Below are 48,331 nucleotides of genomic sequence, written 5' to 3'. Positions count from 1 at the left end.
CCAATGATGCCGTCAAACTTGCGGGTCGGGGTCAACGTTTTCGACTCACTGAAGGGGCTTTTGACTCTTTTACCCTACCGCGTTCTCATGGCTTTGGATAGTCAAAAGTCATAATGAGAATTGCTGAGAATCTACGTCTTTGCTTTCATCCTCTGTTCAAGTCTTTTATACTAAACGGTAGCTTTCCATTTCCTCGGCTTGAATCCATGAACTCTGTCATTTGTCCCGTTCCAGAGGAACAGCGACCAATTAACGAATATCAAGACCTGAAGGAATCTTGGTTTTTTCGGTGGGCAACCCTCGAACTTGTTGGCTATCTCAAACCGATCGTCATTCTCTGGTTGATGAGTTGGCTGATTTCGGCTCCGGTGGCTGCGGTCAGTTTTCCACCTGCAAAGCATTTAGAGCAGTTTCTTTTATTCGCATCGGCTGGAGCGCTTGTGATTCCAGGCTTGGCGTTGCTACGGCTCTATTTGGGATGGGCGTATGTGCAGCGTCGATTGCTCGATCCAGCGGTGTTTTATGAAGAGTCGGGCTGGTATGACGGGCAGATGTGGGAAAAGCCGCCAGAAGTGTTGGCGCAAGATCGGTTGATTGTAAATTATCAAGTGCAGCCGATTTTAGAGCGGTTGAAAAAGACGTTTGGCGCGATCGTAGTTACAGTCTCGATCGGGATTGCAATTTGGTTTGTACTCTAAACCATAAACTTCATGATATGCAATTGGATGCTCGGTGAATTCTATTCGCCTCAGAGGGTGTTTGAGAAGTATAAAAAGCGGCTTTGCTACGTCGCGAGTTCGCCCGGAGATCAATCTCCGGGCTAATGGAGGAAACTCCGCTGAAGCGGACTGGGAGCATCATACGGAATTCTTAGCCCAGTTTAGTGGGCTTCCCACAATTAGCCCGGAGATTGATCTCCGGGCGGGTGAATGCGATGAACGATTATTTCTCAAACACCCTCTCAGTACCGCATAAATCTCTAAAACAAAAAAGGTGAAGCACTTCAGAAGCAACATCACCTTTTTTAAGAATTACCTTTTCGCGAATTGGAACGAATCTACAGGCTAGTGAAAAATCCAATAATACCATGTCCGGTAAAGACTTCGAGCAATACAAGCGAAACAAAGCCGATCATGGCAAGCCGACCGTTTAAGCGTTCCGCGTTGATGTTAAATCCGAATTGAGGCTGATCCGTGACGTACATTTGAGGCTCGATCGCAAAGTTGTTCAATTTGCCCTGATCGTCCACAATGGAGCCGCTTTTCATGGAATATTCTCACTTTTGTGCTTAATTTCTTCACAAACTGTAACAGATTGTATTGAGTTTTGTAAAGAAGATGAGTGTGAAAAAGCCCCTTCAAAATCGAAAGGGCTGAAAAAAGAATTAGTTCGCGACGGGGGCAGTTTGAGAGAGAGTATCGCGGTATTCCTGAACGATCTTGCGGAACTGATCGCCCTCGATCGTTTCTTGTTCGAGCAAGACATCGACTAAGCGATCGACTAATGGACGATTCTCACGCAACAATCGACGCGCTTCGGCGTAACAGAATTTCGCAATTTCACGCACTTTATGATCGATTTGACTTGCGAGTTCTTCAGAATACTCTGATTGCGGCATCATGCTGCGACCTAAGAACACTTCGCCGCCCGCACTTTCAAAGGCAACCGGACCCAAATCTGACATGCCAAACATTGTGACCATTTGCCGCGCAATCTGAGTTACTTTGCCGATATCACTCGCAGCGCCTGCATCGATCGCATCTTCACCAAATACTTCAGCTTCAACGGCTCGACCTCCCAGAATCACTTTAATTCGATCGAGCATCCAAGCACGAGTATAGAGACCACTATCGATCGTTTCCTCATCCGGAACCGTTTGTGAGAAGCCTTCGATTCCACCCGCACGAGGAATGATTGTGACTTTGTTCAACGGATCAGCATTCTCTAGAATCGTCGTTAATAAAGCGTGTCCGATCTCGTGATAGGCAGTCATGCGCTTGCGAGTGGAATCTAGCAGCGGATTTTTCGCAAGCCCGATCGATACGCGGTCGATCGCATCATCAATTTCCAGCATCGTGACCGCATCTTTACGACGACGTGCAGTTAGAATTGCCGCTTCATTCAGCAAGTTCGAGAGTTCTGCTCCAGAAAATCCAGGAGTTTGACGAGCAATCTTTTCTAGATCTACTTCGTCTGAGAGCTTCTTGTTTCGGGCATGAACTTCGAGGATTTTCAGGCGACCTTTACGATCGGGTAAATCGACCGTGATTTGTCGATCGAATCGTCCCGGACGTAACAGCGCAGAATCCAACACATCTGGGCGGTTCGTTGCAGCAATAATAATGATTCCAGTGTTGCCTTCAAACCCGTCCATTTCAGTGAGCAATTGGTTCAGCGTTTGTTCGCGTTCATCGTTTCCGCCGCCAATTCCTGCACCCCGTTGCCGTCCCACCGCGTCAATCTCATCGATAAAGACGATACAAGGCGCGTTCTCTTTCGCTTTCTTGAACAGGTCACGAACACGGGAAGCGCCAACACCGACGAACATTTCGACGAATTCAGAACCAGAGATCGAGAAGAACGGAACACCCGCTTCACCTGCGATCGCTTTCGCCAACAATGTCTTACCTGTTCCCGGCGATCCAACTAATAAAACTCCCTTGGGAATTCTCGCGCCAACTGCGGTAAAGCGTTCTGGCTTCTTCAGAAATGTGACGACTTCTTGAAGTTCTTCTTTCGCTTCTTCAATTCCTGCCACATCATCGAACATGACACCCGTTTTGGCTTCCATTTGGAATCGAGCGCGAGACTTTCCGAAGCTCATCGCTTGTCCAGGTCCACCCGGAGAATTGCTCGATCGACGGAGAATCAGCAGCAATCCAGCAATCAGCAGCATAAACAGCAGTAGATTCGCAATCAACCCAACCACGACGCTATTATCTGCGGTCGGATCAGACTCAAACGTGACCTTATTTTTGCGGAGTCGATCGATCAGTTCTGGATTGCGATCGAGCAATTGCACTTCGAGCGGCGGATCGTTCTTGCTCTTTCCTTGCAGGCGAACTCGTGCCACGTTCTGAGCTTCATCGATTTCGACACGCTCGACTTCGCCTGCATCAATTTTTTTCAGTAATCCCGTATAGCTTAGGGTTTCACGGGCTTGAGCCATCGCTGGAGCACTCATCAAGAGGCTCTGAAGCAGCATCCAGCCTACGATCGTAGCTTTACCTGCTTTCGATCGAAACTTCGTGAGCGACAGCGATTGAGCAAAATTCCGTGAGCCTTTCATTGTGTGTTGCCTTTTGTCGGGTGGGACAGTATAGGGAGCGATATGAGGGTAGGGAGTAGGGAGTGGGGAGTGGGGAGTGATTTTAGTTAGCTTCTACTCCCTATCCCCTACTCCCTACTTTCCTACCAGTCTAGCCGTCTCAAAACGAATTGACACTTAAGCAGGTGGAGTTTCGGGCGTGTACTTGACAATTCTGAGACAGTTGCGCTGTCCTCGACGATCGTAAGTGACTTCATCTGCTAGACGGCGCAATAAAAACCAGCCGTATCCTCCTTCTTGTAGAGTTCCTGGCTGGGGTTCTCGAATATTGTTGGGATCAAAAGGTTGCCCCCAGTCCCAAATTTGTATCTCCATTCGATCGTCGTGCAGGGCGACCTCAATATCGATCGAGGTGTCCTTCGAGAGTCCGGAGTGGGCGTGACGGACAGCGTTTGTAAATCCTTCGGCTAAAGCAAGATTGAGGCGGTGGAGTTGATTCTCACGCCGGGGAAAGTGTGGATCATGTTGATACCAAAACTTCTCAAACCACTTCTGGACATGGTTCAAGACTGTGAGGTTACTGTTAACCGACAGATGCTCTTGTTGAAACATGCTTCGCTTCGTTCACTCGATCGCGGGTCTAGGGGGGTGTTTCTATCTCTAACTGTATTTATGATACGTGTCTTTTCAGCGTCGATGCGTTGTATTTTCTCCCAAAATGCTCTGAAAAATTTGGCACTCGGTAGAGGGTTTGCATAGACTCCAATCAATGTAAGGAATTGATATCTAGCGCTTTTCGCTGCAATTGTAGCAGTTCCTTAATTCCTTTCTCGGCAAGGTTCATAATTTGATCTAATTGCTGTCGCGTGAAGCTGCCTTGTTCGGCTGTTCCTTGAATTTCAATGATTTCGAGTGCATCATTCATGACCACGTTGCAATCGATATCGGCTGTGACATCTTCGGGATAGTTCAGGTCGAGAAATGCCTCGCCTTCGATCAGTCCTACAGAAATAGCTGCGACTTGATGACGGATTGGAGAGCGATCGAGGTCTCCTTTTTGAATCAAAGTCTCGATCGCATCATGCAACGCGACGAATGCTCCTGTAATGGAAGTGGTTCGTGTGCCAGCATCGGCTTGCAGAACATCAGCATCGATCGTAATCGTGCGTTCTCCAAGAGCCTGCATATCAAGTACTGATCTCAAGCTGCGTCCGATCAAACGTTGAATTTCTTGAGTGCGTCCGGAGAGTTTGAGCAGTTCACGATCTTGTCGATCGGGTGTGGCTCCCGGTAGCATTCTGTATTCTGCGGTGAGCCAGCCTTGTCCTTTGCCTTCGAGAAATCGAGGCACTTTGGGCTGAACGCTGACCGTACAGAGAACTTGAGTATCACCACAGCAGGCAAGAACGGAACCTGCGGAAAATTTAGTAAATCGACGGGTGAAAGTCGCGGGACGGAGTTGATCGGGTTGCCGACCATCTGGACGCTGCCAGGGCATGGAATTTCCTCAAATCTGTGATTTAGCATACCGTCCACTGTTTGCTCTGGACGGGTGGATTCCAGATTGTCTTCAGATTTCAGGTTACAATCCCGCAAACCATTCGTACCCCTGATCTTCCCAATAGCCCCGCGATCGACCTAATTTGCTCACTAGCGTAATCCGCGTCACCCATTTGCTCTGCTTGTATCCCAGCTTGATCGGCGATGCCAATCGTAACGGCGCACCATTCTGAATCGGCAATGGCTCTCCGTTCTTTTGATATGCCATTAGAGTTTGAGGATGAAGGCACGATCGTATGTCCCAACTCTCTGAATAGCGATCGGCAGATTGAAAGTAAACGTACTGAACTTCTGGTTTCGGTTGCGCCAGTTGAATCAGATCTCGGAGTCGAACACCGTCCCACTGTACGATCGCTGCCCATCCTTCAACGCAAACATGACGAATAATCATCGAAGTGAGCGGCAATTTGTAAATCTCATTCAAACTGAGCGACAACGGCTGATTGACTTCGCCATCAATAATTAATCGAAATTTCTCTGGATCAATCACAGGCGTAAATCCAAAGGTATTCACGATCAATTTATCTGGCTCGATTTGACTCGCCGCAAATTCAGGCACAGGCGTTTCGGGCTTCAGTAATAGTTCCTCAACTTTTTGATTGAATGGTTCTGTGAGTGCGCCTGCTACATCCGCAAAAATCGGAACACCACAGCCACCCAGAATTAATCCTGAACTTGAAACACCAGCGATTTTGAGAAAGTCACGTCTCGAAAAATTCTGCATTACCCTTACCAGAACATTGAATCAATGAGGCGAGAACCTCCGACTTTGAGCGCGAGAAAGGAATGGACGATCGCGAATCCGATCACGGTCGGAACACTAGAGAAATGGACAATTCTCAACGCTTGCCAATCTCCGAACATCTCGACAATCCAAGGAAATTGCGCGGGTTTGTACATCCCGATACCGCTGAGGATCGCGAGGAGAAGAATGGGCACGATCGCGGTATAAGCAACCCGATGCCAAGCATAATATTTCCGCTTCGGGTTTTTTCCGGTCTGGAGTGCCTTCATATCATTTGCACCGACAAATCGATGCTTCCATCGCCGCGTCACAATCGCGTAAATTCCGTACCAAAGTAAATTAAGCGAAAAGATTCCCATCCCCGCAAAGTGCCAATCTCGCCCCCCTGCTAACCATCCACCCATTGTAAAAATCGGCGGAATTGGAATGCCTGCTCTACCTCCAAACACTGGATTGGCATTATAGATTTGCAATCCGCTGGTCAGCATGACGAATAGACTAACCACATTAATCCAATGAAACGTTTTGGCGAGAATTGCCTGTTTCGGTAAAACTTTGAGTTCCATCGCGCTTCACAAAAGATCACATATTCATTAATGTGACACAAAAAAGAACCCGTAGCTTGTGAAAACCACGGGTCTAAAATTCTCTCAATGCTCGATTACAGTGGAAGGCGAATTGGATCACCTTGCGATCGCTCGATTAACAAAAACCGAGGATGCAACGCAGGCGGAGTATTAAAAGAAAGCTCAATTGCTAAGGCTTCACCAAAGAAGAAAGGCTTGCCGAGTAACCTATCTTCATCAAACTCATTAGTGAGATAGGCATTGCCGTGAGCATCAACTAGCACGACGCGACGAATTAGATCAATCTCATCGGCTCTAAGAGATGCCCTGCCACCAGTGAGATTCCGAACATTCAGAGTAATCCTTGCTTCGGTTTTGCCATGTGAAGCAATATAACTAATGTTGCTTGCATAGAAGTCCCAGCCTTGAAATTCTAATCGCCTCCGTTGAGTAAGCTGAACAGGAATCGCGTCAGCAGGCAAAACAACCCCAGAAGACAAACACGCTGCAATGAGACTGAAAGTGAGAGCCGTTTTTTGCATAGTTGAGGCTTGAGTAAAACAGTAAAGCCTCCTCAAATTCGAGAAGGCTTCCGTTATCGTTCCCAAGCTCAATGCGATCTATTTCGATTTACCCGTCGTGACCAGAACACGCTCTGCTAACTTATCTGGGACTTCTTGTAGATGATCGAATTCATATTGGAAGAATCCGACACCCATTGTTTGCGATCGCAGTTCCACAATCAAATCGTGCATTTCTGCCTGTGGTAACAACACAATCACATCATCCCAACCAACCCAGCCGTCTTTACTGTCATAGCCCATCACTTGACCGCGCCGACCACTAGAGAGCCGCAGCACTTTCGAGGTGAAATCTGTTGGAACAGAGACAGTGACTCGCACGATCGGTTCTAACAACACAGGTTCGCATTTCGCCATGCCTTCTTGCATTGCAATTCGAGCCGCTTGCTTAAAGGCTTGCTCTGAACTATCGACACTGTGGTAGGAACCATTCGTCAAAGTCACCGCAACATCAACGACTGGGAATCCAAGCGGACCTGTTGAGAGATATTCCCGCACACCCATTTCGACACCAGGAATGTACTGTTTGGGAACCACACCGCCGACAATCTTTTCACCAAATTGGAAACCATCCCCCCGTGATACAGGTTGAATGTCGAGATAGACATCTCCGAACTGTCCATGTCCTCCGGTTTGGTGCTTGTAGCGTCCGTGTGAATTGGTCGCTTTGCGAACGGTTTCTTTGTAGGGAACTTGTGGAAGGTGCGTAGACATGGGGAGATTGTACTTGCGCCGTAATCGATCGAGCGCGACTTGCAAATGGATTTCACCCTGTCCCCACAAGATGATTTCATGGGTATCGCCATGTTGTTCCCAACAAATCCCGCAGTCTTCTTCGAGCAGTTTTGCCAATGTTCCTGTGAGCTTCACTTCATCATTGCGCTTCTCTGCTTGAATTGCCATTGCATAGACAGGTCGGATCTGTTCTGGTTTCGGCAGTGCTTTCACGTCTCCGGTAGAAAGTGTATCTCCGGTTTTAATGCCTTCCATTCGAGCGAGAGCAACAATCTCACCTGCTTGAGCAGAATTGATACTTTGTTGCTGTTGACCCATCAGGCGATACATTCCACCAATGCGAACACCGTTGAGCGTCATACCATCAGCGATCGTTCCTTGCCAAACTCGAACCAGTGAAAGCTTTCCGCCTTGTTGTGTGTGGTAAGTTTTCAGAACTTGAGCAATTTCGGTGTTGCCGGGTTTGATGTTGCGGTGTTCAGCAATTGTGTCTGGTTCTGGTGTTTCCCGCAGTAATGCAGCGAGCAGCGGACGAACACCAAAATCCCGATCGGCACAACCAAAGAACACAGGCACAATCAAGTCTGCACCCAGTTCCATCTTCAAATCTTGAACAATCTCATCTTCAGGCGGCTCAACCTCTTCTAACAGTTCCTCTAAGAGATGGTCATCCCAGTTCGCCAAGGTTTCGAGCATTTCCATTCGTGCCAGTTGCTCTTGGTCTTTGAGGTCTTCTGGAAATGGAACTGGATCAGCAGGTGCGCCCGGATGATAGTGATAAGCTTGCTCAGTTACAAGATCAATGAATCCAGTCAATGATTCGCCTCGCCCGATCGGGTATTGATGCGGAATCAGTGGACGACTCGATACAGTTTTCAGCGCATGAAGCACTTCCATAAAGTCCACATCAGCGCGATCCATTTTGTTGAAGAACACTAAATGCGGAATTTCCCAATCATCCAGGAATTTGAACAATGGCGATAGGGTCAGAACTCGATCGACAAGTGGTTCTGTTACAACCACAACGGCATCTACGCCAATCAGCGCATTCAAAGTTTCCTGAGCGAATTCAACCGAGCCGGGACAGTCAAGGAACGTAAACCGCACATCTTCGTAAGTTGTGAAAGCGGTGTTAATTTCAACCGTCATTTGGCGATCGCGGGATTCAGGGCTGCTATCTCCGACCGTGTTCTTGTCTTGCACTGTGCCTTTGCGAGAAACCGCATTCGTGACCCAGAGCAAACTTTCAAGTAGCGTCGTTTTGCCGCTGAGATAAGGACCTACGATCGCCACACTTCGGATGCCAGTTGAGTTGCTGCTCATACTATCCTCCTGGATATTAGAAATAACAATTTGTCCTCGATTTCAACAAATAGAAAATTAGCCTAATTCTTTGCAATGCAGAGTTCAAAGAATCAAGCAATTTCTATTGGTGAATCGAAGCAATTTGATCTCGTTGAAACTGTAGAGTCTTCAATCTGAGAATTGATAATGTTGAATTATCAAACTGTTTTGATTTAGCCGTTCAAAACCTCAGATTGTCTTAACAAAAAGGGGCGCGTTTCCGCACCCCTTTTTGATTATCTTACGAGCGATTGCACAGTATCGGCTGTAGCTTTGCCGTTGCCATTGTGGTGGTGAGTGTGTCCGTTACCGTTTCGAGGTTGAATCACACCGTAGCCCCCGTGATTTCGTTCATAAGCGACGTTGATTTCGCCTGTTTCGACATTGCGGAACATATAGAAATCATGTCCTACCAGTTCAAGCTGCTCGATCGCTTGTTCCACGGTCATCGGTGGCATCGAGAAATACTTAGTGCGAACGACTTGTGCCGGAAGTTCTGGCTCTCGGCTGAGATCCAACTCTCCAACCACAGGCTGATCGCTCAGCGTCTCCGTGTTTTTCTCATGTCGATGATTTGATCTTTTTTCTTTATATTTCCGCAAGCGACGCGCAATTTTGTCTGCAACTAGATCGATACTTGCGTATAGATTTTCGCTCCCTTCTTCGGCTCGAACAACAGTGCCATTGGCGTAGATCGTAACTTCAGCAATTTGTTTGACAAGACGGGGGTTACGACTAACAGAGAGATGAACATCGACTTCGGTTGTGAGTGTTTGATAATGGCTCACTGCTTTCTCGATTTTCTGATGAACGTACTCTCGAATCGCGTCCGTAATCTCGATATTCTTTCCCTGGATCACAAGCTTCATATGAGCTATTTCCTCCCCTGAAGTGGTGGGTGATTAACTTCACACTAGCACTTTGTATTGTGGCAAACCACTCCGTTAAAAATCTTTTGCATCTGTTGATAATTCTTGATTCACGTTATTCGGTAATTTCGTCTGTTTCTCGCTTGATCTTTAAACGAAAATGTTTCAAAGTGAAGTGTTTGGGATGAATATCTTTCATGCGATCGTGTCTTCTTTACTCTAAAGGTTTGACTGCTTACAAAACGGCTTGGGATTGGCAGCGATCGCTTGTAGATGCACGAAAGCAAGATTCGGATCTCAATGACGTTTTGATTTTGTTAGAGCATTATCCGGTCTATACATTAGGACAAGGATCTGATGCTAGTTTTCTTAAGTTCGATCCGAATCACTCTGGGTACGAACTCCATCGCATCGAACGCGGCGGAGAAGTGACTTATCATTGTCCGGGTCAGATTGTGGGCTATCCGATTTTGAATTTGAACTATTACCAGCGAGATTTGCATTGGTATCTTCGACAGTTAGAGGAAGTGATTATTCAGGTTTTAGCGGTGTATGGACTATCAGGAACGCGAATTCCAGGGCTGACCGGAGTTTGGGTAAAAGATCGAAAGTTAGCCGCGATCGGCATTAAAGTGAGTCGCTGGATTACGATGCACGGATTTGCATTGAACGTGAATCCTGATTTAAGTGGATTCGATCGCATTGTTCCCTGTGGAATTTCAGATAAAGCGGTTGGCAGTCTTGAGCAGTTTGTACCGGGAATTACGATCGGAGAAGTCAAACGGGAAATCGCGATCGCATTTGCTAACGTGTTTGACGTATCACTAGAACACTGTGGATTATGATCAGAGAAAGTCAGCGATCGCGTTGGAAAACCTGATGTTGATTGAGATACTCCAGAAGCAAAAGCCTTAGATAATTTTGAGCTTCGACATACGCTTTTATCTGGGAGTATTCAACACTTTGAGTAAAATACCAATTCGCAAAGTAATCGATTTCAAATAGCTTAAGTTGTCTAAGCTGTTGAATTATTTCGTCGATCGATGCTTGATAGTTCTGAGTCATCACTTGACTTGCATACCCTTGAATCTTCGTCGCGAATAGCTCAATCTCGCCCAAAATACTAAAATCTTGGTCTTCTTCCCATTGTGCTAGTTGATGCCGCTGCGATCGCATTGCTTGATAGTCCAGATTCAACTGCTCTACCAATTTACTAATATGGATTAGATCAGAAGAGGGCTGTGAGAGAAGTCGCTTATTCATAGACCGCTAGTTTTCGCCGTATGACACAATTTTGCCGGATCGCTCGATCAGAAATTCAAATCCCTTGTTCCATCTTATCAGGAGCGCCGTAAAACCCCATCGCGACTCGAACGGAGAAACAGCGAAGCGCCCGGTCGGAGAGAGCAGGTTGGGGTTTTACGGCGCGGCAATGACGAATTGATGCCCTCTTTCGCTTTGCAGATCTAAAGCAAATTGCATCGGTGAGGAATTGCCAGTTTCTCAGCACTGAGTACAAATCAATCATGCTTACAGCATTTACGCTACGCTGTAAGACATCCAAGCAGGAATCAGCGCTCATGGAAAAAGCCTTCCGCTATCGGTTCTACCCAACGCCTCAGCAAGCAACCTTGTTGCGGCAGACGGTCGGCTGTGTGCGGTTGGTCTATAACCGAGCGTTAGCGATGAGGACTGAGGCGTTCTACCAGGAACAAAAACGCATCGGCTATCTTGAGACCTCTGCTGCATTAACCCAGTGGAAGAAACAAGATGACCTTGCATTCCTGAAAGACGTTTCCTCGGTTCCGTTACAGCAGACGTTGAGACACTTACAAACCGCGTTCACCAACTTCTTCGAGAAACGGGCAAAATATCCCAACTTCAAGAAGAAACGGAATGGCGGATCTGCAACGTTTACCAAGTCAGCATTCAATCTCAAAGATGGGCAGCTATTCATGGCGAAGTCAGATGAGCCACTCGATATCAAGTGGTCACGTCAACTCCCCAGAACTGCGAATCCATCGTCTATCACAATTCGGCTGACTCCTTCCGGTCAATGGTTTGTGTCGATTCTGTGTGACGTGAAGATTCTCCCTAACCCTAAGTCAACTCAACAGGTGGGTTTGGACATGGGCATCTCGTCGCTGGTAACGACCAGTGACGGGGTGAAATTCGAGAACCCGAAGTCACTCAGAAAAGCTCAGAAGAAGCTCAGACGATTAAACAAGTCTCTAGCCCGAAAGCAAAAAGGCTCGAACAATCGTCGTCAGGCTCGAATCGCTTTAGCCAAACAACACGAGCAGATTGCCAACATTCGCAAAGACAATCTGCATAAGATTACGACTCAACTGGTGCGCGAAAACCAAGTCATTGCCGTTGAGACGTTGAACGTCAAAGGAATGTTGGGGAATCACAAGTTAGCTCAAGCGATTAGTGATGCCAGTTGGGGAGAGGCGTTACGTCAGTTGGAATACAAGTCGAACTGGTACGGACGTGGTCTTGCACAGATTGATCAATGGTTTCCCAGTTCCAAGCGGTGTTCAAGTTGCGGTCACATCCTCAACAAATTGCCGCTACAGGTTCGTGAGTGGGATTGCCCTAGCTGCAACGCTCATCACGACCGGGATCAGAACGCAGGGAAGAACATTTTAGCCGTGGGACTCACGGTGTTAGCCTGTGGAGCGACTGTAAGACCAAAGCTCTCTAAGAGTGGAGGCGAGTGCGATGAAGCAGGAAGCAACAGCAGTAATGCTGTAGCGACTCGGAGGCGACGCAAAAGCTCCGAGGAATCCCCACCTTCAAAACCGCAGAGCCGTAGGCTCAAGGTTTAAGGTGGGGAGGATGTCAATGCGCCATCGGATAGAACTTTCTGTCTCGCGCCTCTTTTATTAAAGTTCTTTGCCTTGCGAAGATACCTTAGATACTCCCCAGAAAATCCATGTCGCTCTGCATGGTCAACAATACTATGAGCAATCGTTGGATAGGTTGCCTGATCCCAATCCGACATCAACAACTCAATCTCCAAAATCTCATCTTCGGTATAGCCTGTAAATAGAATTTGCTCATATGGATCAGGCGAATTGGTCATTCATTAGCCCTGTGATTAATCTATGCGACCGATTTATCTCGATAACCATTCAACCACACGGGTAGACGATCGCGTTTTAGCCGCAATGCTCCCTTTCTTCACTGAGCATTATGGCAATCCTGCAAGTGTGACTCATGCGTATGGCTGGGAAGCAGAAGCCGCCGTCAAACAAGCACGAGAAATCATTGCTGAAACGATCCACGCCACGCCCGAAGAAATCATCTTTACTAGCGGTGCAACTGAGGCGAATAACTTAGCAATCAAAGGAGTCGCAGAAGCATATTTCAATCAAGGGCGACATATCATCACGGTTCAGACTGAGCATAATGCTGTGTTAGATCCTTGTCGATATTTAGAATCGCTTGGGTTTGAAGTGACTTATTTGGGAGTCGATCGATTTGGCTTGATCGATTTGACGGAACTCGAAAATGCTATGCGTGAAGATACGATTTTGGTTTCGGTCATGGCGGCAAACAATGAAATCGGCGTGATTCAACCGATCGATAAAATTGGCGAACTCTGTCACAGTCGAAACGTTCTCTTTCATACGGATGCTGCACAAGCGATCGGTAAAATTCCTCTCACAGTTCAGAACATTGATTTGATGTCGATCACTGGACACAAGCTCTATGCTCCAAAAGGCATTGGTGCTTTGTATGTGCGACGACGAAATCCGAGAGTTCAACTTTCGGCACAGTTACATGGAGGAGGACATGAGCGAGGAATGCGATCGGGGACACTCTACACGCCGTTAATTGTTGGATTGGGGAAAGCGATCGAGATTTCTGATCCAACTTCGGAAATGCTTCAAATTGGAAAATTACGCGATCGCTTGTGGGAACAGTTGCAGATTGAAGGCGTTCATCTAAACGGACACCCGACTCAGCGCTTACCGGGGAATTTGAATATCAGCGTTGAGGGAGTGGATGGACAGGCGTTGCTGTTGGGATTGCAATCATCGATCGCGGTTTCCTCTGGGTCTGCTTGTACCTCAGCGAAAATTGAGCCGTCTCATGTACTGAGTGCGATCGGAGTTCCAAAAGAATTAGCCTTTGCGTCGATTCGGTTCGGAATTGGGCGATTTAATACTGAAGAAGACATCGATCGAGCCGCCCATTCTGTACAAGAAACCGTCAAATCACTTCGACAAATTTAATCATTTTTTGTGCGGAATACTCGCAACTTTAAGTGAGAAAATTGTAAGAATTTATCGCTCCGCATAGATTTGGAAATCTGTAAACCGTCTATATAACGAGATCAAATTATTCCTCATTTCAGAAGGGTAATTTGTTTGTATCAAACATACTTGTAAATACGGATTATTAGGAAATAGGACGATTTCAGAATGTAAAAACGTTTTCGTTCTCAGACGAATTTGGGGATATCTAATTAAAAGAAAGAATGGAAGACTTGCATTTTCTCTGATCCCTGTTCTGTTCTTCCCAATCTCGAATCGCCTCCGCTCGAAATCTTAGAACAGTTTCCTCTGCCTTTAGAGTGATCCCCGAATTATAAAAACAATGTGAAACCCTATTTTCAAAACTAGCCTCTACAACCGAGAACTAGCAGCGATTTCCAAGGATTTCATCACAATTCGTCACTTACAACACAATTCACAATAGAGATTAGAAACTGCCCTCATCGTGAAATTTCTATTGTTCACTCACAACAATCCTTGAAATGAGTGAACTTTTTCACTAACTGTTTCTCAATCCGCAGCACTTCATAACAAAACCACAGACTTCCTTAAGAAGTAACCCTGCCGTTTCACACTTATTATCGAAATTGTCCGAGAAATGAAAAGTAACGATGCCTTCACCTCGACTTGTCGCCATTGCCGTTTTTATTCCCCCGAAGGACGGCGCGGCGGGCAATGTAGTCAACTCAATGTTTCTGTCCAAAGCACCTGGAAAGCTTGTTCATTAGCCACTCCCATTTTTGAACCGGATTGGGAATTCCCTAGAATTCCGGTTTGGCACAGCGAAACCTCTTTTGCTCGACACGCTTCCACAAGTCCAGAAGGGCAATCATTCACTTATGCAGTCGAAACCGTAGAAGCTGACTCTGAAGTTTCTGTGAAATCGCTCTAAATCTTACTCAAATCGCATTCTGTTATGGGATGCGATTTTTTCATGCAAAAACGCCGAGATGAATCCATCCCGACGCTTCAACAGCTTCTATAGTCAATTAGGGGCTTTGTGCCGTAGTCGGTTGAGTGACTTGGACAGGCGAATCTGTATTGCCCAAGACGACTAGACGCTGGTTCGGGTCAGCCCGATTCGTTTGCTCTTGAACGATCGCATTTGCTTGTTGAGGATCAAAATAACGATTAAAGTCGGTCTTTAGCCGAGACACGCGGGTATCTGCGGTCTGAACTTCGGCTTGGATTTCTTTTAGTTTTGCCTGTTGATTGAGACTATAAGGAATTAACTGTACGAGAGCAGCGATCGCGGCTCCAGAGATAACGACATTGACGCTGAGTTTCGCGATCGCTTCGGCTGCCAAAACGCGGTCTTGCTGTTGATGAGAACGGCGCGACGATTTTGAAGAGCGAGAACGACGGGATTTTGGAGACTCAGGAGGCTGTGGCAGAGGAAGTGCGTTCATGGGTTCATATAGCGTGACAGCAGAAAAGCTACTCAAGCACGAAGAAATTCACTCTTGTGACGACGTGCAATTTGAATCAGCGACCAGCCAAATTCTTCACCTCTTGCAAGCAAAGAATATGAGTTTCAATCCATCAAAAAAATTGATTTCCTGTTGGCAGAGCTTACTTAAAATTGCAAATCTGGAACCCAAAATCAAGAAGTACGAGTGAACTAAGTGCGCTAGTCACAAAAAAGACAAAACTCAAAACGGAGAAAAACGAGAAGATCTCGATTTTTTAAGGTCTTAAATGTTGTGTTTTTTGGATGTTTTTGTCGCTTTAGCAGCCTACCTGAGCGGAAAGAACCCATTCAGGCAGGAAACTTGCCTAGATAGTTTACTTGCTACATCGTAAAATGAATCACTGAATTTACAGGTTTCTTTTTGCGATCGGCTCGTTTGCTTCTAAAACCGTCTCCTGCCAGGTCGGAACCTTACTTGTAAAGCTCAGTTGCTAACCGAAAAGCGAGGACTCCCGGAATGAGAGCCACGACCAGCGCAACTAAAACTTGAGTGTCGGATAAAGACATGTTTGAAACTCCTTATCTCAGGGTTATAGTTCCTCAATGTGAACGAAAATGCACATTTCGGAAAGTGGTTGTAACAAGATGCAACAGAAAAACCCCTGATTTTTGCATTTTTCAGGGGTTCTACGGGTCTAAGCTTCGTGTTGAGCAGGATTTTCTTCTAGAGTCTCGTTATGTTCCACGTTGCGTTCGTACCAGCGCATAAGTGGCGTAGAGGTGACACCGTGGATCAGGACAGAAAGTACGATCGTCCAAAACGTGATCCAGGCGATTTGTTCTCCGTCGTTTCCTTTGAGTCCATGCCCGAAAACGTAAGCGAGGTAATAGATCGAGCCGACTCCTCGAATTCCGAACCAGCCGTAGAGCCAGCGCGTAGCAGGATGGACTTTTAAGCCGATCGTACTAATCCAAGCGCCGATCGGTCGAATGAGGAAGATCAGACTGAAAGCGATCACGAACGCATCCCCGGCAAATTTTAGCATCGGTTCAAATCGCAGCATCGATCCGAGCAGCAAAATGGTTCCGATTTCTGCGAGTTTTTCGATCCGTTCGATGAAGTGTAGCTGATTTTGAGTGTATTCAGCGTTTCGTCTGCGCCGCATCGCGATCCCGGCAACAAAGACCGCTAAGAATCCGTAGCCATTCACTAATTCGGTGAGGGCATACGTGATGAAAATCGCGCTCAGAGCGACGAAATCTTCCATCAAATCGTCGGGAGTGCGAAAGCGTTCGAGTCTTTTATCAATTTGCTTGATCGCTTTTGCCACGAGAAAACCAACCACGATCCCAGCAAAAATCGCCCAAACTAGATCGATCGCGATCCATTCGTGAAACCACGATCGCCAACTTTCGTTTTCAATCCAGTGAATTCCAAAATAAACAAACGGAAATGCTAGGGCATCGTTTAATCCACCTTCTGAAGTAATTCCGAATCGTAATTCATCGCGATCGTGCGGATCTTCTAGCTGAACTTCTGAAGCCAAAACCGGATCAGTGGGTGCGAGAATTGCGCCTAAAAGAATCGATAAGCCCCAATCCAAACGGAGAACATAATGCGCGATCGCGGCAACTGCGAAAATGGTAATCGGCATTAATAAACCGATTAGTCGGATTGTCGATCGCCATGCTCCATATTGCAGTGGACGGCTCATTTTTAGTCCACAACTAAAGAGAGAAATGAGAACAACAATTTCCGCAATTCGTTCTAGAAAATTGGCATCTGGACGAATCTGAATGAGGTTGAATCCATAAGGACTTAGGATAATTCCGACAAATAAATAAATCAGCGCATAAGACAAGGGTAATCGGGCGATCCATCCCGATCCCAGCGTGACCATCAGCAACAGTAATCCAATGACTAAAAGATCAAGAATGTAGACATCCACAGGTGACTTCCCAGAGTGCGATCGAATCCACTCTAATCACGCCGATGAAGTCCTTCTACTGATCTGCTGATAGATTTTTTCAAGGCTTGCGAATATAGCCCCATTTTTCGTTCAATTTGACGCGAGCTAATCCTTCACGAAATGCGCCAACTTCTTCAAATTGGGGTGCGATCGCGATTTTTCCGGTCGGATCAATAAAGCCCCATTTGTCCTCAATTTTGACAGGTGCTAATCCATCCGAAAAACCTCCAGCAAAATCATATTTTGGCTGAATCACAAACTTTCCAGATTTGTCGATGTAGCCCCATTTTTCGTTACTTTGAACTAACGCTAATCCGTTAGAAAAATCAGAGGCAAAAGAAAATTGAGGCGCGATCGCAATTTTTCCACTCGAATCAACAAAGCCCCAGCGATCTCCAACTCGAACTCGCCCCATTGAATCCGCCAAGCTAAATGCTCCATCGAATTGAGGCTGAACCACAAATTTCCCAGTTTGATTGATGTAGCCCCATTTCTTTCCAATTCGAGCCGTTGCGATCCCAGACGCAAATCGCCCAGCATCCTCGAATTGAGGCTCGATCGCCATCTTTCCGGTTTGATCAATGTAGCCATACTTTTCGCCCAGTTTCACCGCTGCGAGTCCTTGAGAAAATCCTGATGTCAGTCGATACTTGGGCGGGATCACGACTTCTCCGGTCGGCTTGATGAATCCGTATTGATAGTTCACCCGGATTGCTGCAAGTCCTTCTTGAAACTTGGAAGCTTGCTCATATTTGGGTTCAACTGCAAACTCGCCCTGCCGATTTATGTAGCCAAACAAGCCATTCAGACGCACAAGCGCCAATCCTTCAGAAAAGGGTGCATGGGCTTCTAGCTCCATTTTTGGTGTGACTGTCAGCCGACCAGCGCGATCGATATAGCGAAACTCTCGCCCGAATTGGACTAATGCTGCACCTTCGGCAAAATCAGAAGCACTATCGAATTGATTGTCGATCGCGAATTCGGTTGGAGTGGAAGCATTGGCGCGTTGTTCGATCGCGATTTTCTGAGGAGCAACACAAGCCCCGACGGTGGTTAGACTAAGCGTCGCAAGCAAAAACAGGCGAAACATAACCATACTACGAGTAACGGATATCTCAGTGTAGCGAGGAATAAAATTTTTAACACTCAGAATTGAAGATCTCGATCGTCGCTAGACTAAAAGAATGTTTATTTTAATAGGAACGCTCATCGAATTCGCGATAGATTAGGAGCCTGTACTTTCACGGTTTCAAGCGTTTATGCACCGAATTGCTGCGACTCCTGGAGGTTGGACTCCTGATCTCGAAGGTGTTGTCTTTGTTGAGCAAACTCCTGCACCGATCGTGATGATCACGGCAGCGGATACGGATATTCAAACGCTTTCCGTTGCGGTTGCTCAATTGCCTTCTGATTTTCCAGAAGTTCGAGGAGTGAATTTACTTCAGCTTCAGCAGCAACTCACGATCGATACTTATGCAGAAGAAGTTTTAGAAGCGGCGAAAGTGATTGTGCTGCGGATTATTGGAGGTCGATCGTATTGGTCGTATGGTTTGGAAGTGGTGCGCGAAACAGTGGAACAATCTGGAGCTACATTGATTGTTCTACCAGGGGACGATCGACCGGATTTGGATTTGATGAGCCATTCGACGGTTCCATTTGCTCAGGTTGAGCGAGTTTGGCGCTACTTCAATGAAGGAGGAGTCGAGAACTATCGCAATGCACTACAGTTTCTGGCAAAAACTTATCTTGAGATTGACTGTGAGGTTGCTGATCCTCAAGTTGTGCCGCGAGTGGGATTGTATCGAACTGGAGAAAGTTGTAGTTATCGATCGAATACGGTTTGTAGTGCGCGAAAGGTTGGAATTCTGTTTTATCGCGCTCACTATCTATCAGGTAACACTGCGGTGATTGATGAACTGTGTCAGGCATTGTGCGATCGCAATCTTTGTCCAGTTCCGATATTCGTTTCATCTTTGCGCGATCCTGATGTGCAAAGTGAGTTGTTGACGAATTTTCAGAAGGATTACACGATCGACATTCTCTTAAATACCACAAGCTTCTCGCTCGGTTCTACTGATGGTGATGTTCCTGAACTGTGGAAAGCTTTAGATGTTCCAATCTTACAAGTGATTTTGAGCGGCGGAACAGTTGAACAATGGCGCGAACAATTAAGAGGACTATCGCCGCGTGATACAGCGATTAATGTTGCATTACCAGAAATTGATGGGCGGATTATTAGTCGATCGATTTCTTTCAAAGCTGTACAAGCGAAACATCCAGCATTACAGACTGAAGTAGTAACTTATCAGGCAGTCAGCGATCGTGTTCAATTTGTGGCGGATCTGACTCGGAATTGGGTTGAACTAAGACGTAGTGAGATCAGCGATCGTAAAGTTGCTCTGATTCTGGCGAACTATCCTTCGCGTGATGGTCGCTTGGCGAATGGTGTTGGACTAGATACACCTGCAAGCTGTATCGAAATTCTCAAAGCATTACAAGCTCAAGGATATACAGTCGAGAACATTCCTGAAAATGGCGATGAATTAGTTTTCAAGCTTACTGAAGGCGTTACTAATGATCCAGAAGCAAGAGAACTCCGAAAAGTTAATCAATCGCTCTCTTTGTCAGAGTATGAGAGTTATTTTTCAACTTTGCCTGTTCAGCAACCGATGATCGATCGTTGGGAAACTCCGCCCACAGATTTCTTAATTCCTGGTATCCAATTGGGCAATGTATTTGTTGGAATTCAGCCTGCGCGGGGATACGATCGAGATCCTTCCTTGAACTATCATGCACCCGATTTAGAGCCAACACATGACTATCTAGCATTCTATTACTGGGTGCGGGAAGTCTTTGAAGCGCAAGCGATCGTGCATGTGGGCAAGCATGGGAATCTTGAATGGTTGCCCGGAAAAAGTGTTGCATTGTCTGAGAATTGCTTTCCTGAAATTGCGATCGCAGCTTTACCGCATTTCTATCCGTTTATTGTGAATGATCCGGGTGAAGGCTCTCAAGCAAAACGACGCGCTCAAGCTGTGATTCTGGATCATCTTACGCCGCCAATGACTCGTGCAGAACTCTATGGCGGATTGCAGAAATTAGAAGCTTTGATTGATGAATACTATGAAGCTCAGAATCTTGATCCGTCGCGATTGAATGTAGTTCGCGATCGCATTCTCGAATTAGTTGAGACAGACAATCTCAAAGCCGAACTACCAAGCGATTCGGATTCGATTTTAGAGCTAATTACAAACACCGATCGATATCTTTGCGAACTAAAAGAAGCTCAGATTCGAGACGGACTGCACATCTTTGGAAAATGCCCAGAAGATAGACAGCTACGAGATTTGATAGTTGCGATCGCACGTCATCCACAACCGAATCGAATTGGATTAACAAGAGCGATCGCAGAAGATTGGGAGTTAGACATTGATCCACTAACTACTGATCCGGCTGAACCATTGAATGATCAATTTAGAACAGTCGGAGATGCGATCGCTGCAATCGAAACTGAAGCCGCGAATTTAGTCGATCGATTGTTCCAAGGCGACGTTCCTCAAGGTCATATCTACACATCTGAGCTAAATTGGATTCAAAGCTTTCTACTTCCAGCTTTGCAAAACACACATCAAGAGATTGATTTTCTATTACATGGTTTGAATGGTGGATATGTTCCCGCTGCTCCTTCGGGTGCGCCAACTCGTGGACGACCGGAAGTATTACCTACTGGACGTAACTTTTATTCGGTTGATATTCGATCGATTCCCACTGAAAGCGCGTGGCAAGTGGGACGAAAAGCGGCAGAAGCAATCATCGAACGTTACACCCAGGAAAATGGCGAATATCCTCGCACGATCGGGTTATCAATCTGGGGAACTTCCACAATGAGAACAGGTGGAGATGATCTAGCAGAAGCTTTAGCATTGTTAGGAGTTCAGCCTGTTTGGGATGGGATTTCTCGGCGCGTCGTTGATTTTGAGATTCTGCCTTTATCTGTGTTAGGTCGTCCTCGTGTTGATGTAACCTTGCGGATCTCAGGATTTTTCCGAGATGCCTTTCCGAATTTGATTGATTTGTTTGATCAAGCTGTTGCTGCGATCGCTCAATTGGATGAACCTTCTGATCAAAATCCGCTTGCGGCTCAAGTGAAACAAGAAACGCAAACTTGGGTTAATTCTGGGCTGAGTGTGGAAATTGCTGATCGTCGATCGCGTCATCGCATTTTTGGTTCTAAACCGGGTGCGTATGGTGCTGGATTGCAAGGTTTGATCGAATCTCAGAACTGGGAAACAGATGAAGATCTGGCTCGTGCTTACATCAATTGGAGTAGTTATGCTTACAGTAGTTCTGGTGCGGCTCAATCTGCCCCTGAAGCCTTTCAGAATCGCTTAAACCAAATGCAGATTGTTTTGCAGAATCAGGACAATCAAGAGCATGATTTACTCGATTCTGATGATTACTACCAATTCCAAGGGGGACTGACTGCGGCAGTACGATCGACACAAGGCAAAAATCCCACGACTTACTTTGGGGATCATTCACTGCCCGAAAATCCGAAAGTCCGATCGCTTAACCAACAAATTGCTAGAGTTTATCGATCGCGGGTGATCAATCCCAAATGGATCGCGGGAGCAATGCGGCATGGATACAAAGGCGCGTTTGAAATGGCAGCAACGATCGACTTTCTATTTGCCTATGATGCGACTGCTCAATGCGTTGAAGATTATATGTATCAAGGTGTTGCTGAAGCTTATCTATTTGATAGTGCGGTGCAGGAATTTATTCGATCGAAAAACCCTTGGGCACTGCGAGATATGGCAGAACGATTGCTCGAAGCCAACCAGCGTGGACTCTGGAAACAGACAGAGCAATCAACATTAGATCAACTAAGAGCGATCGTGCTTGAAGCTGAAGGTGTGATCGAAGGACAGATTTCATGACAGTACGGAGAGTAGAGGAATCGAACCCCAGGTATTACCCAGTCCTGGTTTTCAAGACCAGTTGCCACCATTCAGCGATACTCTCCAGATCTGGGGTGACTGACCGGACTTTCACCCGCTAACACCAATTTCACAGATTAGCTCCTTGATGACTTCGGATTCAATCACAGTGAATTCGGCGGGAGTTGAACTCGCAACCTCTTGTATGCAAGACAAGCGCTTTCCCAAACAACTGTGAAAGAATTGGTCTCAGCAGAACTCTCAACGTCGATCGCGGCAAACCCTATTCGTTGAATTTTTGGGCATCAATGTGATCGGCAATACGTAGCCTTGCCCTGAACCATCGGTAACATTGTTTTAACCAACAGATTCTCCGATCGTGGGAAGTCTAGCAGGCTAGATTCGACAATGTATGCGAATCACGAAACCGAACTCAAAGCAGCATTAACTTGGGTTTAATTCCGCAGTCACTATCTGTAGTCACTATCTGTAGTCACTGTCCGTGGAATTTCTTCTATGTAACCCATCAATTTCCTAATTGGCAGAGAACATGCCAGATTACTCTTCTCGACTGGCTTTTCATTCACCGCGAGCTTTCATGACTTCACGATTTGATCAATGCCCCCAAACTGTTCGGATAAGCATCTTTGTTCCCTCACTCGACATCGGTGGTGCACAGCGAGTTGCGCTGAATCTTGCTCAAGGCTTCGCGGATCAGGGATTGAATGTTGATTTAGTGGTACAAGAAGCAGTCGGGGCGTTTTTAGAACAAGTCGATGAACGAGTCAGAATTGTTAATCTGAACAGTCCTGGGATCGTGGGCAGACTGCGTGGACTCACTCGGTACTTGCAGCAGGAACATCCGACAGTCCTCCTCACCATTCTTGATAACATCAACACTGCCGCGATCGCGAAACGCTTATCCGGAGTGTCAACCCGCATTATCTTGAGCTTACACATCAATCTACCGGAACCCGTTGAGGACTTGAGAACTTGGATCAAACCCTTGCTGATTCGCCATGTCTATCGTCTTGCCGATCGTATTGTTGCAGTATCTTGTGGCGTAGCTGAAAGTATCGCCTCAATCACAGGAATGCCCTTCAATCAAATTCATGTGATCTCAAATCCCATAATCCTGCCTACTGAATCTACTCCGCAAGTGTCTCATCCTTGGTTTGAACCTAGACAACCTCCGGTGATTCTTGGGGCTGGACGATTGGTGAAAGATAAGGATTTTGTGACCCTGATTCGAGCTTTTGAGATGGTGCGCCAACAGGTTGAATGCCGTTTGATGATCCTAGGAGATGGAGAACTACGATCGCAGTTAGAAGCACTGATTGATCAGTTAGGTATTGCTTCAGAGGTTGCTTTACCTGGATTTGTGGACAATCCCTATCCATACATGGAAGCTGCATCTGTGTTTGTGCTTTCATCGCGGATCGAAGCGTTTGGCAATGTATTGATCGAAGCGATGGCAGTTGGAACACCTGTGATTGCAACGAATTGTGGAAGTGGGGTGCGAGAAATTTTAGCAGCGGGACGGTACGGGCAAACTGTTGCGATCGCAAATCCAAACGAACTTGCTGAAGGCATTCTTGCAACACTCCGCGACCCGATTAATCCTGAAGTTCTCAAACAACGCGCCAAAGCATTTGATCTCGATACGATCGTCATGCAGTACATTCAAGTTTTAGAAGTCTCAACGCAGGCTCAGGTCTTAGTGTAGATCAGCAAGCTTTGATACGCATCAATTTGCCGAAGTTTGCCTGCTGCCTCAAACGTTTCAACAATCGGTTTGGCAACGAACCAGTGGCGTGAACCTGAATAGAAGCATAGTCTTCCGTCTGGGCTCAGTTTGTCCAGAAATAACTGCACCAAGGATTCGTCAGTTTGATGAGTGAGGTGAGCATTTTCAGGAATGTAAAACTCGCACAAGTGAAACAATGTCACAAGGTCGAAAACAGGAAGTATATTGCTTGTCAGGGTATAGATATCTGCAAATAGCACTTTGTAATAGGTCGGGAGTGCGGTGTTCTGTAACACCAGTTGAACATAGCTTTGATGCTCCAGAGCGGAAGCGGTAATGCCTAAAACTTCATTGGGTCGATCGAACCATTGATTTTGCAGACCGATGAAATGATGCTCTCCGGTTCCAAAGTGGAAAATATTTTTGCCTTGAATGTTTTGCTGCTTGAGGTACTCGACAAACTGAATATCACACGGGCACGAATCTGGTTGAAGTTCCCAAGATGATCGCGCTTGATACAGCGACATTCCAATTCCATCTGGCAAATCCGGTCGCTGAAATTTGGAGTAGTAGAGCTTTTTCAGGGTCGGATTTCGAGCGACATACCGACGCAGCGATCGTACAATCCCTTTCAATCCATCAGAATCGGAATGGTTTACAGTCATGATATGCGGTGAACCCTTGACGAAATCCAAAGATGTGGCACTATAGTAAGTCGCTTCGTCTAACTTTATATGTTGTGCAGATTACTTGCTTATAAATTCGTCGGCTGAACAAAGAATAGTTCGGTGGAAGCGCGAAAAGGACGGAGAAAACTGAAGGGTAAACTTGGTAGTTGAGACTGATACACCTGAATTGCTGTTTGCTTCTGAGTTCGTACTGCTGCAATGTTCAATCGACAAGCACCTGCTAAATCTTGCTGCGTCAGTTGCAGCGGAAAGGTACGTTGCCAAAACAGCCAAATCGGGTACTGAAATAGTTTAATGTTGCGGGCAATTCCTGTGAGTGTTGCTTGCACCGTCTGAAATGCCATCTCATGATCTGAATGTCCATCTTTGCTATGCGGCACATATACTTCTTGAGCTTGATAGTGTTCGATCAGTACAGTTAATTGAGCAATGAATTGCTGCTGTTCAGGTTCAGAGAGAGTTTGTAGCTGACCATCAGGATAGTTCAGGAAATAGATATCCGAAGTAGAGACTCCCAGAATTTGGAGTGCCGCGATCGCTTCTTGGCGACGCAAGCTGACGGAATCTTCGCAGCTCTCGTTCACCGTTAGAGAATTGTTGTCTCCGTCTGTGAGAAACACGACTGCGACTGTGATACCTGCCTGACGTTTGAGTGCAATCAGTCCACCACATCCGAGAGTTTCATCATCTTGATGTGGAGCAATGATGATCGAAGGTCGATCGCTCACAGTCATGATTTGTCCACTAAAGTATCGCGTCCACTGCGAAAGCAGATAAAAATGCAGGACTTGAACCAAACGACCCAGATATTTCATGACTTCGATTTTTGCTGTGAGCGATTGGAGTCAAGCTTAGTAGTAATAGATTAAATCTTGGTTAAAACGAGCACCTCTCTCTTATGCAAGGTGCAGCGATGGTAGTCTCTTTCTATGCTGAGTCTAATTCCTCAAGACCAGTAGGTGTACTATGAGTGACAATGCTCCCAAGAAAAAAGAGACTCCCTTTCAAACTCCTAATCCGACTGAATTAAAACAGGCTGCGAAAGCAGATCCAATGCAGCAAGACTACCTGAGTTCTAACGAAGCAAACGTCGCAGAGCTTCCAAATCAGAACAATGAGCAATCTGCTCCGTTTATGGATAATCAAAATTCTGAAGTGCGTCAAGAAAACCAAACCATTCGCGCCAACATTTCGGGACATTGACCCAGAACGGTTCTCCCTCTGTACAACATTAGAAAGAGTGGGGGGTAGGGAGTAGGGAGTCAGGAATCAAAACGGGAGCAACACCCCACTCCCCACTCCCCACTCCCTACTTCTTCACAACCCTCCCTACTTCACAACCCACTTAGGATTGCTATGGCTTTGAATCTGCCTTGAAATTGGTGGCTTAACAGATGAGCAAACATCTGGGCAACCCTCTCAGTTGAATTGATGAACGGCTAAGCTAAGAACTCTACTGCCTCGAATTCGTAGCACTTCTGGAATTTTGTCTGTGTCTTCCGGTTGAGCCACTCCAGCGTTAGGCGCTGGGCTAGTAATCAACAGTTTTAGAGCATCATTTCCTGATTTGTGGGCATCATTTCCTGATTTGGGAGAACGATTTCCTGATTTTTGAAAGTAATTCCCTGATTTGTGGGCATCATTTCCTGATTTGGGAGAACGATTTCCTGATTTTTGAAAGTGATTTCCTGATTTGTGGTCAACAGTTCCTCTTTTGGGGACAAGCTTTCCTTTTTGTAGAACGACATTCCCATTTTGAAGAGCAATGATTCCCCCTCAAATCGCAAGTTTGACAACTTCTTGCGATCGTCTCTCAGAGGGTGTTTGAGAAGTAATCGTTGATCGCATTCACCCGCCCGGAAATGAATCTCCGGGCGGACTGGCAACGCAGCAAAGCCGCTTTTTATACTTTTCAAACACCCTCTCAGGCTAAAGTAGCCTTTCACCTCATGATTTGCTTTCTGAAATTTCTTGTGATTCGCTCAGCTCTATTCTTGTAGACCAATCTATCTCAGCCTGTCCTAGAACATAAGTTGCGATCGCACTAATCTCTTCTTCACTCAATCGACTACCAAATGCAGGCATCGCATTCTTACCATTAATCACCTGATGCCGAATTGCCTCGATCGAATTCATCTCGTACTTTTCCAACGCTTCCTTCTTCAGCGTTTTATGAGAAATAATCACATTATTTCCGCCAATGTGACAAGCAGAACAATTTGAGTTAAATAAATGTTCTCCGTTCGGAGTCTCTGCATAAGCAGGAAGAACTGACACAAAAATTGCGATCGCACAACTAACGAGCGCGATCGCAAATCGAAACCAAGATTGTTGCCAATTCAGATTCATTCTCCCCAATCCTGTGCCAATGTGGGTAAACGGCACTCTATCTATTGTAGACCGGGGACTGAGGAGAACACGAAGCAAAATTAACCTGCAACGACAAGTTTACCGACCATGCCAGCACCCCGGTGAGGCAAGCAATAGTAAGTGTAATCACCAGCAGGAGCATCTGCGGGAATCGTGACATCAAAAGACTTTTTCGCGCCTTCTAAGCCTTTGTGCGACAGACTCGCTGCCAAATCTGCATTTCCACCAGGAACTTTTGCAGCATCAAAAATCACGTTGTGAGGCGGCAACTGTCCGACCTCAAAGTGAACCGTATCTCCAGGCTTGACGGTCACGACTGCGGGTTCAAATACCAAACCCTTAGCGCCGCCCATCTTCACGTTGACGGTATCTGCCGAAGCGGGAGCAGCAGCAAGAAATAGGCTGCCCATCATGAGAAGCACGGCACAGAAAGCCAGGGACAGTCCCCGGATAGCAGAAGCGATCGATTTCATAGTGTATTCTCGGAACTAGGTTGTTCTTCAGATTATGTTTACATTTTACAGCGTGTCGTACCCAGTTTGACCGCTCGTAAAACTAAAAATTCGCCCCAGAAATCCACACCTAAAGCTTCGTGCTTCCCCACCCTTTTGCCTTCTCAGCCGCACGTAAAATAAATGCTGCCAAGTTTTCCACCTCAGATTGCTTTAACCAAGACTCTGGAACTTCTCGGCACAACAAGGAATCGTCACTGCCGTCGTAGTTCATGGGATGCCGCATAAACGCGACTAGCTGCTCAACGGTATCTCGTGGCGGAGTCGCTTGTTTTAGCGCTTCTAATGACAGCGAAACAGGGGGATTGGGTAAAGTTGCGCCACCAACGTGACAAGACGCGCAATGTAATTCAAATAGTTGTTTTCCTTCGAGCATATTCTCATACGAGAACGATCGCATTTCGCCTCGATCGTTCATCGCGACCGGAACGGGATCAGAAACTTGTAAATACTGTCTAATATACGGATCAACTCTTGCATAGGCAGGAAGGCTGACCGCTCCCCAAAGGATAGAAGCAACACAGAAGATCAAAATCGATCGAATAGCTTGTACCAACATAGGGAGAGTCAGCCTCAACAGGGGTTTAGTAGTAGATTTTGCCGCCGCCCCATTTGTCGCCAACGACTTTGGGTTGGAGGAGAATGTGACCTGCGATCGCAACTAAGTCTTGATCGGTCAGATTTCGCATTTCGGGGAAAGTATCTTTGCTCTTGATGCTCGGATGCACTTCCGCGATCGAGGTCGTGCCATCGTAGCTCGTTGGGTCTTTCATGTAATCGACTAGAGCATCGATATTATCGCGCTTCGGAGTTGCCAGCGACAGCGCTTCAGGGTCAAGTCCAACGTTCGGATCGGTTTTGGTTACGCCGCCCGCATGACATTGGGCACAAGCGTATTGAAACAGGCGTTTGCCTTCTTTTACTTGCTTCAGCGAGAGGGTTGTGGTTCCCCCATTGGCATCTTTTACAACTGTACGGGTTGCAGCATCAAGCTCTGCCGCGTTCGCGGACGGTGCAAACACTTGAAACGCAAAAAAGACGGTGGCAACAGCAAGCCAAAGAAATCTTTTAAGCATGGTTCTCCTTAAATGTGGCTCAGTAATCGGACATCACAACACAACAATCGATAATGGCAATCGGCAAATCGGCTTTGCTGATGATGAGAATAAACCTCTTTAATACCAATATCACGCCGCTGTGACAATACTTTCACCAATTTTCGGATTGTGCCTAATCCGGGGCTGAAGTAAAAGTTTTAATGCCTGGAATTTGGACTCCGTGAGTCGCTGGAACCACGGGCTGATGCAGGCGAATTAATTGGGCGAGGGTTTTCTTTAACTGGGTGCGGGGCACGATCGCATCGACAAACCCATGATTCAGTAAATATTCTGCGGTTTGGAAATCATCTGGAAGCTTCTGGCGCAAGTTCTGTTCGATTACTCGTCTTCCCGCAAATGCGATCATTGCTTTCGGTTCCGCCAAAATAATGTCTCCTAACATCGCAAAACTCGCGGTTACACCTCCGGTCGTCGGATGGCTCAAAACCGGAATGTAAAGCAATCGGCTTTCTCGATGACGTTGAAGTGCTCCAGAAATTTTTGCCATTTGCATCAGGCTCAACATCCCTTCTTGCATTCTCGCGCCGCCAGAAGCACAGACGATCACCACTGGGAGCCGCTGCTGGGTGGCTCGTTCAATTAAACGGGTCAGTTTTTCTCCGACGACCGATCCCATACTGCCGCCGATAAAGCGGAAGTCCATCACGCCTAATGCAACCTGGCAGCCATCAAGTTGACCGATTCCAGTTTGAACGGCTTCTGTGAGTTTGGTCTTCTCTTGAGTGTCGCGGAGATAATCGCTGTAGGATTTGCGGGCGCGGAATTTTAACGGATCAGTTGGCTGAATGTGTTCATCGATCGCGACCCAAGTATCCGCATCGATCAGTTGCCGAATCCGTTCCGGACTAAAGACGCGCATGTGATGATTGCACTCCAAGCAAACCATCTGATTCGCTCTCAAATCCTTGGTATAAGTTAACACTCCGCACATCTCGCACTTCTTCCACAGACCATCTGCGATCTCGCGCTCTTGTGCGGGAGAAACTTTAGTCTCGGACTTACGCCGATTCGCGAACCAATCGAATAAAGACATGGGTTTACTCTATCCTATTCATCGAGAGAAATAAAAGTTAATCAATTTTGTAAAAGCGAGTAACATGATCGCTAGGTCATTCAAACTTAATTAAAAAGTGTCTTTTTTAACAACTTGTCGCTTGCGTAGTCTGATTTCACTTCAGATTCGAGACGTTCATCTTGACATGAAACCCTGTTCTCGATCGAGCATGCTTTTTTCACTTGTTGTTCGTGCCCCAATTTGATTCTTTCGAGAAAATTCAGTTCTCCTGCTCCTCACACCCGTAATTCCCAGATGCGGCGGATTTGCGCTGACTTAATTTGCTCACTCTATTCATAGTTTTAACGGATATTAATTGACACCCGTTAATCCTATCAAAATCTGGGAATTCTAATTAGCGAGTGCCGTGGCTAGTCCGAAATTCACCTGTTGATATGAATACGTCTGTTGCTGAGTTGGTTGGGTCGTCCCTTCATCACGCGATCGCGGATGATGCCCTAAAGGACGAAGATAATGCTGCTTGGGTTATGGAGCTTGAGCCAGAGGTTCGACAAGCCTGGATCGAACGCATTCACTGGATTCGCTTGGCAGATCGCTTGGCAGAAAGCGATCTGATGAATGGGCAGTCAGGACAATTTCAAGATTTTCGTGCTGCATGGCAATGGTTAAGATCGACTGGAAAGGTTCAGCCCGCAGGAAACCATCGCTCTCTGTTTGAATCCATGCACGATCGTTGGTTTGTTCAGCCTGATCCCATCGGTCAACTATCCCAAAAAGCTTGGAATCAGTATCTTTTGGCTCTCGATCGATATAACCAAAGAGATTTGGTCCTTGACACGATCGAGGAATTTGAAACAATGTTGCGCGAGTTGGCTTCGTCATTTTTCCAGGTCTTACCGTTTTTGTCAACTCAAACTTGGCACTTGGTTGGCGCTTTCGGAGTGGTCGATCAGTTTTACAACATTTTGCGGGATTTGCATGAAGATGCAGCGCAAGGGATTTGTTATTTGCCAACTGAATTGCTTGATCGTTTTGGAGTTACACGCACTGAGATTTTGGAACTCAGAGCTTATGACAATCCAGGTTATCGATCGATGATGGAGTTTTGGATTTACGAATACTTGCCAAAACTGCGTCGTCGCGCTTACCCGTTCATTCTGTCGCCTGATCTCCATCCGTCGTGGCAGATTTTGCGAGATTGGTCACTTAATCGCTATCGCCGGATCGAACGAGTGATGCGGCACTGTGACTATGACTATGTTCGATTTCCTCAAGTCTACTGGCGGGAGGTTCAACGGGATTTAGTCTTGTTGCTGCCGTCACGCTGGGGAACTGCAACCACTCCAAGTTCATCCCAGAAAACTGTACCGTTTCCGAACCGACGCTGCAAGCTGAGAAGCTTTGTCACGATCGAGTCTCAGTGCGGTTGAGCGCAAAACTCCATCCACATCACTTCCCAAACCAGTTGGGGTTGAACATAAGCCAGAAGTTGTTCTTTCGCTTTTTCGAGCAGACGAAGCGATCGAGCATTCTGGCTTTTTGTCCAATACACCTGCTGCAAATAATCGATTAGCCAAAGCTGTGTTTCACCGTCGATCGATTTCGCGATCGTTCTTCCAAGCGTCAACGCCTGACGAAGTGATTTGGGTGGCTGCATGACTGATTCTAAAACTTCGAGCGGAATCGATTCGAGGGTTTGCTGATGTGCGATCGCGGCTCCGGGACTTCCTTGCGCTAATGCTAACAATTGCGGTTTAGAAAGAATTTCCGCGTGTCCAACTTTTTTCAAAACTTGCGCCATTGATTCGGCATTGAGTCGAGCAAACGGAATCCGCTGACACCGAGAAACAATCGTCGGCAAAACTGATTCCACGCTGGTCGCTAAAAGAATAATTGTGGCTCGTCCGGGTTCTTCCAGCGTTTTGAGTAGCGCATTCGCGGCAGCTTCGGGCATTGTTTCAGCCTGTTCGATCACAATTGTCGATCGTGCTGCTTCTAGCGGAGGACGACTGAGAAACTGACTGACTTCGCGGATTTGCTCTAATCGAATCATGGGCGGCGTTTTGCGTTTGACTCCAGCCGCTTCTGCCTCGATCGCGGTCAGTCGCTTGCCTTGATGTAAATAAGTCGGCTCGACCCAAAGTAAATCGGGATGATTACGATTCAGAATGCGCGATCGAGAAGACGACAAAAGCGATTCGAGAAAGCACTCTGCCGCTAATCCTTTGCCAATTCCCGCAGTTCCGGTAAAGAGATAAGCGGGAGCGAGACGATCAACTGCGATCGCTCGATCGAGTAATTCAACGGCTTGAGACTGACCGATTAGAGAACTAAAGACAGACATCACTATCAAAGGCAGAATGAATGCCTAGTGTAGTCTAATCGGCAGTACGATCGCTAAACGGTCATCGGGACTCTTGCACCGATCGAATACGGAGCCGCGATCGTGATTTCGAGCGATTCGCCCTTAAGTGCCATCCAGGGCTGAGAATCAAACAAAGTCGCAAATGGACTAGAGCGGGGAACATCAAGCCGAGAACCAATCACAGAAGGATTCGCGCTCGCTGAACTTTCAAAGCGCATTAATTCGTCTGCCAGCTTAGTGTAGGTATCGAACTGTCCGCTGAGTCTTAAGAGACTTAACTGCCAAGACTGGGTGAAACTGCAAAGCGTCCGATCGCCTTGTTTAACGATCGCGCCTCCTTCCGACTGCCAGAGAAATTGAGCATTTTCTTTCGGTAGTCCCCAAATTTCTCGACCTCCCGCGATCGAGCTTTCGTCATCTACATAAATATGAGAAACCCAACCTCCGATCCTGCCACCGTAGCGGACTAGACCTGGCACTGCGATCAATTCGCCATAAGTTAGCGTTGAACCCGCTTCGTACTTACCGAGAAACAAACCTCCGATCGTTTTTCCAGGCAGGACTTGAACAATCTCAAGATCTTTGGGGATCGCTTTAGCAGCATCAGAAAAATCAATCAAATGCAGCGATAAATAACCGTATCCTTTCAGTGTCCAAGGTGCAGGTGGGTGATTCATAGCAGTGAGTGAGAAATTGCACATCGTACCCTAAGAAAATTCGCTCTGTTTTACCTCTGTCTTTAGTCGTAGAGCCAATGCCTTCCAAAGTGTAGAGATACTTTCTCGCAGGCTGTTCTACAGTGTTCAGAAGCAATGAGGTTTAAGCGTATGTCTGAGCCACCTCGGTCTGAACAGAATATTTTTTCTGAAGTTGCCAAAGCGGTTCTAGGGTCACAGTTTGACGACTTTAGAAATCTTGCAGTGTCGGCTCAAACGAACTTGCTTAAATTGATACAAGGTGAAGTTGATGACATTTCGTTTCAGGGTCGCAACCTAGTTAAAGACGATCTCCAAATTAAGGAAATCGAAATCCAGACCGATCAAATCTCAGTTGATCCGCTCAGTATTCTACTGGGAAAAATTCGATTGAATGAATCGATCGATAGCCACATTCACTTAGTTCTATCGGAAAATAATCTGAATCAAAACATGAATTCAGATTATATTTTAGGCTTCTTAAAGCCGATCGATTTGAATGTAGAAGGCGAAATTAACTCATTAGAATTGCAGCCTCCGTTCGCGATCAAATTGCTTGAGAACAACAAGATGCGTTTCACTGGAAATGCTACAATTCGGAGTATAAAGGATACACAAAAATTGGCGTTTACCGCCGTAGTTTCCCCAAGAACCGACACTCAACCTGTTCGCATGGAAACCTTCTGTTGTACGCCTGATGACGGTCAATCCATCCCCTTCATGATCGCTCTCCTTCAATGGATGAATAGCCTTGTCAGTCAGCCCTATGTTGAATTTGGGGGCATCGCTTTTCAAGTCAAACAATTCGTGATTCAGAACAAAGAAGTCATCACTGATATCGAAATCCACGCAGCTCAAATCCCTGATTTATAAGGTGTTTTTTCGCGCTCACTGTTATAAACTTTCATTTCATCTGTGATTTCTCGCACATCATCTGGGAACCTTAACAAGGACAGTGATGTGAAAGACGGACTTAGGTGATGAGCCAAGCTCAAGATGTTGAAGTAACCTTTCTCTTCCAGAAAGGGTTATATCTCAATAAGACGAAAGCCTACGAAGCAGCGATCGCTAGCTACGAAGCTGCATTGAATCTCAAACCCGACTATCCCGACGCTTGGTATAACCGAGGCAACTCGCTCTACCACTTGGGACGATACGAACAAGCGATCGAAAATTACTCTCAAGCGATTGAATATCAACCAGGCTTCCCCGAAGCTTGGAACAATCGCGGCAATGCGCTCGATGAACTAGGGCGATACGAAGAAGCGGTCAAAAGCTATGACCAAGCGATTCGATATCGCGCTGACTATCATTGGGCTTGGTACAACCGAGGCATTTCGCTTCGGAACCTAGAGCGCTATGAAGATGCGGTCAATAGCTACGATCGCGCAATTGAATTCAAGCCCGATTATTACTGGGCTTGGTACAGTCGCGGATTAGCGTTACGGAAACTCGGACAACTAGAACGAGTGGTTGCAAGTTACGATCGCGCTCTCGAACTGAAGCCAGACTTTGAGGAGTCCTGGACGAATCGCGGCAATGCGCTCTATCACATGGGCAACATTGATGCGGCAATCGAAAGCTACGATCGTGCTCTAGCACTCCGACCGGAGGCTGCAACCGTTTGGTACAACAAAGCTTGTTGTTATGCCCTTCAAGGCAAAGCCGAGCTTGCTTACGAACACTTGCAACGAGCGATCGAGTTGAGTCCCGAAGAATATCGTGAAATCGCTCAGAGCAATTCAGATTTTGCTGCCCTGCGACGGGACAATCGATTTCTGTCACTTTTGAGTGTTCGCCCACCTCGCGAAACATAACTGCCCGCTATGCTTCCCTCTGATGACACTCGGTATCGCAATGTCGGACGATCGCTTTCTCTGCTTGGTCGCTATGGGCAGCATTACGCAAAATTCGAGCAGATTTTAGCGATCGATCCGGATCATCCAAACGGGTTACTTTGTCGCGGGTACGCTCTAGAAAAATTAGGACGGTATGAAGATGCGATCGCAACGTTTGAACGAGTGATTTCGTTGCGTCCAAGAATGAGTTTGGCTTGGCAAGGTCGAGGAATTGCACTCGGTCGATTAGGACAATACGAAGAAGCTTTAACGAGTTTTAATCAAGCTTTAAGATTAGAGCCAGATGACTACCGAAGCTGGCAAAATCATGGCAAAACATTGATGAATTTGTATTGCTATCGAGATGCGATCGCAAGTTTTGATCGAGTGATTGAACTAAAACCAGATAACTACAAAGCCTGGTATAACCGAGCGATCGCGCTTTCATCGATCAATGACAATCAAACTGCATTAACAAACTTAAACATTGCGATTAGAATTAAGCCAACCTCCGATTATGTTTGGAACTATCGGGGACAAGTTTTAGGCAAGTTGCATCAACTCTCTGAGGCAATTGTCAGCTTTGAAAATGCAATCAAGATTAATGCTCGAAGTGCCAGCGCTTGGTATGGAAAAGCTTGCTGTTATGCAATTGAAAAAAATGTAGAAAGCGCGATCGAGAGTTTAGAACAAGCGATCGCGCTTTCTCCTTCCATTTATCGAAATCTAGCCAGTACCGACTCAAACTTCAATTTCCTCAAAACAGACGAGCGATTTCAAGTTCTCGTTCATGTGGCTGCTGCAACTAACGGTTCTTGAACAATTAGGACTGAGCAGAATCATAAACAACGGTTGTCCAGGTTTCCGACCGACCAGCGACCAACGGTTCTTGAACAATCAGAACTGAGCAGGGCGCGTGGTGCATGACATAATTGCTCACGCTACCGAGGAAGAATTCACTTAAGCCCGATCGACCTCTGCGCCCCATGACGATGAGATCAGCATTCCAAGTTTTTGCGATCGTGCAAACTGTTGCTCCTGGATCACCAACATGCTGAGTAAATTCGCAAGGAACACCTGCTGCGATTGCGGCTGCATCTTTAGCTCTTAACATATCTAAGCCTGCTGTTTCTGCTTGCGAGAATAATTGAGCCGACGATCGAATTAAAGCCTCATGTTGCAGTGGGTATAGACTATCAGGCATCGGATACAGCGGGGTTGGAATTCCTTCGTCGAGCGGACTAATCACGTGAATCAACATCAAAGTCGCTTTATTGGTTTGGGCAAGCCCGATCGCTTTCTCAAACACGCTTTGATTTGTTTCGGAATGATCTAAGGCAACTAAGATTCTTTGGAACATACCGATTCTCCTAATGGCTCAATCGACTGCCTAGGGCTGTTTTAAAGCAAGTGCTATCACAACCTCATACTCAAACTATAGAACTGGAATTTAGTATGATTGGCTATATTTTCTTGTTTCTTAACACTTAAGAAGAATTCAAACTATGGCTAGATGAATCTAGGAAATAATGAAAGACTAGCGTTGATTGTAAATAGATTAAAATCAATGTTGATTGAATTAATATCGGCGATCGAGCCAAAAACTTTTAACATTTTGACGACGAAACGTAGGAAGTCGAATTGCACCACTATCAGCAGAGATAAGCGGCTTTGGTTCTTGGAGGCGCACTTGCATGTGGATTCAGTGCCGATTATGAGCAATGGTGCGGCACCGGAGAAAACAAACGGCAAAAAGTCGAAGTCGAAGAAATAGATCAATCCTCAAATCTGGCAAACAGCTTTGTCAGAATCACATTTGAAAATAAAAAGCCTTCTGGATCAGTGAGCCGAATTCTCTCCGGTGTAATAATGACCCAAGAGGCTTTTTCATAGGGTTTTAGGCAATCGAAAATGTTGGAGATGGCACTTTCTCCAAATCGCTCTGTTAACTGCTTCAAGTCAATTCCTTCTTTTAATCGCAATCCGGTCATCAAACTGTCCAGTAAATACTCAATTTGATCAGTCTTATCTATTAAATGCGGTTCGTTAATCCAATCGTAATACTCTCGAAGTTTGCGCGGTCTGGAAACGCGATCGCCGTTCAGATAACTGGTCGCTCCCATACCAAATCCGTAAAACGATCGATTTTCCCAATACACGCGATTATGTTGGCATTGATAGCCCGATCTTGCGTAGTTGGAAATCTCGTAATGCTCATAGCCTGCATCGGTCAAAGTTCGCTGAGCAATTCGATAAAGATCGGCGGTTGATTCGTCTGAAGGTAAAGGTTTCTCACCCGGTTTTAGCTGCTTGCCAAATGGTGTTTGAGGCTCGATCGTTAAATCGTAAATTGATAAATGCGTCGGGGAAAGCGCGATCGCTTTTTCGAGTGATTCTTGCCAAATCTCGATCGTTTGATGTGGCAAGCCCGAAATCAAATCTAAGCTGTAATTCTCGATATTCGCTTGGTGAATGAGCCCGATCGAATTGTAAATGTCTTCAACAACATGAGTTCTCCCACACGCTTTGAGAATTTCAGATTGGAACGCTTGCACTCCTAGACTAATTCGATTCACTCCTGCTGATTTGAATCCTTTGATCTGAGCTAAGTCGAATGTGCCAGGATCGATCTCCATTGAGATCTCTGCATCTGGAAGAATACTAAATTGTCGATCGAGCGTTTCTAAAATCTGCTGAAATTGTGAAACTGATAAAAGCGAAGGCGTTCCTCCACCGAAAAATACAGTTCTTAACGGTTCACCAAAATTATCCGATCGCTCAATTTCTTCGCAGAGCTTTTCAACATATTGCGCGATCGTTCCAGAATTACTTCCATTGCGCTGATCTCCGACTACTGAAATCGGAAAATCGCAGTAAAAACAGCGCCTTCGACAGAACGGAATATGCACATACGCGGAACTTAGACTATTAAATTCCATGACTTGAAACTTATTTTTCAACCTTAAAACCGAGTTTAGACAACGAAAAGCGCGATCGCTCTCTCATAAAACGATAGACTTTGTATCACAAAATACGAGTCGAGTCGGGTAAACCGCCCATCAGATAAGCATTTGGGCGCAGGAATCGAGGAACAAGCAGGATATAATGAACCCAAGTCAAGCGGTTCGCTAAGGCTGACAAATCATTTGCCCGAATTCGATCGAATTCTTGAAGTGCTTTACCGAGTTGTTTGACGAGCAATTCTCCCGTACAGACGCGCCTCATGCGTCTCCATCTCCATTATGCTTGACGCAATTATCATTATCTCATTCATCCTAGCAGGGGCGGGAACGGGCTTTCGAGGCATCGAAGCGTTGCCTGGAAGCGTGCTGCAACAAGTCTCAAATCCGGAAGCACTGCGATGGATTTGTGCAGGATTCGGCGCAATTTTCGGTTTAGCGATCGGGCTTGTCGCTCAAAGCGCATTTCGTCGGCTCGAACGTCAAATCCGACAGCTACCCGCTTATACGCTACTCAGTCGTGCGATTGGTCTGGTCATGGGCTTGCTGGTCGCGAATTTGCTGCTCGCTCCAACTTTCTTACTGCCGATTCCGCCTGAGTTCTCGTTCCTCAAGCCTTTAACGGCTGTTGTGGGCAGCATTATGTTCGCAGCTTCGGGGATGTCACTGGCAGATGTGCATGGTCGATCGCTATTGCGGTTAATCAATCCGAGCAGTGCTGAAACGCTTTTGTTATCGGAAGGCACGATCAAGGCTGCATCGACGAAAGTTCTCGACACAAGCTGCATTATCGATGGTCGGATTGCCGACTTGCTCGATACTGGATTTTTAGAAGGACAGCTACTCGTTCCGCAGTTTATCCTGCAAGAACTTCAGCAAGTTGCAGATGCTTCTAATGATCAGAAACGAGTTCGCGGGCGGCGAGGATTGGATATTCTCAATCGGATTCGAGAAAGCTATCCCGATCGCGTTGTGATTCATCCCGCAGATTACGACGATATTCCGACTGTTGATGCAAAACTCGTTCGGCTTGTTCAAGAAATTAATGGAACGCTGTTGACGACCGATTACAACTTGAACAAAGTTGCAACCGTTCAAAAAGTTCCAGTTCTGAACGTGAACGATTTGACGCAAGCGATTCGCCCGTCTTATCTGCCGGGAGACAGCATCGATTTGAAAATTCTGCGAGAAGGGAAAGAACCTGCTCAAGGAATTGGCTATCTTGATGACGGAACAATGGTGGTCGTTGAAGATGGTCGCAGTTACGTTGGTGGCGAACTTCAAGTCATTGTTACCAGTTCTTTGCAAACTTCTGCTGGTCGAATGATCTTTGCAAAACCGAAAGCTTCAGCCTTAGCTTAGTTATGAGTCGCGATCGAGAAAAACCTTGTTCTCTCTGTGCAAAGTCCGCTCCCGTTCTCTACCGTATTCAATACGATGAGTCTGGTGAGTGGATTTTTGTTTGTCGTGAGTGTTGGGATCGTGTGAGTCAAGATAATCCGTTCTATGCCTATGGTGGAACTTGGAAAGCTCACAAGCGCTAAAATCTGCACATTGTCAGTTGTGCTTTGAAAGTTCGTCTTTTACGATCGCACTCATTCGTCCTTCACCCATCGGTTCATGATTTTGACTCCCGCGCACCTGACTAAAATTCGGCAGATCGTTCGATCCTGTGGACAACAAGCGAAAACGCTTTCTGCTCAAAAGTACGAGATTTTTCAGAAAGAGCCAGGTGATTTTGTCACAACAGTTGATCAAGCACTTGATCGACAACTTTCCGAATTTTTCAGCAATCTTTTCCCAGACGATGGCATCATCACTGAAGAGAATGCCGAATCGCGCAAACGCTATCAAGGTAACTACGATCGACTCTGGTGTATTGATCCGCTGGACGGTACACAAGACTTTATTCACGGCGATCCCGACTATGCGGTTTTGGTTGGACTGCTGGAAAACCAAAGCGCGATCGCAGGTTGGATTTACGCGCCTGAACAAGACACACTCTACTACGGCGGAAAAGCTTTAGGGCTGTGGCAATGTGCGGGGGATCAAGAGCCAGAACCTTGTGAAATTCCGAAGGTTCGGCTGGATTCGTATCGCGTGATCATTGGCGATAAGGATTTTAGAAATACAGCCAGTCAAATTTCTGCCTCGATTCCTGAAATTGAATTTTTGCGATCGCCGGGTAGCTTCGGCTTAAAAGTGATGAACGTCGTATTAGGAAAAGCGAACGTTTACATCTATCTCAATCGACGAGTGAAAGTTTGGGATACGGTTGCCCCGATCGCGATCGCGCAAGCTGCTGGACTGGTCTGCCGGGATCTTGAAGGCAATCCGATTCAATACACACCCGATGTTTTGAACCTTGAAAGTTTGGCGCACGAACAAGCGATCGTCATTGGTCAGATCGATGCTGTAGAGGCACTTTTACCGCGTTTGAAAGCGATTCTTGATCCCCAAATTCTTGTGTAATGTGTATCACGGGCAGAAATGGGGAACGATAACATCGACCCCTCTCCCCCGTGGATCGACCAATGCAGACTGAAATATTCAGTGAGCTATTTCCGTTATTAGCGGCGGCAAACCCAGAAACCCTCGACTGGTTGCTCTCCGTCGCGACTGAGCATGAGTACCCGACTGGCAGAGCCGTTTTGATGGAAGATGCTTGGGGCAATGCGGTGTATTTTGTCGTATCGGGTTGGGTTAAAGTGCGACGACATTCGGGCACTGGTGAAGATGTCTCAACCCTGGCGATTTTAGGTCGCGGTGACTTTTTTGGCGAAATGGCGATCTTGGATGAATCTCCTCGATCGACGGATGTGATCGCACTCTCAAACGTTCGCCTGATGAGTATATCGGCTCAACGATTTATTCAAACTCTGTTTAAAGATCCACAACTGCACCATCGAATGCTGCAACTGATGGTCAGACGCTTGCGGCAAACGAATTACCGTTTTCAGTTACGCAATCAACCCGCCGCAATTAAGTTGGTGAATACGCTTGTGAGTTTGGCTGAGAACTATGGGCAGCCGTCGGGATCAGGCGTTGATATCTTTAATATTCCAGCCAAAGATCTCGCAGATGTGACAGATATTTCAGTCGAAGAAACGAGCAAAATTCTTGAAAAGCTCGATAGTAAAGGCTGGATTCAGGTTAATCCGACGAAGCAAGTGATTCATCTGGTGAATCTAAAACAGTTGACTCAATTGGCGACGACCAAAAAGGGGTGAGAGCAATCGCTCTAATTTACGGCATCATGGAGAGATGAATCTCGTTTGCCGGAGTTGAGCGTTATGAATCATGAAGGGTTTGAAGTGGCTCGATCGCTACAGTCAGAAAATGAATCCTCAAACTCTTCGCCGCCTTCTGCCTTGTCGATTCATTATTCAGTAGCAATGTCCGCACCGGAGTCACATCTATTTGAAGTGACGCTGCGGATTGAGGGCTGGAAGTCGCCGACGCTTGATTTGAAGATGCCAGTTTGGACACCCGGATCGTATTTGGTGCGGGAATATTCGCGGCATTTACAGAATTTCAAATCTGAACATCCCTGGCAGAAATTGGCAAAGAATCATTATCAGATCGAAACTCAGGGTAAAGAGTCGATCGAGGTTCGATATCAGATTTTTGCAAATGAGTTGACCGTTAGAACGAACCATCTCAATGAAAATCATGGTTACTTTAACGGAGCGGCGTTGTTCTTCTACATTCCTGGATTTGAGAAGCAACCGATTCGAGTGGCGATCGTTCCGCCTTGTGCAGATTGGAAAGTCGTGACGGCGCTTTCTGAAGTGGGAACGAATACGTTTGAAGCAAAAGATTTTGATACGTTGGTTGATAGCCCGTTTGAGATTGGGCAGCATCAAACTTATTCGTTTGAAGTGTTAGGGAAACCGCATCAATTTGTGGTTTGGGGAGAAGGAAAACTTGATGTCGATCGCATCATTCAAGATACGAAAAAAGTGATCGAAGTTGAAGCAGAAATGTTTGGGGGATTGCCCTATGATCGCTATTTTTTCCTATTACATTTAACGGCAAATTCTTTTGGTGGATTGGAACATAAAGATTGCTGTTCTCTAATCTATTCGCGGCTCGGATTTCGAGCGAAGGAAAAGTACGATCGATTTATTCAACTCGTCGCTCACGAATTCTTTCATCTATGGAATGTGAAGCGAATTCGACCCAAAGCGCTCGAAGTTTTCGATTACGATCGCGAGAATTACACTCCGTCTCTCTGGTTTAGTGAAGGAACAACAAGCTTTTATGATCTCGCTTTTCCCTATCGTGCAGGAGTCTATGATGCGAAAACTTACTTGAACGCACTGGGTCAGGAAATCTCTCGCTATTTGACGACACCAGGGCGTTTAGTGCAGCCTTTGAGCGAATCGAGTTTTGATGCGTGGATCAAACTCTATCGTCCAGACGCGAATAGTGCGAATTCTCAAATGTCTTACTATCTCAAAGGTGAAATGGTGACATTGCTGCTCGATTTAGGCATTCGGATTAAACATCAGAATCAGCGATCGTTTGATGATGTGATGCGAATCATGTGGCAGCAATTCGGTAAAGATGAGATTGGATTCACACCTGAGCAATTGAAAACGACGATCGAATCTGTTGCTGGATTTGATTTGACGACTTTCTTCGATCGATATCTTCACGGCACAGAAGAATTGCCCTTTGACGAGTACTTAGCGGGATTCGGATTGAGACTGAAATCGAATTCGGAGAATCCCAACCTAGCGCCATTTGCTGGAATGACTGTGAAATCAGAAAATGGACGTGAAATGATCAAATTCGTAGAAGCGGGTTCACCTGCTCAGAAAGCCGCGATCGATCCAGGTGATGAAGTGCTTGCGATTGACGGATTGCGAGTGAGTCCTGGGCAGTTTGATGAGCGACTGAAAGACTATCAGCCTGGAGATACGATTACGCTGACGGTGTTTCATGGAGATGAACTGAAACAGCGATCGCTCACTTTGGGACAGCCACGGGCGACGAGTTACTCGATCGATATCATTGAAAATCCGTCCATGCTTCAACAGCAGAACTTTGAACAATGGCTTGGAGTACCACTGGCTTCGGTTTCGCGATAAAATCAGACCTTAAGGAGGAAAATCAATGATTGCAACTGCTCCCTCGGAAGTTCTTGCCCCAATTGAGGAACAAGCTTCTAAGCCATTTACCCTAGAGGACTTTATTGAAAATCCTCCACAGGATATGGAGTGGGTTGATGGCGAATTGGTTGAGAAAATAGGAATGTCGGCTAAGCATTCAGTAGTTCAGGGTAATCTTGTAACACAGTGGAATATTTATAGCACTGCCCACGACCCAGGCGGAAAAGCAGCGACGGAACTAGCTTGCAGAACGCTTAAGCAAGGTAGACGACCTGATGTTTCTTATTTACCGCCAAATCTTTATTCAGAAGTTATAGAACTTAATGCTGCATCTCAAAGTCCGCCTTTGATTGCAGAAATCGCTTCACCAACGGATTATGCAGAAGAACTGTTTGCCAAGGCGATCGAGTATCTAGAATCCGGTTGCGAAGAGATTTGGCTCGTTTTTCCTGAAGCGAAGCTAATTATGGTCAAAACGATCGAGCAACCTTGGCAAGTCTATAGTTCAGGACAAACCATCACAACTCAGAAAGTTCTCGTCGGTTTTAGTATTGCGATCGACCAACTATTCGCCTAGAAGCTCAGAATGCCTTGGTCGCCATCAATCTCGACTGGAATTCCGACAGGTAAAGCAGCATTCTCGCCATCATGACCGAATGGTAAATCTGAAACAATCGGAATTCCCAAATCAGAAAGTCGATCGCGTAAGACTTCTTCGATACTAAAACTTGGAACATTCGCAGGCGGATCACATTGACTAAATCGACCGATCGCAATGCCTCGAATATGGCGGAATTCTCCACACAAACGCCATTGAGTTAACATTCGATCGATACGATAGGGGGCTTCGGTTACATCTTCGATCGCTAAAATTACTCCCGAAAAATCAGGTTGCCACGGTGTTCCAAGTAGATGAGTTGCAACCGTTAAATTTGCAGGAAGTAACAGTCCCGAAGCCTGACCATTTCCCCAACCTGAACCTTTGAGGGGAGCAAGAGAGCGACCTTCTACCCAATCAAATAAGCGAGTTTTTGACCAATCTGGCTCAGACGCGATCGTCGTTAGCAAAGGTGCATGAACTCCAGAAATTCCTTCTTCTGCATACGCCCATAGCAAACTAGTAATATCTGAGAATCCAATTAGCCATTTAGGTTCAACTGCCGGAAATCGCCATTTTTCTAATAGTCTTGCACCGCCCCATCCACCACGAGCGCAGAGGATTCCGCGACAGTTGGGATCTTTGAGAGCAGTTAAAAATTGATTGCGACGATTTTCATCGGTTCCGGCAAGATAGCCATGTCGATCGTCAAATCCGGGCATCAATTCCACCTCATAGCCCCGTGATTTCCAGACTTCAATGCCTTGATCGAAAGCGGTAAATTCGCGTAGTGTACCGCTCGGAGCAACAACATACAAAAGTTCACCGGGTTGAAGTGGGGCGGGAGATTGACAGCGTTTCATGACGGTAAATTTTGCGCCTTTAAAAATCTTGTGATTGTACAACGCGATCGAGCCAATTTTCCAAACGTTTCCCCATTGCTTCTAAAGAGTACTCGCGCTCGGCATCTAGACGGCAATTTGCACGCTCGATTTTCTCTAACTTAGAAATCGCTTCGACTAATCCCGAAACACTATCAGGCTCTACTAACCATCCGGTTTCGCCATCTTTTACAATCTCAGCAGGTCCGCCACGACGATAAGCAATCACTGGAACACCACAGGCTAAAGCTTCGATCGCAACATTACCAAACGCCTCAATCCAATGTGGAGTCATTAATAAAGCGCGTGATTCTCCTAAAGCTTTCTGTAAGTCTTGAGTGGAGAGAAAGCCACAGTACTTAATCGGAGCATTGGGATAGTTCGATCGAATGTGATTCCAGTAAGTTTCATCTTGAATCACACCCCAGATTTTTAGTGGAATTCCAAACTGTTGAACAGCAGCGACAGCATCTTCTAGACCTTTTTCAGGAGCAATCCGACCGACCCAAGCTAAATGATTTTTTGGGGTTGGATTGAATTGGTATTGAGACAGATCAAAGCCATTTTTGAGATTGAAACAGCGATCGCGAAATGAGAAAGTATCTGCCTGAGCAAGACTGTGAACTGCGATCGTATTGGGAAACTGCTCAGCAACTTCAGCAATAATGTGATCCATCGCATCCGTGAGCGAACCCATACTTACCAAATGTGCGATCGGGCGTTCAAAAAACGGTGTGAGATAGAACGGCAACCAATCGTAAGCAAAGTTTACTAATACATCGTACTGATGTTGGACTTGACGCGCATAGTTCCAACAGTTACTCAGTACCGAATTTGCAGGTAAGGTAATCAGAGCATCGCGCCCTTGAGATTGTGCCGTAGTTTGCAGGTTTCCGGGAATTGTGACTAAAGGAATTCCGTCGAGCACTGAACCTTCAGGAGCAACAACCGTTACAGAATGACCAAGAGTGATTAGCGATCGAGCAATATTGGTTAATGTCAGTTCAACACCGCCTCCTAGACCGGAACCGATTGCGCCGACAGGAGTTGAAACAAACAAAAGATTAAGTCTGGGAAGTTGAGACACAGCCTTGATGTAACAGAAGTTTGCTTATTTTACAAAGAATCGAGCAAATTAGAAATTTCCGTGATCAAATTCGTAGCATCCGGAAAGATCAGACACAATGATGAATTTAAGGGAGCTTGCTCATCCTTGCAGAAAACTGCATCACATCTACTGGAATGAGCAGATAGTCTAAGTGTGATGTTCTTGAAGTTTGAGACAACATAATTCACCTAGTAGGTTTGAACAGCTATGTACCGCCTTACTTTGGAATGGCAGGAAAACAGCCGCAACTGTTCACAAAACGTATCATCCCAAGAGCAAACGAAACAATCTGGAACCATTCGGATTGGACGCGATCGAGAACGCTGTGATGTCGTACTGCAACATCCCGATCGCAGCATTGAAAGAACCGTTTCGGGCTTGCATATCGAACTCTTTTGGAATGAGTCTGAGCAGCGATTGTATGTTCGGAATTTGACTCGCGATCGCACTCCTCCGAATCCTGCTTTCGTCGATGGAAAAAAGATCATTGATCAGGAAATTGCGATCGCAGAAAACAGCAACATCAAACTCGGAAAAATGACAGTGCGAATTAAAGCACTCGAATTAGACTCAAAGCCAGCGCATCAGCCCGAACCTGTCAGAGCTAATCGTTTTGTGTGTAAATGTACCAATCCCAAAGGGGCACATATTCTTCCCGCAGACTATTCGCTGCTGACTTGTCACTGTGGCTATCAAGTCCTCGGCGCAACGATGATTTCTGAAAACATCATTCCTCAACTTTAGGTGTATGCAGATTCAACTTTCTTGGGACGATCCCATCACTGAAGAACAACAGCAATATCAATTTGAAACCCCGATCGCGATTGGTCGAGAGCTAGAACAGTTACCAAAGACTGATCAGGGTCAAACGGTTTCTCAATTGATGCTACTAGATGCAAATCGTAAGATATCTCGGTTCCATGCTTGGATTGCAGTTAAGCACAACCAATTGATCGTCGAAGATCGCAGTGCGAATGGTTGCTTGTTGAATGGTGAAAAATTTCAAGGTCAACAACGTCCGATCGATAGTGGAGATGTCTTACGGATTGGAGCTTATGACATTACAGTGATAGTGCTGGACGCGCAAGAAGCTACGATCGTTGAGCCGAAGTTATCTACGATCGTGACTCCGCTTTCTCAGGTGGGAACCGTTCCTCAAGATGCTGCACCTCGACCTTCTACGATTATTTTTAATCCAGAAACGGATGCGATTCAGACTCAGATCAAGATTCCAACTCCTGCACGTCAATCATTTCCGCCTGCTTCATTGTTTGCGGCTGACGTAGTTTCGGTTTCGGCACTTCACGCTTCTGGATATCCGATCGACGAAATTGAATACGTCACGATCGGCGGTGGAATGGGTAGCTTTGTGTTTGCAGATACACTCCGAATTTCAGGGGTAAAGTCTGAACAGATTGCAGTCTTAAGCATTCAAGAAAAGCCTTATAAGCGATATGAAACACTGCTAAAGAACTGTCAAATTCCGAGATATAAGCGAATTCGATCCGGGTCAGATTCTTGTCCTGATAACATTTGGGGTTTTCCGGGTTATGCCTTGAGAGATGCTTGTCGATCGGTGAGTACAGGACAGATTGGATCAGCATTCGGATTCTTATGGCAAGTCTTTTCAGAGCCGATCGCAGATACTTACACACCAAGAGCGAGAGATGTGTTTGATTCGATGGATCGTGAAGCGAATCGAATTAGCTGGAATCGAATGTGGCGATATGCAAGTGTTCGGAGCATTCGGAAAACAGAAGATGGACGTTATGTGATTGCTTATTCTGCAACTCGTCCTCCCGGTGCGCCAAACTATCGATTTTTGATTGCTCGATACATTCATCTAGCGACGGGCTATCCAGCATTGAAGTTACTGCCAGACCTGCAACAGTATCGGGAAACAACAGGTGACTTAAAATCTGTAGTTCAGGGCTATGAGCCGCATGATCATATCTTTGAGCATTTGGAAAAACAGGGTGGAACATTGCTCGTTCGCGGATTTGGGATTGTTGGATCACAGATTCTCGATCGCGTTTATGAAGCTCGGAAGCAGAATCCGAAAATTACGATCGTGCATCTCAGCCGGACTCCGAAGAAAGGAAATCGATTTGGAGTGGCAAAGCGATATGTTGAGAATCAGTGGGAGTTTCAGCCGTTTAATTGGCCCAAAGCAACTTGGGGCGGCGATATGCGATCGCGTTTAGAATCGGCTGATCCACTTAAACGAAGAGAACTTTTAGAAGCTTGGGGCGGGACGACAACGGCAAGTCGATCGCGCTGGCGACAAATTGTGAAACAAGGACTTCGAGAAGGCTGGTATGTCCTGAAGTTCGGGCAAGTGGAAAAGGTCGAACGGAGTCCGGACGGCAAGCCGATTACTTATGTGAAAAATCGGGACTATCCAGGATTTGACAAGATTGAAGCGGACTTTGTGATTGACTGCACAGGATTAATTTCAGACCCGAAAGATAATCCATTGCTGGGTGATTTGATCAGCCATTACAAACTTGATCTCAATCCTCAAGGGCGATTGCACGTTGAGAATAGCTTTGAGATTAAGAAAATGCGGAACGATCGCGCTCGAATGTATGCCGCAGGAATCATTACGCTGGGTGGACCTTATGCGCCTGTGGATACGTTTCTGGGCTTGCAGTATGCGGCGCATCGGGCTGTTGAGAGTTTAGCGCGATTCCGAGCACCGAATGTTCGATATATCGAAGGACTACGATCGCTGTTTCAATGGCTCAAGTGGGCAACAAATCAAGCACCATAGTTATTTAGAAGAGAACTACAATGACACTTACATTGATTGGACGGTGGCAAACGCGAACATTCTTGCTTGTTACGATCGGACTTTTTGTTAGCTTTCTATTTTCTACAGGAATCATTGGTCATGCACCAGGCACAATGTATTATTGGGTATTGCTCTACGTGTGGGCTTTTGGACTGTGCTGGGATGTGCTCTATCATCAGTTGCAGCAGTTTATGTGGGATCATGACTGGCCCGGACTCTTTCAATTAGGAACCGCGATCGTAGAAGGAT

General features: G+C 46.2%; 52 protein-coding genes and 2 tRNA genes (1 of these 54 only partly in view). 21 read left to right on the top strand and 33 right to left on the bottom strand.

Translation table 11 applies throughout. The features are described from left to right. Positions 1-206 precede the first annotated feature (206 nt). The gene (locus ACQ4M5_RS23445; protein ID WP_430678103.1) at positions 207-698 is read left to right on the top strand and encodes a CGLD27 family protein; all 492 of its coding nucleotides are present in this window, start codon (positions 207-209) and stop codon (positions 696-698) included. A 359-nt stretch (positions 699-1,057) separates the two neighbouring features. On the opposite strand, the gene ACQ4M5_RS23440 is transcribed toward ACQ4M5_RS23445, so the two are convergent. From ACQ4M5_RS23440 to hpf, 9 genes are all read right to left on the bottom strand, one after another. Continuing rightward, a complete protein-coding gene (locus ACQ4M5_RS23440; protein WP_430678102.1) occupies positions 1,058-1,267 on the bottom strand; it encodes a chlorophyll a/b-binding protein in 210 nt (69 codons plus the stop codon). Between the two features lie 117 nt (positions 1,268-1,384). Beyond that, positions 1,385-3,289: an ATP-dependent zinc metalloprotease FtsH gene (gene ftsH, locus ACQ4M5_RS23435; protein WP_430678101.1), complete on the bottom strand. Its 1,905-nt coding sequence runs from the start codon at positions 3,287-3,289 to the stop codon at positions 1,385-1,387. 156 nt (positions 3,290-3,445) lie between these two features. Beyond that, complete coding sequence (locus ACQ4M5_RS23430; RefSeq protein ID WP_430678100.1) at positions 3,446-3,880, bottom strand: ATP-binding protein; 435 nt, start codon at positions 3,878-3,880, stop codon at positions 3,446-3,448. 154 nt (positions 3,881-4,034) lie between these two features. After that, positions 4,035-4,766 carry a ribonuclease PH gene (gene rph, locus ACQ4M5_RS23425; RefSeq protein ID WP_430678099.1) on the bottom strand — a complete coding sequence of 244 codons (732 nt, stop codon included), beginning with the start codon at positions 4,764-4,766 and terminating at the stop codon, positions 4,035-4,037. Between the two features lie 84 nt (positions 4,767-4,850). Continuing rightward, positions 4,851-5,552: a molybdopterin-dependent oxidoreductase gene (locus tag ACQ4M5_RS23420; RefSeq protein ID WP_430678098.1), complete on the bottom strand. Its 702-nt coding sequence runs from the start codon at positions 5,550-5,552 to the stop codon at positions 4,851-4,853. Positions 5,553-5,557: 5 nt separating this feature from the next. After that, on the bottom strand, positions 5,558-6,139 hold the full coding sequence (locus ACQ4M5_RS23415) for a cytochrome b/b6 domain-containing protein (RefSeq protein ID WP_430678097.1): 582 nt from the start codon (positions 6,137-6,139) through the stop codon (positions 5,558-5,560). 95 nt (positions 6,140-6,234) lie between these two features. Beyond that, positions 6,235-6,681 carry a hypothetical protein gene (locus ACQ4M5_RS23410; RefSeq protein ID WP_430678096.1) on the bottom strand — a complete coding sequence of 149 codons (447 nt, stop codon included), beginning with the start codon at positions 6,679-6,681 and terminating at the stop codon, positions 6,235-6,237. Positions 6,682-6,759: 78 nt separating this feature from the next. Continuing rightward, the gene (locus tag ACQ4M5_RS23405) at positions 6,760-8,778 is read right to left on the bottom strand and encodes an elongation factor G (RefSeq protein WP_430678095.1); all 2,019 of its coding nucleotides are present in this window, start codon (positions 8,776-8,778) and stop codon (positions 6,760-6,762) included. A gap of 257 nt (positions 8,779-9,035) precedes the next feature. Next, positions 9,036-9,668, bottom strand: a complete 633-nt coding sequence (gene hpf / locus ACQ4M5_RS23400; RefSeq protein WP_430678094.1) for a ribosome hibernation-promoting factor, HPF/YfiA family — start codon at positions 9,666-9,668, stop codon at positions 9,036-9,038. A gap of 197 nt (positions 9,669-9,865) precedes the next feature. Here hpf and lipB point away from each other — a divergent pair, with 197 nt between their 5' ends. Continuing rightward, positions 9,866-10,513: a lipoyl(octanoyl) transferase LipB gene (gene lipB / locus ACQ4M5_RS23395; RefSeq protein ID WP_430678093.1), complete on the top strand. Its 648-nt coding sequence runs from the start codon at positions 9,866-9,868 to the stop codon at positions 10,511-10,513. Between the two features lie 10 nt (positions 10,514-10,523). Here the strand turns inward: lipB and ACQ4M5_RS23390 are convergent, their stop codons facing one another. Beyond that, a complete protein-coding gene (locus ACQ4M5_RS23390; protein ID WP_430678092.1) occupies positions 10,524-10,931 on the bottom strand; it encodes a hypothetical protein in 408 nt (135 codons plus the stop codon). Positions 10,932-10,986: 55 nt separating this feature from the next. Next, entirely contained in the window at positions 10,987-11,250 is a 264-nt protein-coding gene (locus tag ACQ4M5_RS23385) for a hypothetical protein (RefSeq protein ID WP_430678091.1), read from the bottom strand. On the opposite strand from ACQ4M5_RS23385, the gene ACQ4M5_RS23380 reads away from it, so the two are divergent. After that, the gene (locus ACQ4M5_RS23380; protein ID WP_430678090.1) at positions 11,249-12,499 is read left to right on the top strand and encodes an RNA-guided endonuclease InsQ/TnpB family protein; all 1,251 of its coding nucleotides are present in this window, start codon (positions 11,249-11,251) and stop codon (positions 12,497-12,499) included. The genes ACQ4M5_RS23385 and ACQ4M5_RS23380 overlap by 2 nt on opposite strands. On the opposite strand, the gene ACQ4M5_RS23375 is transcribed toward ACQ4M5_RS23380, so the two are convergent. Beyond that, positions 12,496-12,756, bottom strand: coding sequence for a hypothetical protein (locus tag ACQ4M5_RS23375; RefSeq protein WP_430678089.1), 261 nt, complete (start codon positions 12,754-12,756; stop codon positions 12,496-12,498). The genes ACQ4M5_RS23380 and ACQ4M5_RS23375 overlap by 4 nt on opposite strands. A 22-nt stretch (positions 12,757-12,778) precedes the next feature. On the opposite strand from ACQ4M5_RS23375, the gene ACQ4M5_RS23370 reads away from it, so the two are divergent. Both ACQ4M5_RS23370 and ACQ4M5_RS23365 read left to right on the top strand, forming a co-directional pair. Beyond that, on the top strand, positions 12,779-13,912 hold the full coding sequence (locus tag ACQ4M5_RS23370; RefSeq protein WP_430678088.1) for a cysteine desulfurase family protein: 1,134 nt from the start codon (positions 12,779-12,781) through the stop codon (positions 13,910-13,912). Positions 13,913-14,552: 640 nt separating this feature from the next. After that, the gene (locus ACQ4M5_RS23365; protein ID WP_430678087.1) at positions 14,553-14,846 is read left to right on the top strand and encodes a hypothetical protein; all 294 of its coding nucleotides are present in this window, start codon (positions 14,553-14,555) and stop codon (positions 14,844-14,846) included. 97 nt (positions 14,847-14,943) lie between these two features. Here ACQ4M5_RS23365 and ACQ4M5_RS23360 read toward each other — a convergent pair whose 3' ends face one another. From ACQ4M5_RS23360 to ACQ4M5_RS23345, 4 genes are all read right to left on the bottom strand, one after another. Next, the gene (locus ACQ4M5_RS23360; RefSeq protein ID WP_430678086.1) at positions 14,944-15,363 is read right to left on the bottom strand and encodes a hypothetical protein; all 420 of its coding nucleotides are present in this window, start codon (positions 15,361-15,363) and stop codon (positions 14,944-14,946) included. 473 nt (positions 15,364-15,836) lie between these two features. Then, positions 15,837-15,932, bottom strand: a complete 96-nt coding sequence (gene psaM / locus ACQ4M5_RS23355; protein ID WP_058996364.1) for a photosystem I reaction center subunit XII — start codon at positions 15,930-15,932, stop codon at positions 15,837-15,839. A gap of 128 nt (positions 15,933-16,060) precedes the next feature. Then, a complete protein-coding gene (locus ACQ4M5_RS23350; RefSeq protein ID WP_430678085.1) occupies positions 16,061-17,314 on the bottom strand; it encodes a cation:proton antiporter in 1,254 nt (417 codons plus the stop codon). Positions 17,315-17,393: 79 nt separating this feature from the next. Beyond that, positions 17,394-18,425, bottom strand: coding sequence for a WG repeat-containing protein (locus ACQ4M5_RS23345; protein WP_430678084.1), 1,032 nt, complete (start codon positions 18,423-18,425; stop codon positions 17,394-17,396). Between the two features lie 169 nt (positions 18,426-18,594). On the opposite strand from ACQ4M5_RS23345, the gene cobN reads away from it, so the two are divergent. Continuing rightward, positions 18,595-22,275 carry a cobaltochelatase subunit CobN gene (cobN, locus tag ACQ4M5_RS23340; protein WP_430678083.1) on the top strand — a complete coding sequence of 1,227 codons (3,681 nt, stop codon included), beginning with the start codon at positions 18,595-18,597 and terminating at the stop codon, positions 22,273-22,275. A 5-nt stretch (positions 22,276-22,280) separates the two neighbouring features. Here cobN and ACQ4M5_RS23335 read toward each other — a convergent pair. Together ACQ4M5_RS23335 and ACQ4M5_RS23330 are read right to left on the bottom strand one after the other, a co-directional pair. Beyond that, positions 22,281-22,361, bottom strand: a tRNA-Ser gene (locus ACQ4M5_RS23335). Between the two features lie 84 nt (positions 22,362-22,445). Beyond that, a tRNA-Ala gene (locus ACQ4M5_RS23330) sits at positions 22,446-22,536 on the bottom strand. Positions 22,537-22,873: 337 nt separating this feature from the next. Between ACQ4M5_RS23330 and ACQ4M5_RS23325 the strand changes: the two genes are divergently transcribed. Continuing rightward, positions 22,874-24,001 (top strand): glycosyltransferase, encoded by a 1,128-nt coding sequence (locus ACQ4M5_RS23325; RefSeq protein WP_430678081.1) that lies wholly within the window; start codon positions 22,874-22,876, stop codon positions 23,999-24,001. Here ACQ4M5_RS23325 and ACQ4M5_RS23320 read toward each other — a convergent pair. Beyond that, positions 23,986-24,687 (bottom strand): hypothetical protein, encoded by a 702-nt coding sequence (locus tag ACQ4M5_RS23320; protein ID WP_430678080.1) that lies wholly within the window; start codon positions 24,685-24,687, stop codon positions 23,986-23,988. The two genes, ACQ4M5_RS23325 and ACQ4M5_RS23320, sit on opposite strands and share 16 nt — an antisense overlap. A gap of 89 nt (positions 24,688-24,776) precedes the next feature. Next, positions 24,777-25,526: a PIG-L deacetylase family protein gene (locus ACQ4M5_RS23315; protein ID WP_430678078.1), complete on the bottom strand. Its 750-nt coding sequence runs from the start codon at positions 25,524-25,526 to the stop codon at positions 24,777-24,779. 151 nt (positions 25,527-25,677) lie between these two features. On the opposite strand from ACQ4M5_RS23315, the gene ACQ4M5_RS23310 reads away from it, so the two are divergent. Further along, positions 25,678-25,914: a hypothetical protein gene (locus tag ACQ4M5_RS23310; RefSeq protein ID WP_430678077.1), complete on the top strand. Its 237-nt coding sequence runs from the start codon at positions 25,678-25,680 to the stop codon at positions 25,912-25,914. A gap of 344 nt (positions 25,915-26,258) precedes the next feature. Here the strand turns inward: ACQ4M5_RS23310 and ACQ4M5_RS23305 are convergent, their stop codons facing one another. The 6 genes from ACQ4M5_RS23305 to accD all read right to left on the bottom strand — a co-directional run bounded on the left by ACQ4M5_RS23305 (position 26,259) and on the right by accD (position 29,744). After that, the gene (locus ACQ4M5_RS23305; RefSeq protein WP_430678076.1) at positions 26,259-26,627 is read right to left on the bottom strand and encodes a hypothetical protein; all 369 of its coding nucleotides are present in this window, start codon (positions 26,625-26,627) and stop codon (positions 26,259-26,261) included. Between the two features lie 31 nt (positions 26,628-26,658). Beyond that, positions 26,659-27,060 (bottom strand): cytochrome c6 PetJ, encoded by a 402-nt coding sequence (petJ, locus tag ACQ4M5_RS23300; protein WP_430678075.1) that lies wholly within the window; start codon positions 27,058-27,060, stop codon positions 26,659-26,661. An 80-nt stretch (positions 27,061-27,140) separates the two neighbouring features. Next, the gene (gene petE / locus ACQ4M5_RS23295; protein WP_430678074.1) at positions 27,141-27,554 is read right to left on the bottom strand and encodes a plastocyanin; all 414 of its coding nucleotides are present in this window, start codon (positions 27,552-27,554) and stop codon (positions 27,141-27,143) included. Between the two features lie 109 nt (positions 27,555-27,663). Continuing rightward, the gene (gene psbV2 / locus ACQ4M5_RS23290; protein WP_430678073.1) at positions 27,664-28,152 is read right to left on the bottom strand and encodes a photosystem II cytochrome PsbV2; all 489 of its coding nucleotides are present in this window, start codon (positions 28,150-28,152) and stop codon (positions 27,664-27,666) included. Between the two features lie 25 nt (positions 28,153-28,177). Then, on the bottom strand, positions 28,178-28,669 hold the full coding sequence (psbV, locus tag ACQ4M5_RS23285) for a photosystem II cytochrome c-550 (protein ID WP_430678072.1): 492 nt from the start codon (positions 28,667-28,669) through the stop codon (positions 28,178-28,180). A 154-nt stretch (positions 28,670-28,823) separates the two neighbouring features. Then, complete coding sequence (accD, locus tag ACQ4M5_RS23280; protein ID WP_430678071.1) at positions 28,824-29,744, bottom strand: acetyl-CoA carboxylase, carboxyltransferase subunit beta; 921 nt, start codon at positions 29,742-29,744, stop codon at positions 28,824-28,826. 416 nt (positions 29,745-30,160) lie between these two features. Here accD and ACQ4M5_RS23275 point away from each other — a divergent pair, with 416 nt between their 5' ends. Continuing rightward, entirely contained in the window at positions 30,161-31,156 is a 996-nt protein-coding gene (locus ACQ4M5_RS23275; RefSeq protein ID WP_430678070.1) for a squalene/phytoene synthase family protein, read from the top strand. Here ACQ4M5_RS23275 and ACQ4M5_RS23270 read toward each other — a convergent pair. Then, the gene (locus ACQ4M5_RS23270; protein ID WP_430678069.1) at positions 31,144-32,070 is read right to left on the bottom strand and encodes a DNA polymerase III subunit delta'; all 927 of its coding nucleotides are present in this window, start codon (positions 32,068-32,070) and stop codon (positions 31,144-31,146) included. The two genes, ACQ4M5_RS23275 and ACQ4M5_RS23270, sit on opposite strands and share 13 nt — an antisense overlap. A gap of 53 nt (positions 32,071-32,123) precedes the next feature. Further along, on the bottom strand, positions 32,124-32,768 hold the full coding sequence (locus ACQ4M5_RS23265; RefSeq protein WP_430678068.1) for an acetoacetate decarboxylase family protein: 645 nt from the start codon (positions 32,766-32,768) through the stop codon (positions 32,124-32,126). A 150-nt stretch (positions 32,769-32,918) separates the two neighbouring features. Between ACQ4M5_RS23265 and ACQ4M5_RS23260 the strand changes: the two genes are divergently transcribed. From ACQ4M5_RS23260 to ACQ4M5_RS23250, 3 genes are all read left to right on the top strand, one after another. Further along, complete coding sequence (locus ACQ4M5_RS23260) at positions 32,919-33,659, top strand: LmeA family phospholipid-binding protein (RefSeq protein WP_430678067.1); 741 nt, start codon at positions 32,919-32,921, stop codon at positions 33,657-33,659. 107 nt (positions 33,660-33,766) lie between these two features. Continuing rightward, positions 33,767-34,603: a tetratricopeptide repeat protein gene (locus ACQ4M5_RS23255; RefSeq protein ID WP_430678066.1), complete on the top strand. Its 837-nt coding sequence runs from the start codon at positions 33,767-33,769 to the stop codon at positions 34,601-34,603. A 9-nt stretch (positions 34,604-34,612) separates the two neighbouring features. Beyond that, a complete protein-coding gene (locus tag ACQ4M5_RS23250) occupies positions 34,613-35,443 on the top strand; it encodes a tetratricopeptide repeat protein (protein ID WP_430678065.1) in 831 nt (276 codons plus the stop codon). Positions 35,444-35,447: 4 nt separating this feature from the next. Here the strand turns inward: ACQ4M5_RS23250 and ACQ4M5_RS23245 are convergent, their stop codons facing one another. From ACQ4M5_RS23245 to ACQ4M5_RS23235, 3 genes are all read right to left on the bottom strand, one after another. Then, entirely contained in the window at positions 35,448-35,984 is a 537-nt protein-coding gene (locus tag ACQ4M5_RS23245; RefSeq protein WP_430678064.1) for a universal stress protein, read from the bottom strand. Positions 35,985-36,399: 415 nt separating this feature from the next. After that, positions 36,400-37,563: a radical SAM family heme chaperone HemW gene (hemW, locus tag ACQ4M5_RS23240; RefSeq protein WP_430678063.1), complete on the bottom strand. Its 1,164-nt coding sequence runs from the start codon at positions 37,561-37,563 to the stop codon at positions 36,400-36,402. 85 nt (positions 37,564-37,648) lie between these two features. Next, a complete protein-coding gene (locus ACQ4M5_RS23235) occupies positions 37,649-37,849 on the bottom strand; it encodes a hypothetical protein (protein WP_430678062.1) in 201 nt (66 codons plus the stop codon). A 17-nt stretch (positions 37,850-37,866) separates the two neighbouring features. Here ACQ4M5_RS23235 and ACQ4M5_RS23230 point away from each other — a divergent pair, with 17 nt between their 5' ends. The 6 genes from ACQ4M5_RS23230 to ACQ4M5_RS23205 all read left to right on the top strand — a co-directional run bounded on the left by ACQ4M5_RS23230 (position 37,867) and on the right by ACQ4M5_RS23205 (position 43,278). Continuing rightward, positions 37,867-38,946 (top strand): PIN/TRAM domain-containing protein, encoded by a 1,080-nt coding sequence (locus ACQ4M5_RS23230; protein ID WP_430678061.1) that lies wholly within the window; start codon positions 37,867-37,869, stop codon positions 38,944-38,946. 2 nt (positions 38,947-38,948) lie between these two features. Next, positions 38,949-39,128, top strand: coding sequence for a hypothetical protein (locus tag ACQ4M5_RS23225; protein WP_430678060.1), 180 nt, complete (start codon positions 38,949-38,951; stop codon positions 39,126-39,128). Between the two features lie 76 nt (positions 39,129-39,204). Further along, a complete protein-coding gene (locus ACQ4M5_RS23220; protein WP_430678059.1) occupies positions 39,205-40,056 on the top strand; it encodes a 3'(2'),5'-bisphosphate nucleotidase CysQ family protein in 852 nt (283 codons plus the stop codon). 62 nt (positions 40,057-40,118) lie between these two features. After that, positions 40,119-40,814 (top strand): Crp/Fnr family transcriptional regulator, encoded by a 696-nt coding sequence (locus ACQ4M5_RS23215; RefSeq protein WP_430678058.1) that lies wholly within the window; start codon positions 40,119-40,121, stop codon positions 40,812-40,814. Between the two features lie 63 nt (positions 40,815-40,877). Beyond that, positions 40,878-42,680, top strand: coding sequence for a M61 family metallopeptidase (locus ACQ4M5_RS23210; protein WP_430678057.1), 1,803 nt, complete (start codon positions 40,878-40,880; stop codon positions 42,678-42,680). 25 nt (positions 42,681-42,705) lie between these two features. Further along, positions 42,706-43,278, top strand: a complete 573-nt coding sequence (locus ACQ4M5_RS23205) for a Uma2 family endonuclease (RefSeq protein ID WP_430678056.1) — start codon at positions 42,706-42,708, stop codon at positions 43,276-43,278. Here ACQ4M5_RS23205 and ACQ4M5_RS23200 read toward each other — a convergent pair. Continuing rightward, positions 43,275-44,162, bottom strand: coding sequence for a S66 peptidase family protein (locus tag ACQ4M5_RS23200; protein ID WP_430678055.1), 888 nt, complete (start codon positions 44,160-44,162; stop codon positions 43,275-43,277). The genes ACQ4M5_RS23205 and ACQ4M5_RS23200 overlap by 4 nt on opposite strands. 19 nt (positions 44,163-44,181) lie before the next feature. After that, on the bottom strand, positions 44,182-45,240 hold the full coding sequence (locus tag ACQ4M5_RS23195) for a glycosyltransferase family 4 protein (protein WP_430678054.1): 1,059 nt from the start codon (positions 45,238-45,240) through the stop codon (positions 44,182-44,184). Positions 45,241-45,495: 255 nt separating this feature from the next. Between ACQ4M5_RS23195 and ACQ4M5_RS23190 the strand changes: the two genes are divergently transcribed. The 3 genes in view from ACQ4M5_RS23190 to ACQ4M5_RS23180 are tightly spaced (at most 20 nt apart) and all read left to right on the top strand, a layout consistent with a single transcriptional unit that may run on beyond the window. Next, positions 45,496-46,032, top strand: coding sequence for an FHA domain-containing protein (locus ACQ4M5_RS23190; RefSeq protein WP_430678053.1), 537 nt, complete (start codon positions 45,496-45,498; stop codon positions 46,030-46,032). Between the two features lie 4 nt (positions 46,033-46,036). Then, positions 46,037-48,061, top strand: a complete 2,025-nt coding sequence (locus ACQ4M5_RS23185) for an FHA domain-containing protein (RefSeq protein ID WP_430678052.1) — start codon at positions 46,037-46,039, stop codon at positions 48,059-48,061. A gap of 20 nt (positions 48,062-48,081) precedes the next feature. After that, positions 48,082-48,331, top strand: the 5' portion of a protein-coding gene (locus ACQ4M5_RS23180; protein ID WP_430678051.1) for a hypothetical protein. The gene runs 194 nt beyond the window's last position; the window shows 250 of its 444 coding nt (coding positions 1-250); it begins with the start codon at positions 48,082-48,084; the stop codon falls past the right edge of the window.

The sequence above is a fragment of the Leptolyngbya sp. AN10 genome (assembly GCF_050565645.1).
Lineage (GTDB): Bacteria > Cyanobacteriota > Cyanobacteriia > Leptolyngbyales > Leptolyngbyaceae > Leptolyngbya.
This window is presented reverse-complemented; position numbering and strand designations above follow the sequence as displayed.

What these genes read in the sequence shown, in the direction of transcription:
- ACQ4M5_RS23185 (WP_430678052.1), top strand. Translation starts at nt 46,037, where the DNA reads ATGCAGATTCAACTTTCTTGGGACGATCCCATCACTGAAGAACAACAG.
- ACQ4M5_RS23275 (WP_430678070.1), top strand. Translation starts at nt 30,161, where the DNA reads ATGAATACGTCTGTTGCTGAGTTGGTTGGGTCGTCCCTTCATCACGCG.
- ACQ4M5_RS23345 (WP_430678084.1), bottom strand. Translation starts at nt 18,425, where the DNA reads ATGTTTCGCCTGTTTTTGCTTGCGACGCTTAGTCTAACCACCGTCGGG.
- ACQ4M5_RS23260 (WP_430678067.1), top strand. Translation starts at nt 32,919, where the DNA reads ATGTCTGAGCCACCTCGGTCTGAACAGAATATTTTTTCTGAAGTTGCC.
- ACQ4M5_RS23190 (WP_430678053.1), top strand. Translation starts at nt 45,496, where the DNA reads ATGTACCGCCTTACTTTGGAATGGCAGGAAAACAGCCGCAACTGTTCA.
- ACQ4M5_RS23210 (WP_430678057.1), top strand. Translation starts at nt 40,878, where the DNA reads ATGAATCATGAAGGGTTTGAAGTGGCTCGATCGCTACAGTCAGAAAAT.
- ftsH (WP_430678101.1), bottom strand. Translation starts at nt 3,289, where the DNA reads ATGAAAGGCTCACGGAATTTTGCTCAATCGCTGTCGCTCACGAAGTTT.
- ACQ4M5_RS23245 (WP_430678064.1), bottom strand. Translation starts at nt 35,984, where the DNA reads ATGTTCCAAAGAATCTTAGTTGCCTTAGATCATTCCGAAACAAATCAA.
- ACQ4M5_RS23370 (WP_430678088.1), top strand. Translation starts at nt 12,779, where the DNA reads ATGCGACCGATTTATCTCGATAACCATTCAACCACACGGGTAGACGAT.
- ACQ4M5_RS23255 (WP_430678066.1), top strand. Translation starts at nt 33,767, where the DNA reads ATGAGCCAAGCTCAAGATGTTGAAGTAACCTTTCTCTTCCAGAAAGGG.
- ACQ4M5_RS23390 (WP_430678092.1), bottom strand. Translation starts at nt 10,931, where the DNA reads ATGAATAAGCGACTTCTCTCACAGCCCTCTTCTGATCTAATCCATATT.
- ACQ4M5_RS23220 (WP_430678059.1), top strand. Translation starts at nt 39,205, where the DNA reads ATGATTTTGACTCCCGCGCACCTGACTAAAATTCGGCAGATCGTTCGA.
- ACQ4M5_RS23385 (WP_430678091.1), bottom strand. Translation starts at nt 11,250, where the DNA reads ATGAGCGCTGATTCCTGCTTGGATGTCTTACAGCGTAGCGTAAATGCT.
- ACQ4M5_RS23380 (WP_430678090.1), top strand. Translation starts at nt 11,249, where the DNA reads ATGGAAAAAGCCTTCCGCTATCGGTTCTACCCAACGCCTCAGCAAGCA.
- hemW (WP_430678063.1), bottom strand. Translation starts at nt 37,563, where the DNA reads ATGGAATTTAATAGTCTAAGTTCCGCGTATGTGCATATTCCGTTCTGT.
- psbV (WP_430678072.1), bottom strand. Translation starts at nt 28,669, where the DNA reads ATGCTTAAAAGATTTCTTTGGCTTGCTGTTGCCACCGTCTTTTTTGCG.
- ACQ4M5_RS23440 (WP_430678102.1), bottom strand. Translation starts at nt 1,267, where the DNA reads ATGAAAAGCGGCTCCATTGTGGACGATCAGGGCAAATTGAACAACTTT.
- psbV2 (WP_430678073.1), bottom strand. Translation starts at nt 28,152, where the DNA reads ATGTTGGTACAAGCTATTCGATCGATTTTGATCTTCTGTGTTGCTTCT.
- lipB (WP_430678093.1), top strand. Translation starts at nt 9,866, where the DNA reads ATGCGATCGTGTCTTCTTTACTCTAAAGGTTTGACTGCTTACAAAACG.
- hpf (WP_430678094.1), bottom strand. Translation starts at nt 9,668, where the DNA reads ATGAAGCTTGTGATCCAGGGAAAGAATATCGAGATTACGGACGCGATT.
- cobN (WP_430678083.1), top strand. Translation starts at nt 18,595, where the DNA reads ATGCACCGAATTGCTGCGACTCCTGGAGGTTGGACTCCTGATCTCGAA.
- ACQ4M5_RS23360 (WP_430678086.1), bottom strand. Translation starts at nt 15,363, where the DNA reads ATGAACGCACTTCCTCTGCCACAGCCTCCTGAGTCTCCAAAATCCCGT.
- ACQ4M5_RS23205 (WP_430678056.1), top strand. Translation starts at nt 42,706, where the DNA reads ATGATTGCAACTGCTCCCTCGGAAGTTCTTGCCCCAATTGAGGAACAA.
- ACQ4M5_RS23415 (WP_430678097.1), bottom strand. Translation starts at nt 6,139, where the DNA reads ATGGAACTCAAAGTTTTACCGAAACAGGCAATTCTCGCCAAAACGTTT.
- ACQ4M5_RS23405 (WP_430678095.1), bottom strand. Translation starts at nt 8,778, where the DNA reads ATGAGCAGCAACTCAACTGGCATCCGAAGTGTGGCGATCGTAGGTCCT.
- ACQ4M5_RS23225 (WP_430678060.1), top strand. Translation starts at nt 38,949, where the DNA reads ATGAGTCGCGATCGAGAAAAACCTTGTTCTCTCTGTGCAAAGTCCGCT.
- ACQ4M5_RS23250 (WP_430678065.1), top strand. Translation starts at nt 34,613, where the DNA reads ATGCTTCCCTCTGATGACACTCGGTATCGCAATGTCGGACGATCGCTT.
- ACQ4M5_RS23430 (WP_430678100.1), bottom strand. Translation starts at nt 3,880, where the DNA reads ATGTTTCAACAAGAGCATCTGTCGGTTAACAGTAACCTCACAGTCTTG.
- ACQ4M5_RS23270 (WP_430678069.1), bottom strand. Translation starts at nt 32,070, where the DNA reads ATGTCTGTCTTTAGTTCTCTAATCGGTCAGTCTCAAGCCGTTGAATTA.
- ACQ4M5_RS23410 (WP_430678096.1), bottom strand. Translation starts at nt 6,681, where the DNA reads ATGCAAAAAACGGCTCTCACTTTCAGTCTCATTGCAGCGTGTTTGTCT.
- ACQ4M5_RS23320 (WP_430678080.1), bottom strand. Translation starts at nt 24,687, where the DNA reads ATGACTGTAAACCATTCCGATTCTGATGGATTGAAAGGGATTGTACGA.
- ACQ4M5_RS23315 (WP_430678078.1), bottom strand. Translation starts at nt 25,526, where the DNA reads ATGAAATATCTGGGTCGTTTGGTTCAAGTCCTGCATTTTTATCTGCTT.
- ACQ4M5_RS23310 (WP_430678077.1), top strand. Translation starts at nt 25,678, where the DNA reads ATGAGTGACAATGCTCCCAAGAAAAAAGAGACTCCCTTTCAAACTCCT.
- ACQ4M5_RS23235 (WP_430678062.1), bottom strand. Translation starts at nt 37,849, where the DNA reads ATGAGGCGCGTCTGTACGGGAGAATTGCTCGTCAAACAACTCGGTAAA.
- petJ (WP_430678075.1), bottom strand. Translation starts at nt 27,060, where the DNA reads ATGAATCTGAATTGGCAACAATCTTGGTTTCGATTTGCGATCGCGCTC.
- accD (WP_430678071.1), bottom strand. Translation starts at nt 29,744, where the DNA reads ATGTCTTTATTCGATTGGTTCGCGAATCGGCGTAAGTCCGAGACTAAA.
- ACQ4M5_RS23365 (WP_430678087.1), top strand. Translation starts at nt 14,553, where the DNA reads ATGAAAAGTAACGATGCCTTCACCTCGACTTGTCGCCATTGCCGTTTT.
- ACQ4M5_RS23215 (WP_430678058.1), top strand. Translation starts at nt 40,119, where the DNA reads ATGCAGACTGAAATATTCAGTGAGCTATTTCCGTTATTAGCGGCGGCA.
- rph (WP_430678099.1), bottom strand. Translation starts at nt 4,766, where the DNA reads ATGCCCTGGCAGCGTCCAGATGGTCGGCAACCCGATCAACTCCGTCCC.
- ACQ4M5_RS23375 (WP_430678089.1), bottom strand. Translation starts at nt 12,756, where the DNA reads ATGACCAATTCGCCTGATCCATATGAGCAAATTCTATTTACAGGCTAT.
- ACQ4M5_RS23420 (WP_430678098.1), bottom strand. Translation starts at nt 5,552, where the DNA reads ATGCAGAATTTTTCGAGACGTGACTTTCTCAAAATCGCTGGTGTTTCA.
- ACQ4M5_RS23200 (WP_430678055.1), bottom strand. Translation starts at nt 44,162, where the DNA reads ATGAAACGCTGTCAATCTCCCGCCCCACTTCAACCCGGTGAACTTTTG.
- psaM (WP_058996364.1), bottom strand. Translation starts at nt 15,932, where the DNA reads ATGTCTTTATCCGACACTCAAGTTTTAGTTGCGCTGGTCGTGGCTCTC.
- ACQ4M5_RS23230 (WP_430678061.1), top strand. Translation starts at nt 37,867, where the DNA reads ATGCTTGACGCAATTATCATTATCTCATTCATCCTAGCAGGGGCGGGA.
- ACQ4M5_RS23265 (WP_430678068.1), bottom strand. Translation starts at nt 32,768, where the DNA reads ATGAATCACCCACCTGCACCTTGGACACTGAAAGGATACGGTTATTTA.
- ACQ4M5_RS23325 (WP_430678081.1), top strand. Translation starts at nt 22,874, where the DNA reads ATGACTTCACGATTTGATCAATGCCCCCAAACTGTTCGGATAAGCATC.
- ACQ4M5_RS23445 (WP_430678103.1), top strand. Translation starts at nt 207, where the DNA reads ATGAACTCTGTCATTTGTCCCGTTCCAGAGGAACAGCGACCAATTAAC.
- petE (WP_430678074.1), bottom strand. Translation starts at nt 27,554, where the DNA reads ATGAAATCGATCGCTTCTGCTATCCGGGGACTGTCCCTGGCTTTCTGT.